At 26.4% G+C, this 43,770-nt stretch carries 42 protein-coding genes and 1 tRNA gene; 31 read left to right on the top strand and 12 right to left on the bottom strand.

Annotated elements, in window-relative coordinates; all coding sequences use genetic code 4:
* A partial coding sequence (locus tag MALL_RS00655; protein WP_211204443.1) for a hypothetical protein occupies nt 1-256 on the bottom strand: 256 nt, incomplete at its 3' end.
* A 240-nt stretch (nt 257-496) separates the two neighbouring features.
* On the opposite strand from MALL_RS00655, the gene MALL_RS00650 reads away from it, so the two are divergent.
* The 6 genes from MALL_RS00650 (at nt 497) to pyk (ending at nt 6,382) form a co-directional block, all read left to right on the top strand.
* A complete protein-coding gene (locus MALL_RS00650) occupies nt 497-1,453 on the top strand; it encodes a phosphate acetyltransferase (RefSeq protein WP_005683171.1) in 957 nt (318 codons plus the stop codon).
* On the top strand, nt 1,453-2,637 hold the full coding sequence (locus MALL_RS00645) for an acetate/propionate family kinase (RefSeq protein WP_005683214.1): 1,185 nt from the start codon (nt 1,453-1,455) through the stop codon (nt 2,635-2,637). Before MALL_RS00650 ends, MALL_RS00645 begins: the two co-directional genes overlap by 1 nt.
* Nucleotides 2,630-3,067: a pantetheine-phosphate adenylyltransferase gene (gene coaD / locus MALL_RS00640; protein WP_005683206.1), complete on the top strand. Its 438-nt coding sequence runs from the start codon at nt 2,630-2,632 to the stop codon at nt 3,065-3,067. The genes MALL_RS00645 and coaD overlap by 8 nt, the downstream gene beginning before the upstream one ends.
* Nucleotides 3,067-3,654 carry a ribosome biogenesis GTP-binding protein YihA/YsxC gene (yihA, locus tag MALL_RS00635; RefSeq protein WP_005683218.1) on the top strand — a complete coding sequence of 196 codons (588 nt, stop codon included), beginning with the start codon at nt 3,067-3,069 and terminating at the stop codon, nt 3,652-3,654. The genes coaD and yihA overlap by 1 nt, the downstream gene beginning before the upstream one ends.
* The gene (locus MALL_RS00630; protein ID WP_005683211.1) at nt 3,644-4,831 is read left to right on the top strand and encodes an MAG1430 family protein; all 1,188 of its coding nucleotides are present in this window, start codon (nt 3,644-3,646) and stop codon (nt 4,829-4,831) included. The genes yihA and MALL_RS00630 overlap by 11 nt, the downstream gene beginning before the upstream one ends.
* A 117-nt stretch (nt 4,832-4,948) precedes the next feature.
* Nucleotides 4,949-6,382, top strand: coding sequence for a pyruvate kinase (gene pyk / locus MALL_RS00625; RefSeq protein WP_005683182.1), 1,434 nt, complete (start codon nt 4,949-4,951; stop codon nt 6,380-6,382).
* An 87-nt stretch (nt 6,383-6,469) separates the two neighbouring features.
* Here the strand turns inward: pyk and MALL_RS00620 are convergent.
* Nucleotides 6,470-6,545: transfer RNA gene (locus MALL_RS00620), tRNA-Lys, on the bottom strand.
* A 156-nt stretch (nt 6,546-6,701) separates the two neighbouring features.
* Here MALL_RS00620 and gltX point away from each other — a divergent pair.
* The 11 genes from gltX to MALL_RS00565 are packed head-to-tail and all read left to right on the top strand — an operon-like array spanning nt 6,702 to nt 15,892.
* Nucleotides 6,702-8,108: a glutamate--tRNA ligase gene (gene gltX, locus MALL_RS00615; RefSeq protein WP_005683197.1), complete on the top strand. Its 1,407-nt coding sequence runs from the start codon at nt 6,702-6,704 to the stop codon at nt 8,106-8,108.
* Nucleotides 8,099-8,494, top strand: a complete 396-nt coding sequence (locus MALL_RS00610; protein WP_005683200.1) for a hypothetical protein — start codon at nt 8,099-8,101, stop codon at nt 8,492-8,494. The genes gltX and MALL_RS00610 overlap by 10 nt, the downstream gene beginning before the upstream one ends.
* Nucleotides 8,494-8,814, top strand: coding sequence for a 4'-phosphopantetheinyl transferase superfamily protein (locus MALL_RS00605; RefSeq protein ID WP_005683184.1), 321 nt, complete (start codon nt 8,494-8,496; stop codon nt 8,812-8,814). Before MALL_RS00610 ends, MALL_RS00605 begins: the two co-directional genes overlap by 1 nt.
* Nucleotides 8,798-9,535 carry a lysophospholipid acyltransferase family protein gene (locus MALL_RS00600; protein ID WP_005683170.1) on the top strand — a complete coding sequence of 246 codons (738 nt, stop codon included), beginning with the start codon at nt 8,798-8,800 and terminating at the stop codon, nt 9,533-9,535. The genes MALL_RS00605 and MALL_RS00600 overlap by 17 nt, the downstream gene beginning before the upstream one ends.
* Before the next feature lie 2 nt (nt 9,536-9,537).
* Entirely contained in the window at nt 9,538-10,332 is a 795-nt protein-coding gene (locus MALL_RS00595; protein ID WP_005683190.1) for a segregation/condensation protein A, read from the top strand.
* Nucleotides 10,322-10,894: an SMC-Scp complex subunit ScpB gene (gene scpB / locus MALL_RS00590; protein WP_005683179.1), complete on the top strand. Its 573-nt coding sequence runs from the start codon at nt 10,322-10,324 to the stop codon at nt 10,892-10,894. Before MALL_RS00595 ends, scpB begins: the two co-directional genes overlap by 11 nt.
* Before the next feature lie 38 nt (nt 10,895-10,932).
* Nucleotides 10,933-11,775 (top strand): RluA family pseudouridine synthase, encoded by an 843-nt coding sequence (locus MALL_RS00585; RefSeq protein WP_005683194.1) that lies wholly within the window; start codon nt 10,933-10,935, stop codon nt 11,773-11,775.
* 9 nt (nt 11,776-11,784) lie between these two features.
* On the top strand, nt 11,785-12,090 hold the full coding sequence (locus MALL_RS00580) for an Asp-tRNA(Asn)/Glu-tRNA(Gln) amidotransferase subunit GatC (RefSeq protein ID WP_005683203.1): 306 nt from the start codon (nt 11,785-11,787) through the stop codon (nt 12,088-12,090).
* On the top strand, nt 12,090-13,421 hold the full coding sequence (locus MALL_RS00575; protein WP_005683204.1) for an amidase family protein: 1,332 nt from the start codon (nt 12,090-12,092) through the stop codon (nt 13,419-13,421). Before MALL_RS00580 ends, MALL_RS00575 begins: the two co-directional genes overlap by 1 nt.
* Nucleotides 13,414-14,838: an Asp-tRNA(Asn)/Glu-tRNA(Gln) amidotransferase subunit GatB gene (gatB, locus tag MALL_RS00570; protein WP_005683201.1), complete on the top strand. Its 1,425-nt coding sequence runs from the start codon at nt 13,414-13,416 to the stop codon at nt 14,836-14,838. The genes MALL_RS00575 and gatB overlap by 8 nt, the downstream gene beginning before the upstream one ends.
* Nucleotides 14,822-15,892 (top strand): YhjD/YihY/BrkB family envelope integrity protein, encoded by a 1,071-nt coding sequence (locus tag MALL_RS00565; RefSeq protein ID WP_005683196.1) that lies wholly within the window; start codon nt 14,822-14,824, stop codon nt 15,890-15,892. The genes gatB and MALL_RS00565 overlap by 17 nt, the downstream gene beginning before the upstream one ends.
* 37 nt (nt 15,893-15,929) lie before the next feature.
* On the opposite strand, the gene MALL_RS00560 is transcribed toward MALL_RS00565, so the two are convergent.
* Entirely contained in the window at nt 15,930-16,358 is a 429-nt protein-coding gene (locus tag MALL_RS00560; RefSeq protein ID WP_005683188.1) for a hypothetical protein, read from the bottom strand.
* A 261-nt stretch (nt 16,359-16,619) separates the two neighbouring features.
* A complete protein-coding gene (locus MALL_RS00555) occupies nt 16,620-17,033 on the bottom strand; it encodes a hypothetical protein (RefSeq protein ID WP_005683173.1) in 414 nt (137 codons plus the stop codon).
* 134 nt (nt 17,034-17,167) lie between these two features.
* Between MALL_RS00555 and MALL_RS00550 the strand changes: the two genes are divergently transcribed.
* From MALL_RS00550 to MALL_RS04540, 3 genes are all read left to right on the top strand, one after another.
* Nucleotides 17,168-18,355 (top strand): phosphopentomutase, encoded by a 1,188-nt coding sequence (locus tag MALL_RS00550; protein WP_005683175.1) that lies wholly within the window; start codon nt 17,168-17,170, stop codon nt 18,353-18,355.
* A 109-nt stretch (nt 18,356-18,464) separates the two neighbouring features.
* Nucleotides 18,465-19,055 (top strand): hypothetical protein, encoded by a 591-nt coding sequence (locus MALL_RS04545; RefSeq protein WP_005683207.1) that lies wholly within the window; start codon nt 18,465-18,467, stop codon nt 19,053-19,055.
* A 51-nt stretch (nt 19,056-19,106) separates the two neighbouring features.
* Nucleotides 19,107-19,436, top strand: a complete 330-nt coding sequence (locus MALL_RS04540; protein WP_005683174.1) for a hypothetical protein — start codon at nt 19,107-19,109, stop codon at nt 19,434-19,436.
* 33 nt (nt 19,437-19,469) lie between these two features.
* On the opposite strand, the gene MALL_RS00540 is transcribed toward MALL_RS04540, so the two are convergent.
* A complete protein-coding gene (locus MALL_RS00540; protein WP_005683199.1) occupies nt 19,470-21,533 on the bottom strand; it encodes a DUF262 domain-containing protein in 2,064 nt (687 codons plus the stop codon).
* Nucleotides 21,534-22,012: 479 nt separating this feature from the next.
* Here MALL_RS00540 and MALL_RS00535 point away from each other — a divergent pair, with 479 nt between their 5' ends.
* On the top strand, nt 22,013-23,377 hold the full coding sequence (locus MALL_RS00535; RefSeq protein WP_005683189.1) for a P68 family surface lipoprotein: 1,365 nt from the start codon (nt 22,013-22,015) through the stop codon (nt 23,375-23,377).
* Between the two features lie 29 nt (nt 23,378-23,406).
* Nucleotides 23,407-23,871 (top strand): hypothetical protein, encoded by a 465-nt coding sequence (locus MALL_RS00530; protein ID WP_005683215.1) that lies wholly within the window; start codon nt 23,407-23,409, stop codon nt 23,869-23,871.
* Here MALL_RS00530 and MALL_RS00525 read toward each other — a convergent pair.
* Genes MALL_RS00525 through MALL_RS00515 form a run of 3 tightly spaced genes read right to left on the bottom strand, consistent with a single transcriptional unit; the run spans nt 23,858 to nt 26,739 of the window.
* Complete coding sequence (locus MALL_RS00525; RefSeq protein WP_005683192.1) at nt 23,858-24,676, bottom strand: ABC transporter permease subunit; 819 nt, start codon at nt 24,674-24,676, stop codon at nt 23,858-23,860. The two genes, MALL_RS00530 and MALL_RS00525, sit on opposite strands and share 14 nt — an antisense overlap.
* Nucleotides 24,669-25,583, bottom strand: coding sequence for a carbohydrate ABC transporter permease (locus tag MALL_RS00520; protein WP_005683191.1), 915 nt, complete (start codon nt 25,581-25,583; stop codon nt 24,669-24,671). Before MALL_RS00520 ends, MALL_RS00525 begins: the two co-directional genes overlap by 8 nt.
* Complete coding sequence (locus tag MALL_RS00515) at nt 25,573-26,739, bottom strand: ATP-binding cassette domain-containing protein (protein ID WP_005683220.1); 1,167 nt, start codon at nt 26,737-26,739, stop codon at nt 25,573-25,575. Before MALL_RS00515 ends, MALL_RS00520 begins: the two co-directional genes overlap by 11 nt.
* Nucleotides 26,740-26,863: 124 nt before the next feature.
* Here MALL_RS00515 and MALL_RS00510 point away from each other — a divergent pair, with 124 nt between their 5' ends.
* The 4 genes from MALL_RS00510 to MALL_RS00495 all read left to right on the top strand — a co-directional run bounded on the left by MALL_RS00510 (nt 26,864) and on the right by MALL_RS00495 (nt 29,926).
* Nucleotides 26,864-27,904, top strand: coding sequence for a hypothetical protein (locus MALL_RS00510; protein WP_040545431.1), 1,041 nt, complete (start codon nt 26,864-26,866; stop codon nt 27,902-27,904).
* Nucleotides 27,905-28,249 carry a 30S ribosome-binding factor RbfA gene (gene rbfA, locus MALL_RS00505; RefSeq protein ID WP_005683202.1) on the top strand — a complete coding sequence of 115 codons (345 nt, stop codon included), beginning with the start codon at nt 27,905-27,907 and terminating at the stop codon, nt 28,247-28,249.
* Between the two features lie 62 nt (nt 28,250-28,311).
* Nucleotides 28,312-29,160, top strand: coding sequence for a Cof-type HAD-IIB family hydrolase (locus tag MALL_RS00500; RefSeq protein WP_005683172.1), 849 nt, complete (start codon nt 28,312-28,314; stop codon nt 29,158-29,160).
* A gap of 94 nt (nt 29,161-29,254) precedes the next feature.
* Entirely contained in the window at nt 29,255-29,926 is a 672-nt protein-coding gene (locus tag MALL_RS00495) for a coiled-coil domain-containing protein (protein ID WP_005683213.1), read from the top strand.
* 64 nt (nt 29,927-29,990) lie between these two features.
* Here the strand turns inward: MALL_RS00495 and MALL_RS00490 are convergent, their stop codons facing one another.
* The gene (locus MALL_RS00490; RefSeq protein WP_005683205.1) at nt 29,991-32,090 is read right to left on the bottom strand and encodes a putative immunoglobulin-blocking virulence protein; all 2,100 of its coding nucleotides are present in this window, start codon (nt 32,088-32,090) and stop codon (nt 29,991-29,993) included.
* 246 nt (nt 32,091-32,336) lie between these two features.
* Complete coding sequence (locus tag MALL_RS00485; protein WP_005683208.1) at nt 32,337-34,427, bottom strand: putative immunoglobulin-blocking virulence protein; 2,091 nt, start codon at nt 34,425-34,427, stop codon at nt 32,337-32,339.
* Nucleotides 34,428-34,735: 308 nt separating this feature from the next.
* Here MALL_RS00485 and lepA point away from each other — a divergent pair, with 308 nt between their 5' ends.
* The 5 genes from lepA to MALL_RS00460 are packed head-to-tail and all read left to right on the top strand — an operon-like array spanning nt 34,736 to nt 41,129.
* Complete coding sequence (gene lepA / locus MALL_RS00480; protein WP_005683209.1) at nt 34,736-36,535, top strand: translation elongation factor 4; 1,800 nt, start codon at nt 34,736-34,738, stop codon at nt 36,533-36,535.
* Nucleotides 36,536-36,581: 46 nt separating this feature from the next.
* Nucleotides 36,582-37,709 carry a substrate-binding domain-containing protein gene (locus MALL_RS00475; protein ID WP_083793862.1) on the top strand — a complete coding sequence of 376 codons (1,128 nt, stop codon included), beginning with the start codon at nt 36,582-36,584 and terminating at the stop codon, nt 37,707-37,709.
* Nucleotides 37,709-39,577: a phosphate ABC transporter permease gene (locus MALL_RS00470; protein ID WP_005683187.1), complete on the top strand. Its 1,869-nt coding sequence runs from the start codon at nt 37,709-37,711 to the stop codon at nt 39,575-39,577. Before MALL_RS00475 ends, MALL_RS00470 begins: the two co-directional genes overlap by 1 nt.
* Nucleotides 39,570-40,442, top strand: coding sequence for a phosphate ABC transporter ATP-binding protein PstB (gene pstB / locus MALL_RS00465; protein WP_005683185.1), 873 nt, complete (start codon nt 39,570-39,572; stop codon nt 40,440-40,442). The genes MALL_RS00470 and pstB overlap by 8 nt, the downstream gene beginning before the upstream one ends.
* 3 nt (nt 40,443-40,445) lie before the next feature.
* A complete protein-coding gene (locus MALL_RS00460) occupies nt 40,446-41,129 on the top strand; it encodes a PhoU domain-containing protein (protein ID WP_005683216.1) in 684 nt (227 codons plus the stop codon).
* A 103-nt stretch (nt 41,130-41,232) separates the two neighbouring features.
* On the opposite strand, the gene MALL_RS00455 is transcribed toward MALL_RS00460, so the two are convergent.
* Both MALL_RS00455 and MALL_RS00450 read right to left on the bottom strand, forming a co-directional pair.
* A complete protein-coding gene (locus MALL_RS00455) occupies nt 41,233-41,976 on the bottom strand; it encodes a nitroreductase family protein (RefSeq protein ID WP_005683193.1) in 744 nt (247 codons plus the stop codon).
* 145 nt (nt 41,977-42,121) lie between these two features.
* Nucleotides 42,122-43,770: cation-translocating P-type ATPase (locus MALL_RS00450; RefSeq protein WP_005683177.1), on the bottom strand; the 1,649-nt coding region annotated here is incomplete at its 5' end.

Genomic DNA, 43,770 nt, shown 5'->3' with positions numbered 1-43,770 from the left:
TTTCTAAAATTGCCTTTTTAACTTCTTCATAGTCACTTACTGATACACTTTTAGAATCTCTACTTAATATATTTTTAAAATCTTCTTTGAATTTTGAAGATTTTATTTCATTATTTCTTTTTTCTTGATCTGTATCAATATCTTTTTTATCTGTAGAATTTAAATCATTATTTTTGTTGCTGCACGCTACTAAAACTACACTAGAACTTAAAATAATTGAGTTTAAACCAAGCATAATCATGAATCTCTTTTTCATATTGCTCCTATTTTCAGAAAACGTAATATTTTTCTAAAAATAATTATATATTATCCATATTACATAAACTATTGCATTGTAAGTTTGAATAAATATTTCATCTCTGAAAATTAACCAGTAAATGAAAAAAATAATCAATACATAATTCCACAAAATAAAGCAATTTTTAGTCTTAGTTTTGTTTTTAAAAGTAATTGTTTATAATAAAAACATAATTATATTTTTAATAAGGGGTTATTAATGAAATTTACTGATTTACTAAATCAAAAAATAGAAAATATTAAAGAATTAAAGCACATAGTTTTAATTGATGGAGATGATGAGCGTTCACTAAAAGCTTATGATCTTTTAAAAAAATACAAAAATTTAAAAGTTACTTTACTTACTGAAAAAAGTCAAGAAGATACTTCTCGTAACTATCTAAATATTTTTGAAGATCAAAAACTATTAGAAGAGTACATGAATGAGTATGTAACTTTACGTAAAGGTAAAGAAACATACGAAATGGCACAAAAATTTTTAAGCACTCGTCCTTTTTATGCCATGATGATGTTACATAAAGGTTTAGTGCATGGTGTTGTAGGAGGATTAAACTATTCAACTGCTGATATTTTAAGAGCTGCTTTTAAGGTTATAGGACCTAAAGCTGGAATTAAAACTATTTCATCGGTTATGATTATGCATAAAGATGAAAATGTTTCAATTTTTTCGGATATCTCAGTTAATCCTAAACCAACAAAAGAACAATTAAGTGATATTGGATTAAATGCTGCTGAATTTACTAAACAATTAGGTTTTGATCCACGTGTCGCATTTTTAAGTTTTTCAACTGATGGATCAGCGCTTAATGATGATACTAAAATGGTTAAAGAAGCCACTTTAGACTTTAATACTAAATGAGATGGAACAAAAGCTATCGGTGAAGTGCAATTAGATGCTGCTATAGATTTAGAGATAAGAAAAGCAAAATACAAATCAGAAAGTTATGATCAAGTTGCAAATACATTGATTTTTCCAGACTTAAATGCAGGAAATATTGGATATAAATTGGTGCAAAGATTTGCTAATTATGGAGCAATTGGTCCAGTTGTAGTTGGAACTAAAAAACCAGTAAATGATTTATCAAGAGGAAGCAAAGTTGAAGACGTTGTAAATACAGTTTTAATTACTATGCTACAAGCACAAGGAGCTAAATAATGTCAAAAATTTTAGTTATAAATGCTGGAAGTTCTTCAATTAAACTTTCTTTATTTGAAAAAGAAAATTTAGCTTTAATTGCTAGTGGGATAGCTGAAAGAATAACTTTAGCACAAGGAAATATAGAAATTAAATTCGACAAAAAATATGAATTTGATGCAATAATGCCAAACCATAAAGTAGCTGTTGAAAAAATCTTGGAGATATTTGAAAAAATTAATCTTATTAAAGATATTAAAGAAATTGAATACATAGGATTTAGAGTAGTACAAGGTGGACCACACTTTAATAAATCATCTAAACTTGATAATGATGCTATTGACTTAATTGATCAAGTTTCAATTTATGCACCGCTTCATAATCCAGGTGCAATTATGGCTATTAAAGCTTTTCAAAGTGTAATGCCACATGCAAAGTTAAGTGCTAATTTTGATACAGCTTTTCACACAAGCATTCAAAAAGTTAATTCAACTTATCCTATTCCTCATGAATGAAGTGAAAAATATGGAATTAAACGTTATGGAGCGCATGGAATTTCACACCGTTTTATAACCTTAAAACTACAAGAAATTCTTAAAAAAGAAAAAGTAAATTTTGTTAATTTACATATTGGAAATGGTGCATCTTTATGTGCTATAAAAGATTCTAAATCAGTAGATACTTCAATGGGTCTAACACCTCTAGCAGGAATTATGATGGGAACTAGAAGTGGAGATATTGATCCTTCTATTCATGAATTTTTAATTAAACAAACTAATATGAGTATTTCAGAATTAACTGATACTCTTAACAAAAAAAGTGGTTTATTAGGAGTTTCAGGAATTTCTAGCGATATGCGTGATGTAACAAGTCATGCAAATCAAGGTGACAAACAAGCACAATTTGCTCTTGATTTATACGCTCAAAGAATTGCTGATTATACTGCTACTTATATGAATAAAATTGCACCAAATATTGATGCATTAGTTTTTACAGCTGGAATTGGCGAAAACGCTTCTCACATTAGACAAATGGTAATTGATAAAATCAATATTTTACCAGTTGAATTAGATAAACAAATTAATGAAGGAAAAATTGGAGAATACCAATTAATTTCAACAAAAAATAGTAAAATTCCTGTCTATGTAATTAGAACAAATGAAGAATTATTAATAGCAAAAGATGCTATAAAACTCTATGAATAAGCAAAAAAAAGCAATTTATGCTGGTTCATTTGATCCTTTGCATGATGGACATGTTTCAATATTATTAAAAGCTTTAAAACTATTTGATTATGTTTATTTAGTAGTTTCAATAAACCCTGATAAAGATAATTATTCTAATTTAGATTTAAGATACCAAAAAATATTACAAACAATTAAAAAATATAATTTCACTAATGTTGAAGTTTTATTAAATAAAGATGATTTTATTGCAAATATAGCCAAAAAATATCAGGTTAATTTTTTAATAAGAAGCGCTAGAAATGATGTTGACTTTTCTTATGAACTTGAATTAGCCGCCGGAAATAAACATTTAAATGAAGATTTAGAAACTGTTTTATTAGTTCCTGATCATCAATTTATCAACTTTTCATCAACACTTATTAGACACAAGGAGAAATTAAACAAATAATGTATAAATTTATTAAATCATCTTCGAATATGTCTAATTGATATGAACATGAAGGTAACGAAATTTGCTTTTGAGGACGCTCAAATGTCGGAAAAAGCAGTTTATTAAATGCAATTGTTAATAATAAAAGTTTAGCTAGAGTTTCAAAAACTCCTGGTCGAACACAACTATTAAATTACTTTGAAAATTCACAAAAACAAGTAATAGTTGATTTACCAGGTTATGGATATGCTAAATTATCTAAAAGTCAAAAAGATAAAATGCTTATTATGATCGATGAGTATTTGCAAAAAAATACAAGATTAAAAGCGCTAATTTTACTAATTGACTCACGTCATGGAATTACAAACATTGATAGAGATATAATCAAATATTTATTTTCAATTAAAATCCCAATTTATCTTGTTTATACTAAAATAGATAAATTAAATCAAAAAGAAAAATCACAACTAAGTAAATTATCAAAAGAAGAATACAAAAATTATAACTGCCCTTATATTTTTGTTTCATCACAAAATAAATTTGGTATTGATGCACTAAATAAAAACATTCAAGAAATTTTTCAAGGAGAATTTTATGACTTTTAAATTAAAAGTACTATTTTTAGCAACAGCTCTAGGCTTATCTAGTGCTCTTTTAGTAACAACAAGTGTTTTATACCAACGCAAAGCACAAGAAATCGCAGATTTAAAAAACGAATCAGTTAACCCTTTAGAACCAAACAATACTTTTAATTTACAGGAGTTTAACTTTGAAACTAATTCTTTAAAAATTGATAAATCAGTACGTTATGCTCGTGATTTTGCTAGTGCAAATTTATTTAAAGAAAACTTAAATATTAAAAGTGATAAGTTTTGATATGAACAATTACTTTTAAGTCAAGTTGATAAAAGTGATAAATTATTCTTTTTAAATAGTAAAAATAATACACCACTAAACGTTTTTACTAACCAATATATTATTGACTTAAAAAGCTATGCCAATGATGTATTAGGTCAATTATACTTAGATGTAAAGTTAAGTCCAAAACCAGAATTTTTTAAATTATCATCACAACATTTTACTTATGTAATTGAAGGTTTTAAACAACTTAAAAACTCAGATGATTTATCAAACGCCGTTTCACTTTCATCAGTGTTTTTAAAAGAAGCACTTAGCTCTAAAAAAACTTATCAAGAAATATTTGATGAATTTACTAAAGCAAATGCTAAAGAGAAATTAGCATGAATTAATAAATGAATTTCTTTAGAAGTTGATAAGGGTGCTTTAATTGATCCTGAAAGTCTTGAATTAGTTTTAAATCCAGTTGCTTCAAATCCTAAAAGTATTAAAGTAAAATATTCGCTTTTAATAAAATCTTATGCAGCAAGCACTGATGATTTATTAAAAATTGAAAACCTTAAATCTACTCTAAAAAACAAAAAAGAATTAGAAATACCTTTATCGTTTATTGAACTACATAAACTAAATGCAACTCTAAAGTTACAACCAAAAAACTCAAAGAATTTCAATGAATTTAGTTTTAGTGACTTACGTTTTGATCGCTCAACAAATTCAATAGCTAATTTAGAAATAGCTTCAAGCGATACAACATTTAAAGCTGATAATTACATAATTACTCTAAATGATTTTCGAGCAGCAGACACTGATAAAGATAATTATTTAGTTCCATATACAATTTTACTTAAAGATGACTATAACAAAGGATTTAGTTATGTGATTAGTTCAAACTTTAAGATTGCAAAAAGTTCTTTAAAGAAATAAAATTCCACATTCAAAAAAAATACTATGTAAATTATTCCACTTTATAAACCATTCTTATAAGAAAAATAACTTACATGTGCTAAAATTATTTATGAAAAAAACTTAGGAGTATAAGAAATGAATCTTACAGATAAAAGAAGTAAATTAATAGTTACAGTTGGACCTTCAAGTGATAACTATGATACATTACGTGCATTAATTGAAAATGGTGCAACAGCAGTTAGAGCTAACTTTAGCCATGGTGATCATGCTGAACAATTAAACAAATTTGTTTTAGGTAGAAAAGTATCAACAGACTTAAAAATTCCAGTATCATTAATTTTAGATACAAAAGGACCAGAAATTCGTGTTGGTAAAATGAAAGATGGAGCTCAAGTTATTAAAGCTGGAACAAACTTAACAATTTGAACAACACAAGATAAATACCAAAACTTTGAAGGTACTGAAACAGAAATAACAGTAGCTTATGACATGTCACAAGACTTAATTGTTGGAAATCAAGTTTTATTAGATGATGGAAAATTATCAACAGTTGTTACTGAAGTATCAAAAGGTGTAGTTAAAGCTGTTGCTGAAAACACACATAAATTAAAAACAAACAAAAGAATTAATTTACCAGGAGTTGACTTTACATTGCCATTTTTAGCGCAAAAAGATATTGATGATGTTAAATTTGGAATTAAAAGTGGTGTTGATTATATTGCTGCATCATTCGTTAATTCAGCTAAAAATGTAAATGAATTACGTCAATTATTAAACGAAAATGGTGGAGAACACGTTCAAATTATTTCTAAAATTGAATCACACTTAGGAATTATGAATATTGATGAAATTATTGCTGCTTCTGATGCAATTATGGTTGCTAGAGGGGATTTAGGTTTAGAAATTCCTTACTACGATGTTCCTTACTATGAAAAAATTATGATTAGAAAATGTCGTGAAGCAGGTAAACCAGTTATTGTTGCTACACAAATGTTAGACTCAATGGAAAATGTACCTCACCCAACAAGAGCAGAAGTAACAGACGTTTACTATGCAACTGAATTAGGTGCAGATTCAACAATGCTTTCAGGAGAAAGTGCAAACGGTTCATTCCCAGTTGAATCAGTAAAAGTTATGTCAGCTATTAACAAAAGAGCTGAAAAAGAATTCTATTCAAGAATTTATTATGATGTACAACTTGAAGAAGTTAGAAAAAATTCAAAACACTCAGATGCACGTAGCTTAATAGCTTATGATGTTGCTAATAGAGCAAGACGTGGAGATTACAAATTTGCTATTGTTTTATCAAGATCAGGGCAATTACTTAAAGAAGTTGCTAAATTCCGTCCAAATACTTCAATTATTGGAATTTTAAACAATCCAAAATTAATCGGTGCATTTGGAATTACATCAAGTGTCTTTACCTCAGTAGATTCATTAAAATTATTCGCTAAAATTAAAGATGATCACTCAGTGGCACTAGAAGCTTTAGAACCATATGGAGCTCAGCCAGGAGATAGATTCTTAGTTGTTGAAAACCACTCTATTACAGAGCATGTTGTAAAATAACAAAATAATTTAAAAAAGTAGCTTTTAATAGCTACTTTTTTAAAAATAAAACTGCCTATGAAGCAGTTGTTTTGGTCAAAACTGATTTGGTACACCGTATAGGGTTCGAACCTATGACCCGCTGGTTAAGAGCCAGCTGCTCTACCAGCTGAGCTAACGGTGCATTTGCTTAATTATTATAATACTTTTTATTATTGAGTCAATATTAAAAAAATAACTTTAATTTGGAAAATAAGGCTAATTTTTTAGTGATAAATATAATTATTTAACTATATAAATTAACCTTTAAAGTATAATATTAAATATATTTTGAGGTAACATGAAAAAAGTAAGAACAAGATATGCCCCTTCACCTACAGGGTATTTACATATTGGTGGTGCTCGTACCGCCCTTTTTTGCTATTTATTTGCAAAACATTTTAAAGGTGATTTTATTTTTCGACTTGAAGATACTGACATTAAACGTAATGTAGTCGATGGAGAAAAAAGTCAACTTGAAAATCTAGCTTGACTAGGTATTATACCTGATGAAAGTCCCTTTAAAAAAGCTCATGATATCTTTAATTATCGCCAAAGTGAAAAATTAGAAAGATATAGTGAAATAGCAAATCATTTAATTAAACTAGGACACGCTTATAAGGCCTATGATAATACCGATGAGCTTGAAGAACAAAAAAAACAAAGTGATGCAGCTGGAATTCCTTCATTTAGATATAACCGTAATTGACTAAAACTAAGTCAAGAAGAAATTTTAAAACGTGATGCAGCTAAAGAATATTCAATTCGTTTAAAAATGCCAAATGATAAAATTTATGAATGAGATGACATTGTTAGAGGAAAAATTTCATTTAATTCTGCTGATTTAGGAGATTGAGTAATTTATAAATCTGATGGTTATCCAACTTATAATTTTGCTGTTGTAGTTGATGATTTTGACATGCGTATTAGTCATGTTCTACGTGGTGAAGAACACATCGGTAACACACCAAAACAATTAGCTTTATATGATATGTTAAATTGACAAGCTCCAAAATTTGGACACTTAACAATAATTACAAATATGGAAGGTCAAAAACTTTCTAAACGTGACACAAGTTTAAAACAATTTATTGAAGATTATAAAAATGAAGGTTATAGTCCTGAAGCTGTTTTTAACTTTTTAGCACTTTTAGGTTGAACCAGTGCTGATGCTACAGAATTAATGAACAAAGAAGAATTAATTTATAAATTTGATCCTACTCGTTTATCAAAATCTCCTTCAAAATTTGATATTACAAAAATGCAATGATTCTCAAAACAGTACATTAAAAACACTGATAATGAACAATTATTAACACTTTTAAACTTAAAAGATTCATTAAACTTTTCAAAAGAATGACTCCTTTTATTTATTGATACTTTTAAACAAAGTGCTTATACACTTAGTCAAATAAAAGAACATCTAAATGATTATATTAAACCTAATAATACTATGCCACAGCTAAATAGTGATGAATTATTAACATTAAAAACTTTTAGAAATAATTTAGATTTTAATAATTTTTCAGTTGAATCAATACAAGAAGCAATCAATAAAACTCAAAATATATTGCAAGTTAAAGGTAAAAAATTATTTATGCCAATTCGTTTAGGAACTACTTATGTGGAACATGGTCCTGAACTAGCAAAAGCAATTTATTTATTTGGTAAAGACTTAATTAAACAAAGGTTGGAATTATGAAAATAAAATTTTTATCAATATCACTACAAAATGAACGTGAAAACAAAATTGAATTTACAAGCGAGTTAACAAGACGTGCTGAAGAAGAATACGACGTATTATTTTTCCATGAGCCATCTCAAAAAATTGCTAATCAAATCGAGATAAGTAAAACAAGAGTAAATATTTTTGCTGGACCTACAACGTTAATATTAAAACTTAATCAATGAGTAGAAAATCCTTTTGAACAAGTATTTGAAGGAAAAACAAATAGCTTTTCACTTTTTACTTATTTACACAGTCTAGAGTTTGATCAAGCTACTTCTACTTATAATTTTAAATATGAAATTGCACCACAAGCTAAATCAGAAAATTTAATAGGTGAATTTAACGTTAAGTTGGTAATAGAATAATGCTAGGTGTTGACTTAGTTAAAATATCCCGCTTTAATAATAAAAGCTTAGAATTTGCTCAAAAAATTCTTTCAAAGAACGAATTAGAAGAATTTCTAGCTCTTGATAAAGACCAAAAAGCATTATTTTTGGCTCGTTCATGAGCAATTAAAGAAGCAATATTTAAAGCTGATAATACAAAAAATAAATTTAGTAAAATAGATTTATGTAAAATAAATAATAAATGAACATACAAAAATTTTAATATTTCAATTTCACACGAAGATGATTTATTAATTGCAATAGCCATGAAAGAGGTTCTTAATGAATGTAAAAATTAAAAAAGTTTTCTTTTCACTTCCGTGATTATGAAGAGTTAAAAAAATTAATTCATCAGCTCGTAAATATCGTAAAACACCTGATTTAATTACTGCTGAGCAAAGATGCATAATGATTACTAAATATGCAAAAAAATACTTAAAACTCAATAACATAGTACTAAATGTCAAAGGCTATGAAAACATTCCTGATAAAGGTGGGGTATTATTAGTACCAAATCATAAATCAAATATTGATCCAGTTGCATTAATTGCTGCTTTAGAATATCGTGGTGAGGATACATCGATTCCTATTAAAATTCCTACTTTTATTGCTAAAAAAGAACTTCTAAAAAAACGTACAATGCGTAATTTATTATCATTAATGGATACTTATGCTATTGATCGAGAAAATTTTAGAGAAAGCATGGAAACTTTATATGAATTTGGTCAATTTGTAAAAACCAATCGTACATTTGGAATTGTTTTCCCTGAAGGAACAAGAGTTGAATCTGCTGAGTTAGGCGAATTTAAAGGCGGAGCTTTTAAATTAGCACAAAAAGAATATATGAGTATAGTTCCTGTAACTATATCAAATAGCTTAAGTGCCTTAGATAAAGCAAGAAAAGGAAAATTACAAATTTCAATTACATTTCATAAACCAATTAAACCAAGTACATTTTTAGCTCAAGATACTAAATCAATTGCTGCAAGAGTTAAAGCCATTGTTGAAAGCGAATTATAATTATGGAACAAAACCAAGTTAAAGACATAAATGAAACAGAACAAGTTAAACAAGATTTAAAGTACGATGATTATTACATAAAACTTGATGAATTTGATGGACCTTTAGATTTACTATTAAGTCTTGTTCAAGATAAAAAAGTAGATATTATGAGCTTAAATTTAGCTGATTTAGCTACACAATATTTAGAAATTATTAATAATTTAAAAGACAATCAAATCGATGTAGCTGGTGATTATTTAGTTATGGCCGCTACTCTTATTCAAATTAAGGCCCGTTTATTATTAGCAGAACCTGAAGTTGTTGATGAACAATTACAAGAAGATAGCCGTGCTCTTTTACAAAGATTAGCTGAATATCAACAATTCAAACAAGTTACTTCATCTCTAAGAGAGCATGAAGTGTTAAGAAAAGATATTTACATCAAAAAACCAAGTGAGTTACAAGAATTTATCCTAGATCATGATTCTAGTCGTTTAGATGGAAACTCAAATCCATTTCAATTAATAAATGTACTAAGAAGAATGTTTGAAAGAATGTATGCTCTTAAACTTAGAAGAACAAAACTTGAAACATTCACACTAACACCTAAAGACCAAGAAGCCTATATTAAAGACTTATTTAGAAAACATGAAAATGTGACTTTTGAAATGATTTTTACTTTACCATCTCTAAATCACTTTGTTATAACTCTTGTTGCGCTTTTAGATTTGTCAAGAAAACAAGAAATTTTAATTACACAGACAACTCAATATGGAGAAATTTTAATAAATAAAGGACCTGAATATGAAGAATAAAATAATTGAAGCACTTTTGTATGTACAAGGAGATGAAGGTTTAACTTTAGAACAAGTACAAGAAATTTTTGGTTTAAACACAATTGGTGAAGCCAAAAAAATATTAAATGATTTTTATAAAGCCTACAATGAATCTGATGGTGCGTTAAAAGTTGTTGTTTTTAATGATGTTTATAAACTTGCAACACGTGAAACATATAAAGAACATGTTTCAAAATTAGTTAATGTTGTAAGAAAACAACGTTTATCAAATGCAGCAATTGAAGTAGCTGGAATAATAGCTTATAAACAACCTGTTACACGTTCACAAGTTTCATATATTCGTGGAGTAGCTTCTGATCAAGTTGTAGCTAGTTTACTACAAAAAGGTGTTATTGAACAAGTTGGAGTTTCTCCAACACCTGGTAATCCAAATTTATATGGAATTACAAACAAATTTTATGATTATTTTAGAATTAAATCACTTTCAGAATTACCAAGATTAAGTGAATTTAGTTTTATTGATAATGCCGATCAAGTCAATGATGAATTTGACTTATTTGGTAGTCAAAGAGAAGAATAAAACCCAAATGATGGGTTTATTTTTATAGAGAGGAAAAGATGAAAAAAATTACAGCAACAAGTAATGATGCGGGTCGTACATTATACAAATTAGTTATTAAATATTTAAATAACGTACCATTAAGCAGAGTAGAAAAACTTTTTAGAAAAAAAGATATTAAAATAAATGGTCAAAGAACTAACCAAAAGGACTATATCATAGCCTTTAATGATGTTATTGAAATATATGGACTAATAGATACAAAAAAAGAAGAAGCGCCACTTTTAACATCTTTTTCTTTCAAAAAAATATATGAAGATGCTAATGTTTTAATTATTGATAAACCTAACGGAATTGAAGTGCATTCTGCACCAAATTGTTTAGATAATCAAGTTTTAGCTTACTTAAAATACAAACAAGTTGATAGTTTTAAACCAAGTCATATTGGTCGTTTAGATAAAGAAACTTCAGGAATTATGCTTTATGCAAAAAATTATCAAGCATTAAAATATTTAAATGATTATATGGAAAATATTAAAAAAACTTATACATTTAAAAGTGATTTTAACGACGAAAGCAAAGAAGTTGAACTGTTTTTATATAAAGACGAAGAAAAAAAACGTATGGCTGCTTCATTTACAAAAGTGCCTTATTCAAAGCTATCTAAGACACATTTATACACAGAATCAAATAAAAAATACGCTACACTTTTTAGCGGTCGTAAACACCAAATACGTGTTACATTAATGAAATTAGGAAAACCTATTTACGGTGATTTTAAGTATGGCGGTAAAAAAGCTGCTCGTTTAATGCTTCACTGTTTGCAAATTAAATTCGTCGGTTTAGAAGGTGAATATAAATATTTAAATGACTTGGAATTTATTAGTCAACCAAAATGATAAGAGGTAATAATGAACAAAGAAATTAGCAAGGAAAAATTAAAAGAAATAGTTAAAAGTTTAATGTTAGAACCATCTGAAGAAGTTTTAAACGGAATTTTAAGTGATTGAAAAGATTTATTAGTAAATATTGAAATTTTAAACAAAATAAATACTGATAATGTTGAGCCTATGACTCATATTAATCAAACTCCTAAAATTGACTTTTTACGCGAAGATCAAGTTGATAATTCTTATGCAATCACAAAACAAGATATGTTAAATAATGCAGTTAATAAAGACGCTGATTTTGTTTTAACAAGCAAGGTGGTTAAATAATGATTCAAAAACTTATTAATAAAGGAAATTACCTATTAGCCTATAATGAACTAAAAAACGACAAAAATAATGCCGTTTCTTGATTAAATAATCAAACTTTTAATGAATCAAAAAACAATAATTTAGCATTAAATAATGCCATCTTTACTATTAAAGATGTCTTTGCTACTAACTTTGCTAAAACACAAGCCTCATCAAAAATATTAGAAAATTTTGAACCTAAATATAATGCTACTGTTGTACAAAAATTATTAGATGCAGGAGCATTTGCTATTGCAAAAGTTCATAACGATGAATTAGCATTAGGAGGGACTGGAACATTTAGCGCTTATGGATTAATAACAAATAGATTAGATTCAAAGCGTTATGCAGGAGGTTCTTCATCAGGTTCAATTGTTACTTTGAGCGATAATATTTCATTTGCCTTAGGTAGCGATACTGGAGATAGTGTTAGATTACCCGCAAGTTTTAATGGAAAAGTAGGATTTAAACCATCTTATGGAGCTATTTCTCGTTATGGAATGTTTGCTTATGCTTCATCTCTTGATACAGTATCTTATTTTGCACATAATGTAAATGATATTGCTTTAATTTCCAAAAGTGTCTATGGTATAGATAAAAAAGACATGACTAGTATTGAAGTTAAAATTGATAATGTAACAAAATTAAAACCAAAAAAAGTTATTGCTTTTAATTTAAAAAATTATTTAGAGGACTATGTACAGCAAGCATATATAAGTGTTTTAGAAAAACTTAAAAAACAAAATATCGAAGTAACTATTTTAGAACCAAATGTAGAGTTATTAAGAGCTATTAAACCAGTTTATGATATAGTTTCTTATTCTGAAGCTTCATCTAATTTAGCAAATTTAGCCGGAATTGGCTTTGGTGCACGTGAAAAAGGAAATAATTGAGAAGAAATTATGACTAACACCCGCTCAAAAAACTTTGGAATGATGGTTCAACGTAGACTTTCATTAGGTAGTTATTATTTATATAGCGAAAATCAAAAAGATGTTTTTTTAAAAGCTCAAAAAGTTAGACGCTTAATAAGTGAATATTATAAATCGCTTCACTCACAAGCAGATTTAGTTTTATATCCAGCTGCAGCTAATATAGCTCCTTTATTTAGCGACAATACCAAGCATGACTTTATGGATTATATTTTAACAGGTGCTAACTTAAATGGTAATCCTTCTTTAACTATACCCATGGGAAAAAAAGAAAATATGCCTTTTAGCATAACACTTGATAGCGCTTTATATAATGATGAAAAATTACTTAGTTATTCATTATATCTTGAAGAAATTTTAGGAGGTAAAAATGAATAATTTTGAAGTGATAATAGGTGTTGAAATTCATGTAGAATTAAACACAAAAACAAAAATGTTTTCACCAGCTAAAAATGACTTTAATGCTTTACCAAACAGTACTTTTAATCAAATCGATTTAGCTTATCCAGGTACTTTACCATTACTAAACAAGCAAGCCGTTAAACACGCTATTGCTTTAGCAAAAGCATTAAACATGCACATTGATCAAGAAATACATTTTGATAGAAAAAACTATTTCTATACTGATCTACCAAAAGGCTATCAAATTACACAATTTTTTAGACCTATTGGTTCAGAAGGATTTTTAGAAATAGAACTAGCAAATCAAGAAACTAAAAAAATAGCTATAGAAAGAATTCACTTAGAAGAAGATACTGCGCGTCAATATCATGAAAATGAGATAACAAAAATTGATTATAATCGTTGTGGAGTTCCACTTATTGAAATTGTTACACATCCAGTTTTAAGAAGTGCTGAAGAAGCTGTTTTATATGTTGATATGATAAGAAAAATGGTTTTATATTTAGGCATTTCTGATGCAAAATTAGAAGAAGGATCATTAAGAGCTGATATTAATATTTCATTGCGTCCAAAGGGTTCAAATGTTTTTGGAACTAAAGTCGAAATTAAAAATATGAACTCTTTAAACAACATTAAAAAAGCTGTTGAGTTTGAAATAAATGAACAACTAAATAAATTATATAAAGGGATTAAAATTACTCAACAAACTAAACGTTTTGATGATGTTACTAATTCAACAATTTCTATGCGTGATAAAACAACCGGTGTTGAATATAAATACTTTCCAGAACCAAATATTCCTATAATACATCTAAGTAATGAATTTATTGATAGTGTAAAATTACCTGAATTACCAGCGCAAAAACTCAAAAGATATCGTGATTTAAATATTAATCCTATTTATATAAATTCATTAATAAATAATTTAGAATTAGCTAAATATTTTGATAGCATCGATTATCCAGATAAAGATAAATTATCAAAAATTTTCTTTGCTGAAGTTGTATCAAGTGCTAATGAAAAAAACGTACAAGCCTATGAATTAGGAATTTGTGTTAAACACTTAGCAAAAGGTATTGAACTTTTAGATCAAGAAGTTATTTCAAGTAAATCACTTAAAAAACTTATTTCACTTTTACCTAATTATCAAGGTCAATTAGAAGAATTATTAGTCAAAAACAACTTAAAAGTAATCAATGATCCATTAATTATTAAAAACATGATTCAAGAAATAATTAATAATAATCCTAATGCAATTATTGAATATCCAACTCGTCCTGAAAGAGCATTAAAATTTGTTTTAGGAAACGTCATGAAAGTTTCAAATGGACAAGCTTCACCGCTTTTAGCAGATAAATTAACTAAGGAATTACTTGATGAGAAATTCAGATAAAAGTGCTTATAAAAAGTATTATCGTGAATTTGCTAAAAATGAACGAGAATATAAAAAAGTTTTAAAAAAACGTGGCTTTTTTAGCAACATAGTTTGACCGAATATTTTAAAAATTAATTTATATGAAATCATCATAAAGTTTATTATTAAAATAATTTTATATATAACATTCTTTTGAAACTTTAAGAAAAATAAAGCTAAACTTAATGCCATGGTTAACCGTGCTTACATGAAATTTTCTAGTCGTGAATTTACATTTATACCAGCTGCAAGTGGATTTTATTTACTAGTTTCATTTGTTCCGATTATTATAATTTCCTATTTAATATTAAGTTTATTAAGTGTAGCTAGTTCAGGAAATATATTTAACGCTTATTTTATTGACATTATCTTACCTAAAATGGTTCCAGGTATTGAAACAGTTATTTCGTTTTTAACTTTACAACTTAGAAAAACTGAAGCTATTATTTCGCTTGTCTTTTTAGGGCTTTCTAGTTTATGAGTTTCAAGCGCTGGATATGGAAAAATAATATCATCCCAAAATTACATTTACAACCATAAGTATTTAGGAACAAATTTAGGTAACAGATTAAAAGGTTTAATATTGGTTGTGGTAATTTCTCTTTATTTATCACTATTAATTGCATTTACCTTAGGGTTAGATCTCTTGATTGGTGGTTATGATGTGCTTGATAAAACTAAAAATAGTTCATCAACTTTCATCTTATTTATTTTTAATGCATTAATCTTTTTATATACCGGGTTTTTAATGTTATTTAAATTTTCTCCATCGTTTAAATTGTCGTTTCGAGCTGCACATTCAGGTGTACTAGTAGCATCAATTCCTACTTGATTATTAGTTTCATTATTTGGGTTTTTAGCAAAAGTAACTGATTTTAATAAATACGGACCATTAGGAATTTTTATGTATTTATCAATTTTTATAAGCTGATTTACATATTTTATGTACCTAGGAATTATTGTTAATGAAGCATACTTTAAAACATTTGTTTCACAACGCACAGTTCAGAAAAAAATATTATTTAAATTTTAATAAAAACATATTCACCTATACACAAGGCGAATATGTTTTATTTTAATTCTTTTTTAAATGTCGTTTCTAAATATTTACCTTCTGTTATTAATCTTAAAATTCCAATATTATCAAAACCTTCTTTTTTAGGCTCTTGATCTTTATCGTTTAAAAATTTTTCTGCTCTTGTTAATAATTTCTTAACTCTGTTTTCTTTATTTTTATCTTTTTCATTTTTAAATTCTTTTGCCTTTTGAATAAATGGATTTATCTTTTTAACATATTCTTCAAGTGTTTTTTGATTGTCTTCAAATTCTTTTTGTTCGTATAAATAATTTGTATACATATTTTTTAAATCTTTAAAAGTAGTTACAAAATTATCGTTGTTATAATCTTTTTTAGCTATTAATTTTTCAAAATTATCAACAGCTTTTTTTAAATCATTTAGAAAGGAATTGAACCTAATTTTTTCTAACCGAATATACAATTCAGTAATTTTTACTTTTAACTCTTTATATTCGCCATCTATTATTTTAAAAGCCGTTTCATTAATTATTTTTTCTTGAGATTCTATAAATTTTTGATTGACTTCTCTTATAGTGGATTTAAACTTATCAATATTATCTTTTATATTTTCAAAAACAATTTTTTTTGAATCTAAAAAATCATAAAAATCTTTTTCTATTTTTTCATGATACTCTTTTTTAATAGTTTTTAAATTTACTCAAAATGATGAAAATTTACGTCTTTACAATTCTCATTCTTCTTTATAGGTATCAATAATTTTTTCTTGTTTTATTGACTCTTTTGCTTTTGCTAAAGTAATTTTATATTCCTCATTAAATGTTTTGTTATAACGGTGATTTATTTGCATATCTTTACCTGCAATAAATTTTTTATTTAACTCTACTATTTCTTTATTTTTGTTGAAATTTTCAACTGTTTGTAAATAAATTTCTACTTCTTTATTTAAATTTGTCAATTCTGCATATTCTTCATTATTTAACTTGTTTATAGGTGTATTTTCTTGATTAACATTGTCACTTGATCAATTATTTTTATCACTTTTTTCAGCTTCATTTGTTACTTTTACATTACATGAAGCAATTAAAAGTGGACTAGTTAATGCACCTAAACTTAATATTATTTTTGTTTTTTTCATAGTTCCTCTTATTTAAAATAATATAACTTTTAATAATTTGAATATGTAATTTTTTCCATTTTCAAAATTAATGCACGCTATCAATAAAAAATAGTAAAATTTAAATTAATAAACGCAAAATTTATAGGAGAATTATGGCAAAATTTAACAGAGTTTTTATGATAGTAACCGATGGTTTGGGAATAGGTGCTGATAAAGACCAAAAAAGATTTGGAGATACTGGAGCTAATACAATTAAATCCGCTTCTATGTCTGAAGAATTTAAAATTGATAACTGAAAAAAATTAGGTATTGGTAACATTACTGATTTAAATGGTAATTACCACGTTAAACAACCTTTAGCATACATGGCTAAAATACAAGAAGTTTCAAACGCTAAAGATACATTAGCTGGACATTGAGAAATGATGGGAATTAAAACATTAGTTCCATTTCCTACATTTTATGAAAACGGCTTTCCTCAAGAGCTAATAGACGAATTATCAAAAGCTTTTGATGGAAGAAAAATTATAGGTAATAAATCTTCAAGTGGTACTGAGATTATTGATGAATTTGCTCATGAAGAAAAAGCAAATGGTTCAATTATTGTATATACTTCAATGGATTCAGTTTTACAGATCTGTGCTCACGAAGAATGAACTGGTTTAGATAATTTATACCGTTATGCAAAAGAAGCAAGAAGAATTTGTTCTTCAAGACCTGAATGAAACGTTGGAAGAATTATTGCGCGTCCATATTTAGGTGACAACGGTAAATACACAAGAACATTTAATAGACATGATTATGCAAATCAACCACGTGAAATGATTTTAAATTCATTACAAAAAATCGGTGTAGAAGTTATTTCAGTAGGAAAAATTAATGACATTTTTGTTGGTCAGGGAATTTCAAAACACTATGCAAGTGGAAGTGATGAAAAAGGTATGGATGTAACTATTGATTTAGCAATGCAGGACACAAAAAACCAATTTGTTTTTACAAACCTTGTTGAATTTGATAGTCATTATGGACACAGAAGAAATGTTCATGGATATGCAAAAAACATTGCTAATTTAGATGTCAAATTAGGAAAATTAATAAATGCTTTAAAAGAAGATGACTTATTAATTATGACAAGTGATCATGGTAATGACCCACTTTATCCAGGATTTAATCACACAAGAGAGTTTTTACCAGCTACAATTTTTTCTAAGTCATTTACCAAACCTAAAGTTTTAGAAAACTTCAATGGATTAGGAACATTAGGAAATATTATTGCCAAAAACTTTGGTGCAGAATTAGTTAGTGAAACTGGCGATGATGTTTTTGAAAAATTAGTTTAATAATTTAAGTACGATATTCGTACTTTTTTATTCTGTTTTTACTGATTCTTTATAATCGTTTTACTAAGAAAATGATAAAATACAAATATATATTTTAAGTGGGTAAAAAATGGAAAAAAAGAATGTTGTAGATATTAATGAAAATTTCATAAAGCACTTGAGCATTGATGTTTTAGACATTTTACTAAAAGATCAAACTACTAATAAAAATATTATTTGAGCAACAAATAATTATATAAGTAAAGGTGATGAATTTAGCTTTGATGCACAAATAAAAGCCGAATTAATTACTGGTCACAATTATCGTGTTATTAAACCAAGATGTTTAAAAGCTAAAGAGGAACAAAATGCTCGTATTAAAAAAATGGCAGAAGTTTTTACTCCATCATGAGTTTGTAATGCACAAAATAATTTAGTCGATAATGAATGAATGGGATACGAGAATTCTTTTAATATTCCAAGTAAAGATAATAAAACATGAGTTGCTACAGAAAAAGTTGAATTTAAAAATAGAACTTGACAAGAATATGTAGAAGATACACGTATGGAAATTACGTGCGGAGAAGCTCCATATTTAGTTAGTCGATACGATACTGTAACTGGTGATTATATTGATTTGAAAAATCGTATTGGTATATTAGATAGAAAGATGCGCATAATTAATGAAAACGTAAACGAGCATGATTTATGACTTGAATAAGTTTATATAGCATATAAAAATACTTATGGTTATGATTATCAAGGAGATAGCTTGTTATTAGCCCGTGAGAATTTATTTTATTCTTTTATGGAATACTATTTTGAAAAATTCAATAAAGATCCATCAATAGACATTCTTAAACAAATAGCAACAATAATTTCATTTAATATTTGACAAATGGATGGTTTAAAATATGTAATACCTGAATCATGTACAAACAAAATCGAAGAAATTACTTTGTTTGGTGTACAAACAATTGATAAGGAATGTGATGGTTGTTCAAAAAATATTGGGACTAAACATAATGGAATAAGAGCAAAAATAAAAGATTGAAAAGAAAATAAAACAATTGAATTTGTTAGATTATTAAGCCACCATTAATAAAGAATAAAATAAAATGAGCCAAAGCTCATTTTATTTTTCGCGATAACCTTTTAATTTAATTTGAGTAAGATATACATTACATTTTTCTGCAATAATTCTAACCCGTCTCATTTTTTCATTATTATTATATTCAGAACCAAAGTAGATATTAGTACCTAATATTTTTTCTGGTCTAAGCACTAAATCAGAATCTTTAGATAAATATTTATTAAGATTGCTTTCATTATCAAGAACGTTGTAGTAGTTATCATGTAAATATTTAAGAATTGTCATAATAGCTTGTATCATTGAATCTACTTTATATTTTTTTTCTAAAATATCAACTTGAACAATTTTACAAGAAGTAAATTTTTTAAATGTTAAATTTTCAGAAATGTCAAAGTCTTCATCAGCGTTTGAAGTTTTTATAGTACCTATTTCTCTTTCAATAACATTATATAATCTTTTATTATTTCAATTTTTAACTTTTTTAAGATCGCTTTTGTAAGTTTTATTGACCAAATTTTCTTCATCTTTTCTTATGCTATTATCTGAAATGTTTCTATTTATTTTTTCAGAATTTATTTCAGAATTTTTTATTTTATATTTATCAATAGATAATTGTTGTAGAACTATTTTTACAGATTCATCAGTTCTTTTGTTTATTTCATCTTCAGTTCATTTTGGAGAATTTATTACTGGTTCTCATAAGGTATGGAATCTAGTACCTCGTATTTTTATTTCTTCTTTTTTTATCGAAAATTTACTATTTGATAATTTTTGGTTGATTCCTGTTAAAGACATATTACCAAGTTTATTAACATTTTTTTCATGCATTTCATCATTATATAAATATTCGTCTTCTTCTTTTCACTTAGCTATATTTTGAGGCATTATATGCTCTATTTGTATGTCTTCATTAATAACTATTTTCTCTTTAGAAAACAATTTGAGTTCAATAAGTAATAGGATTATTAGTAATTTTTGCTTATTATTTTTATAAACGTTATTTTTTCTTAACTCGTCTTCTATTTCTTTATCGTTTACCATATTTTTATCAGAAAATAAAATTTCCTTAAAACCTTTTAAAAAATTGGAATAAGCATATTTATCTTTAACTCTTTTATAAATATTTGTAAACATTTTATTAAAGTTTTTGGAATCATTTATTATTTTTTTTCTTAATGCAAAAACAAGTATAACTGTAAAAATTTTTTCTAATTCAACTAAAGATATTTTTTCTTTTTTATAGTCATTTAACAAGGCAAAAATTAAAGGTAATAATGTTTTAAGACTTATTTGTTTTATTCATCAAAATATATTTGTTATATTAGAATTAAATTCGCATTTTTCTGCACCCTTTGCCTGTTGATAATAATTACATAAGAATAATAATTCTTCAAGCGCATTTGTTTTTTGATCATTTGTTTTTATAACTTCTTTTAATTTTTCATAAACTTGGTTTTCATTTACATTTGTTAAACACTTGTACATTACGTATATATTAATAAACACATTTAAGTCTTTATCTAGTCTCTGCTCAATTGGTTTTCAATAATCATTGAAATATTTTTCCAATTTTTTTTCATCGTTTATTGACATCAATAAATAATTTTTTATTTTTTCTGCTGTTGTTAAAACAAGGCTTGAACCATTTATTTTCTCAAAAATTAATTGCGGATCTTCATCTGCATCAATTTCTATACGTGTAAAATAGATTCTCCTTAAAATGTTTAAAAAATCATGTTCATTTAAATTTTGATCAAAGTCTTTTTTTATTAATAATGAAAAACATTTATATATATCATAAAATTTATTTTTTGAATCTCTTTTTTCATTCATAAAATGTTCAAATTCTTTACTATCGTTTGTACTGTGACTTATTTTAAAATTTTCAGTTGAATCTTTAGTATTAACATCATAGCTATTAAGAATATATTGTTGTTTTAAATGGTTTGAATGTAAAAAATCTGCAACAGCTTTAATAAAAATTAAAATAGTTGTTATTCGTTGTTGACCGTCTATTATAAAAATTAAATCTCCTTTACCTATATTTTTGGATCTTCAAAGAAGTACTGCATCTAAATAATGTTTTTGTTTTTCACCGTTATACAACGCAAGAAAATCTTGATAAAATTCATTGCTATTTTTTTACTTCACGTGTAATTTCGCTGATAAACAGGAACTATATATCTGTTATTGTTTTTAAAAATGTTATCAATAAAATTAAATTTTTCATTTTGACTCATAAATCCTCTTATACATTAATTCAGTAAGATAATAATACGGACAAATTTTAAAAACAAAAATTCTGAAAAATATTTTTCAGATAAAAAAATAGTTATTTGATTCAAAGCACAGTAGAAATTAAATGTATACTAAAATTTTCAAATAATTAATATATGAAAACTTTACCACATTTATATCTAAAAAATGCTTATTTATAGGTATTTACTAAAATTTATATGTTTCCATATTTTTCCACTTTTTCAACTGTTTTTGTTTTTTTCATATATTTTTGATAAAAATTTTCATTTTGTAATATAAAAATATTGCTAACAAAAAAATTTGTAGTAAAAATTTAGGAGAAATAGATGAAAAAATCAAATTTAGTGAAAAAAAGTATCTTTTCACTAGTATCGCTAGCTGCCATTATTAGTGCTAGCGCATGTACAACAACAAATAAACAAGTTGAGAATCAAGTTGTTTATAAAACTGATAGAGCAGTTGCTGATAATAAAGTGGTACTACAAACTGCTCAAAATCAGTATTTTCCACTAATGATAGCTTTACAAGAATTAGTTCCAATATACAATGAATTAGAAAAAAATAAGGAAGGTTTTTTACCTGTTGAATTACAAAAACAAGATGTTACTAAAGCAACTTCAGAAGCTAACTTAGCAAAAAACGTAATAACAAATATAGAAAGTAATTCTTCTGATGTGCCTAATTTAATTTTAGGTAATCAAGCAAGTGCTTATTTAATAAATAAATATGATAAATTATTAGATTTAAGTGATACAAACATTAATAAAGAAATTTTTCCAAAAAAAGTAATAAATCAATTTAATTTATTGCCAGGTCAAAAAAATGTAGAAAAAATTTATAATATTCCATTTGACATTACTGACACTGATGCATTAGTTTTTAATTTAGACATTATGAATGTTATTTTCGAACTTGTTGAGAAAAACGGTGGAAATGTAGATAAAAACCTAGAGGTTTATAAAAAGGCACAAGTCGCTAAAGAAAATACAAATCAAATACCTGAAACAAGTATGTTTAAGTACTTAAAGGCAAAAGATTCGAATGCTTTTAAGGATTTTAAAATCGATAATACAACATTTAGTTCAATTGAAAGTATTCAAAACTTTTCACTAGAAGTTTTTAATAGAACTAAATTTGATATTGCATCGTTAAGTGCAGAACAAAAAGCTAAATTAAGTGATGTTCAAATTTTCACAATTGATTACCAAGAAGATGCATTTAAAAAGGATTTAATCAATAGAACAAATGGACAATTTTTATGAAGCTTAGATACAAAAGAAAACAACCTAATAAAATTTGATTTAAAAGATAATCAAAAATTACAAACAGAATTTAGTACTCTTTGAGATAAGTGAAATTCATATAACAAACAAAGTTTAGTTGAAAAAGTCGGAGAAGATACAAAATCATACTTTTCAATTAAATACGCAAACAATAAAACTCAGTGAGCTTCATGAGACATTAGAACATATAATACAGCTATTGCTTTTGCTGCAGCAGTAGGAACTAATCAATCATATGATTCAATAACTTCAAGAAACTTTTTTTCACGTAAAGACGCAACAGCACCAAAACGTTGAGCAAGTAATATTGATGTAAATTGAAATTCACAAGTTTTTAATTCTAATGCAGATAAAAACTTAAAAACATCTTATAACTTAGGTGGTTCATCATTAATTGCTTTATCGTAGACAAAGGGAAAGAAGATAAAGCAACTAAAATGTTTTTAGATTGATTATTTTATGGTCAAGCTAAAATTGGAAATGAAACTAAGTTTGTTAGAGATTTAATCATGGAAAAATCAGGTTACATAGTTCCAATTAAAGAAATGGTCAGTCAAGAAAAACTTACAGAAGTAAAAACAAAAATAAGTTCTTTAAATGTACAAATACAAACTATTGCAAAAAAAGCTGATGCTAGTGATGATGATAAAAAACTTATGTATAAATTAGAAACAACTAGAAATTACTTTATAACTGCACAAATTAGTTTACAATCACTTCTAAAATTTACTGAATCAAATGACATTATTTCAACAACGATTTATTTAGATGAAGATTCATCAAAACTAAATGACTTGTTAAGAACTTCATTAGAATCATTAACTAATGAAGGTAGTGCAAAAGTTGAATTAAATGGTCAAGAAGCATTAAAAAAATTCTTAAGTGCAATTAAGAATTCTTAGAAATAATTTTATTTATAAAAGGTGAAAAAATTAAGTAAATACTTAATGGGATGCTTAGCGCAATAATTGCCCCAGCGCTTTGCACATTTTCAAGATTTGAAAAACCTGTATCACCTAAAAATCTAAATCAAATACCAATAGTATCCAATTTATATCCACTTAAAATAAAGAGTGGTCATAAATAATCGTTTCAAACATTAAGGGTACTAAAAATTACTAAAAGAAACAAAGGCATTCTTAACTTAGGTAAATAAACATACAATACTTGATGTCTAAAACCTATGTTATCAATCTGAATTGTTTCTTTTTGTTTTTCTTTTATCTCTTCAAAAGTTTTGAAAATATTAAGGAAAATAAAATACGAAAAGATAGAATTTGTTATCAAGCTAAATGCTAACGACTTGTTAATTAAATTTGTTTCAATCAAAACTTTTTTTAATGGCAAAAATAGTACAACATCAGGAATTAAACTGATTATTAAAAGAAATATCAAAATAAATTTAACGATTACTTTTGGTAGTTTATTAAGTGCTATGGCAGCTAATATAAAAATGAATAATCTTATTAATAACACTAAAACAAGTGAACTAATACTTAAACCTAGTGCTGGTAAAAAATTTGTGTTTAGCGCTTGTTTATAGTTATAAAAATCAAAAGTATCAGGGCTAAATGAGACAATATTATTCGTTTCAAAACTATTTGAATAATGACTTTTTACAAATAAATAATAAAGAGGAAACAAGAAGATTAATAACAAAAATATAACAAGTAAATATTTTAAAAATTCTTTAATTTGTTTAGACATTTGTACTCCTTTTTTTAATATAAATTATTTTATTTTGACTAATATAAATTAAAATTCTATATATAAATAATGTTACAAATATATAAAGAATAAAAACAAAACAAGCAGCATTTGCTAATTCAGTTTTTATTGAAATTGAATTGTTTTTAGGAATTATTATTTCAAAAATATAACCGGCAATAACCTGCCCGTTAATAAAATCTAAATCAATGTTATTGTCAATAAAAAAGCTTGGTAAAAACAAAATTGCTAATGAAAAATTAGTATATACAATTAATTTAAAAGAGTTTTTAAGTTCAGGTAAAAAAACATATAACAATTTATCTTTTTTACCTAAATTATCTATGAATAAGGAGTTTTGGTATTTTTTCTCTATTTTATTTAAACCAAAAAGGAAAATAACTATATTAAAAGGTAATGTTCTTCACAAGAAAAAAATTAAATATATTATAAATATAGAAACTGAATTTTTACCCTGTGCAAAACTTATATTTAAATTAAATAATTTAGCAAAAGCATTATTTGAACCAAAATGAAACACAAAAGATATACCATTTGCAAAACTTGATATAAAAAATTGTGAATATAACAAAGTTTTTAAAACATTTTTACCAATTTTTGACTTTATTGTATTTACAAAAAGCGCTATAAACAAGCTTAATATTAATGATAAAGGCATAAAAACAAAAATAATTAGTGTTGTATTTTTAAAAGAATTTAAAAAGTATTCATCATTAAATAATTTATTAAAGTTATCTAACCCAATTGTATATCTTACTTTTGTTCCATAAGGAAAAACTTTTAAGGAATCTACAATAGAATTTATTAATGGATATAACGTAAAAAAGCAAACAATAAAAAATAAAGGTAATAATAAAAATAAATTTCAAATTTTTTTATTTTTCATAAACACGTTCTCCAGTTTTATTAAAAACAAAAATATCATCTTTTTTTATTGATGTTGCAACAAAATCATTTATTTCAAAACTATTATCATCACTTAATCACTCGATATTTTTATTGAATTTTTGAGAGTATATTTCATATAAAAATAGTCCATTTAATGTTTTTTTTGAAACAATATAATTTTTTGACTCACTTGATTTAATAACTTTAAGTGCGTTTTTTTTCAAATAATAATAATTTTCGTTTTCTTTATATAAATAATCATTTTTAAAATTGTTAAAAAAGTTTGCAACCTGGAAATTTTTAGGATTATTAACTAAATAATCAACACTACCATGTTGCAATAATTCTCCTTGATTAATAAATAAAATTTCATCACTAATTAACATAGCGTCGTTTTTATCATGAGTAACTATAAAAATAGAAAGATTAAATTCCTTTTGAATATTTTTTATTCAATCTTTAGACTCTTCTTTAATGTTTGCATCTAATGAAGCAAAAGGCTCATCCATTAAAATGATATTTGCTTTTTTAATAAGTGCTTTTGCAATTGAAACACGTTGCTGTTGTCCGCCTGATATTTTTAAAGAATTATTTTTTAAAATATGATTTATTTGTAATTTTTCAGTAATTAATTTTATGTCATTATTTATTTTCTTTTTAATATTTAATACATGAAAAATTTTAAAATAGCTTTTTTCAAATTTAAAATTCATAAGTAAAAAACAAACTAGTAAATAATAGTGAAAAAAACCTTTTGTTTTTTTATTTGTGTATTTTTTTAGCAGTTTTTCTATGTAATGATTATTTTTATTATCTTTATTGTATTTAGCTATAGATGAGGCAAAAAAGTCATATCTATATGTTGTAGAATTAATAGCTGATAAATATATGTTTTTATAAACACTAATACTTTCATATAAATTAAAATTTTGGAAAATAAATCCAATATTTTCCTTATTCATTTTTATTGTACCTGTGTTTGGTTTTGCAAGTCCAGATATTAGTTTTAAAAACGTAGTTTTACCTGCACCAGATGGACCTAAAATAGAAACTATATTTCCCTTGTTAATAGTTAATTTTTCTATATTTAAAATTTGTTTTTTATCAGTTAAGTATTTTAAATTTTCTATTTTTAAGAGTATTTCTTTATTCATTTTTAAATTATATTTTATTAATAAATAATAATAAATAAATTATGAAAATTTATCTTTTAAAAGGTTTCTTTTGGCAATTTTAGTTCTTAATAAAACTAATTAGTAATATAGTAAAATATAAAACATGGACAAATATAAAATATATGTTGATTTTGAAGCGATTGATTCAAAGCTTTTAAGACAATTAAAATTAAAAAGAAAACACTTACATTTTCCATATTGCTATACGATTGGTTATAACAATAATGGTCAATTCAAAACAATAACTAAAATATTAAAATTAAAAAATCTTAATAGCGATAATATTTATCGAACTCTAAAAGGCTCATTGTGTACCGATATTAATAAATTAGTAGGGCAAAAAATAAATATTGATGCTCAAAGTGTTGTTTTTATCGGTTGGAATCCATCATTAGAAACTTATATTACTCAGTATTTGTTTAAAATGCCTACTCAACCTCAAATAATGTTAAATAATTTTTCACTCGATTTTGTTTCAAAAGGAGGTGAATTTAAAAGTAACTATTTTGATTCTGTAATGAACTTAAAATTAAAAAACCGTGCTTTTAAAAGTGTTTTAAAATTTAACAAAAGTGGCTATACAGCAGCATTTATTGGCGCTTTATTGCTGGCTCATTATCAAAACATTCCGTTTGAAGAATCAAAATTAAGCGAAAAACAAATTAATTTAATTTTAAAAGAACTTAGAGAATACAATCAAGATGATGTATTAAAAATGTGATATGTTGAACAAAACATAAATGAAGTTAATATGAAAGTTAATAACATAAGAAATATAGAACTTGAAATACATTCTAAAGATCATGAATTAAGAGAAATATTGACTAGTGCCGAATATATCTCAATCAATTTTTTAAATAAAAATTTATCTTATGATGTGTTTAAAAAAGAACTCATTTTAAAAATTTCAAAACTTAAAGAACAAGCAAAAAAATTTAAATCCGAAGAAGTACACTCAATTGAATCAATAAAAATTTTCAATGAATTAAGAAGAGCAAAAAAATGTTTAATTTTAATAACAGATACAGAAAGAAATATCGCGAATATTGAAGAATTTTTAACAATTTTACTAAATAAAGTTAAAATTATTAATAATGATGTTACAGAATTAAAAAACTGTTTATCAAAAGCCAGGGAGGAATAAATGAACAATATTAATTTACAACGAAAAGAAAGTCAAATTCATCAATTAATTGCAAGCATAATAACAATAGAAATAACAAACGTAAATGTAATTGATCCTGTAGTCATGGACGTTAAATTAAGTGCAGATTTATCGCATTGTAAAGTTTTTGTTAACTTTGGTTCAAAAAAACAAAAGGGATTAGAATCTTTAAATAATAGTGCCGGTTTTATAAGATCATCTTTATCAAGATCATTAAAATGAAGAAAAGTTCCTCACATCCATTTTTATCACGATGAAGTAAGTGAATATGGAAGTAATATTGATGCTATTTTAAGAAATATTAAGAATGAAAACGAAAAATAAAATTAAATTTGGTAGTGGTTTTTAATTGCTACTTTTAATTTATATTTTGGTAAAATAAAATAATGAAAAAATGAGCAGTTTTTAGCGATGTAGATGGAACAATTTATGGTTTTCCAAATAAAATATTACCTTTAGAAAATGAATTAAAAGCAATAGAATTAGAAAAAAGAAATGTACCTTTTATAATAAATACCGGTAATGGTCCTTTAGAAAAAATTCAACGTTTAGCTGAAAAATTAAAATCAAAATATATCGTTTGTGCCTCTGGTGCAGTTGTTTATGACAATATAGACAAAAAATATTTACATGTTGAATATATTCCCTTAGATGTTGCAAAAAAAGTTTTTGACTTGGCAAATAAGTTTAATTTTCCACTTTATTATTTTGGTATTGATCAGTACTATATGCATAATTATTCAAAAAATATGTATAAATTTTTAACCGACTTTTGTGAATATGATAAATGAATTTTAGACGGAAGAATTAATCAGGACATACATAAAATAGAGTTTTATGGAACAGAGCAACAAATTATAGATGCAAATAAAGAATTATTAAAAGCAAATTTAGATCAAGAATTAACAATTATGTTTATGGGCACACATATTGAAATAGTTAAAAAAGGTGTTGATAAAGGCACAGGGATGAAGTGACTTTGTGATAATGTTTTACAAACAAATTTAGAAGATGTAATGGCAATAGGCGATAGCGCAAATGATTTAGGAATGTTTAATTTAGCTGGTTATACTTATGCTATGGATAATGCTGACATCTTAACTAAAAGTCATGCAAAATATCACGCTCGCGATGTTAATCAAGCAGGCTTAGCACACGCTATTGATGATTATTTATATAGAAGTGATTTTGAATTAAAAAGACAAATAAGTCAACAACAATCTAAGAAAAAATAATTGATTCAAAAATTGTATTGAGGAAAGTATTTGATATTTTCCTTTTTTTGTTTTCTTAGCATAAAAATAAATATTAATATGTAACGGAGATAAAATGAAATTACATGAGATTATAAAAAAAATAGAAGAAATTTACAATAATAACAACGATTTAAACATCAATGTTAAAACAAATTCAAAAACTAAAAAGATTAAGGTTATAATTAATGAAATAGAAGAAATTCAAAAGAGAGATGGAAACGTGAATTTAAAAGAAACGAATAAAAAAATAGAGGTAGTTGTTAAAGATGTTGAAGGTATAAAATCAGACATTAAAGACTTGAATAATAAATTTGACTATATGGTTAATATTTTTACTAGTTTTACTGAAAGGCTTGAACAAACCCATAATATGGTTTTAAATTTAGCAGTAACTGTTAAAAATAATCATGAAATAACAATGAAAAGATTAGATAAATTAGAAGAAGATGTTTCTATACTTAAAACTGAAATGAAAGAAGTAAAAGAAGACATTAGGGTTTTAAAATCAGAAATGAAAGAAGTAAAAGAAGACATTAGGGTTTTAAAATCAGAAATGAAAGAAGTAAAAGAAGACATTAGGGTTTTAAAATCAGAAATGAAAGAAGTAAAAGAAGATATTAGGGTTTTAAAATCAGAAATGAAAGAAGTAAAAGAAGACATTAAAGTTTTAAAAGAAGATGTTTCAGTTTTAAAAAATGATATCAATAATGTAAAAAAATTTGTTGGATATCCTTCATTTGTATAAATTAAAATTTAACATTTTTCATTAATAAAAATACAAAATACACTTAATTTGTATTTTGTATTTTTTAATTAAATTTTAATGTATTGTCTTCTGAAAAGTATTCTACTGGATATCCTGATGATTTTAATTGATCATATAATTTAGTATTTGATGGATCAACAAAAATTTTAGATTTTTTCCCTTCATTAAATACTTTTTTACCTACTTGTTTTCAAAATGTTTGTAAGTTATTTAACCCTTCTGCATCTAGTGTTGCATTACCAGTTAGATGCATATCTTTAACTTGTGATCCGTTAAATCTTAAACGCACTTCGTGTGAATTTTCAGGCTCATCAAGAAACATTATTTTATGATATTGAGACTCATTCATTTCTTGAGCACTTAATGTATATGCACTTGTATCGCTATATAAAACTAATCTACGTAATTTTCTAGGAATTGGATTTCCATCAGCGCCTTTAGGTGAATAATCAAAACCTTTTAAACTTCTTATGTCTGGTATTCTTGAAACATCAAGACCTACTGGATATGAATTTCCTGCTTCATGATTATCTGGTTTTAGTCCCGGCCCAAATCCACCTTGGAATATTGGTTCATTATTTCTAACAACCAAAGCCATTCTTATTCCTCTATTAATATCATGTCAAGGATCTACTGCGTTTTTATCAAAGTTTTCAGGATCAAATGATAAAGCGTTTCAGGTTATTCTTGTTGCTGGTTTTACATTTGGCCCATAACCAAATGAAACGTTATAATCAACATCTTGTATATAAGCTACACCATTAACTGATCATGGATTTATTGCTCATTCATCAACTAGTGAATTACCTTTTGTATAAGTTGCCAATTCATCTATTTTTTTGTTTCTTAGCGCTATCATAGCACCTGTATTATTTGATTCAAATCATAATTCCAATTGTGGAATTTCATTTGGTAAAGCAGCTAAAATGTCTTTAAATTTTTGATTTTGGTCGTTTTTACCCATGTTTCTAAAAACATATGATTTTATGACTTTTCCTTTAGCTTGAGTATCTTTAATAAATTTTAAAAACTTAGCATAACCTTTTGGATTTGCAGCATCTAGAACAACTCTAATTGCATTATTTCCCTTTGTAAAAGTAGGATCCGGATTTGTGTATTTATTAACTTCTATACCATCATCTTCACTTAAACCAAATTCTGCAGTTCAATCTTTTTTAACATCTTCTTTAGTTCATCCATCATATGCGCCATCTTCAATTGCTTTAGGACTTCTTACGTATCAAGTTTTATAACCAAATAATCTACGGTGCGTATTATCTCTAGTCATTCTACCTGTTGTACCATTGTAAGTATCATTGACCGGACTATAAGCAAAACTATCTAATTCACCATTTTCATTTATAGTAGCATTTGCATAATCTAAAACTAAACCTTTTTTAAGCATTTCTATTGCACTTGCAGAAAGTTTGATGTTATCTAAATCAATATCCTTAATATCTTTACCGCTTTTGTTTCTTCATAATTCATGACCTGCAGCAAATAAAACATTTTTTAAATATTCTTTAACAGGCTTTGCCACAGCGTTTTTTAACTCTTCAGTAACTGTTAATTCAACAACTTCAGGTGCATCATTATTTATGTAAGGTATACGGTTGATAATGTCATTATCAGATGCTGGAAATTTATGTCTAGGATCAGCTACTTTGTGTTTTAATTTTATTGGAAATGTACTAGTTTCACCACCTGGTCCTTTAATAGTAACGGTTGTTTCTGCATCAACAATTAAAGTTCCATCACCATCTTTAGTTTTAGAATCATTACCAGGATTAGGATTTTCTTCTGGTTTTACCTCTTCTTTAGGTGGTTCAACAGGGGTTGTATCAACTGGTTCTGGTTGAGGTTCAGGCTTAGGTTTTGGCTCAACTGGTTTAATAACAGGAGCTGGATTTTCTTTTTTAATTTCTTCTAAATTATTATCAGCATTACTTGCTTTTAGTGGGTCAATTCCTAAAGCATTATTAATAATCGCCTTGCTAGGAGAACGATGTTTAATATCAACAATAATATTTTTTTGGTTAACATGATTAACATAAACTGGCACTAAAATCGCTTGTGGAACTAATATAGCTCCAGCAGCAATTGCTGAAACAATTAATATTTTTTTCTTTTTGGCTTTAATCATAACTCTCCTTTGCCTTTATTATATACGAGCCTATAATATATAAAATTTTTTAAATAATTGAAAATAATTTATTATTTTATACATTTTAGGTTAAAAAATGATTAATACTTCGCCAAAAAGTGCAAAAAATAGGTTTTTTCTAAACATTTTTTTAAATCACGAATTATTAGTTTTTTAAATAAAAAGCCAATTTAGTCTTTTTTCATTAAAAAAAGCTTCTAAATTTTACTTAGAAACTTTTATTTTTTAATTTAATTTTAAAGTGCTATCTTCACTTCTAAACTCAACTGGATAACCACGTTCTTTAAGTTGATTATAAAGTTTTTTGTTAGTTTTATCTACAAAAACTTTTGATTTAAATTGTTCTTTAAAGACTTTTCAACCAACTTGTCTATAAAACGTTTCCATATTTTTTAATCCTTCTTCAGTTAAAACATCGTTTCCATTTAAGTACATATGTTTAACTGTTGGACCTCCGTTAAAACGCAATCTAACTTCTTCTTCATCTCTTGGTTCATCTAAAAACATAATTTTATGATATTGTGATTTGTTCATTTCATCTGCACTTAAAGTATAAGAATCAGTATCACTATAAAGAGTAATTCTTCTAAGCTTTCTTACAATTGGTTTTCCATCAGCGCCCAGTGGTGAATAATCAAAACCTTTTAAACTTCTTAATTCAGGAATTCTTGAAATGTCAAGACCAACTGGATATGAATTGCCTTTTTCGTTGTTATCTGGATTTAATCCAGGACCAAATCCACCTTGAAATATAGGCTCATTATTTCTTACAACTAAAGCCATTCTTAAACCACGATTTATATCTTTTCAAGGATCTGGATCTTTTGGTTTATAGTTTTCAGGATCAAAAGCTAAAGCATTTCAGGTTATTCTTGTTGAAGGTCTAAATCCAGGCGGATAATCTTTTGAGACGTTATAATCAACATCTTGAAAATAAGCAACTCCATCAACTGCTCAAGGGTTTAATCCTCATTGATCAACAAGAGAATTTCCAGTTGTATATGTTGCAAATTCATCAATTTTTTTACCTCTTAAACCAATCATTGCACCTGTATTGTTTGATTCAAATCATAGCTCTAATTGTGGGATTTCATCAGGTAATGCTTTTATTATTGATAAGAATGATTGATTCTGATCTTTTGAACCCATATTTTTTATAACAAATGATTGAATTTTACGTCCTGCTTTTTTGGTTTTTGTTAAAAAGTCAAGAAATTTTTGATACCCTTTTGGATTTGCTGCATCTAAAACAACACGGATTGAATTATTACTTTTTGCAAATTCAGGATCATTGTTTGTATATTTTGTAACTTGAATTCCATCATCCTCAGTTAAACCAAATTCTTTTCATTCACTTTTAACATCGGTTTTTTCTCAACCAGCAAAAGTTCCATCCGCTATATCTTGAGGGCTTCTAACATATCAAGATTTATATCCAAAATGTCTACGTCTTGCATTATCACGGGCCATTCTTCCAGTTGTTCCATTATATGTTTCATTAACCACTGAATAACCACGGCTATCTAATTTTCCATCTTTAGTTATAAAAGCATTTGTGTAGTCTAAAATTAATCCTTTTTTAAGCATAGCTAAGGCATTTTCAGACAATTCTAATTTAGTTAAATCAATATCTTTTAAATCTTTTCCACTTTCATTTCTTCAAGCTTCTTCTTTAAAGGCTAACATTGTCTTTAAAAATTCCCTAACAGGCTTTGCCACAGCCTTTTTAAGCTCATCAGTAACAGTTAATTCAACAACTTCAGGCGAATCATTATTAACGTATGGAACACGGTTTATAATGTCATTATCTGAAGCTGGAAATTTATGTCTTGGTGCAGCTATTTTATGTTTTAGTTTAACTGGAAATGATAATGTTTCACTTCCTGGTAAGTTAATTGTTAACTCAGTTTCAGCATCAACAATTATTCTTCCATCACCTTCTTGGTCTTTTTTATCTGGACCAGGTTTTACAGATTCCGTAGGTTTTTCTGGTGAAGGTTCAGTTGGTGTTGTATCAACTGGCTCAGGTTTAGGTTCTGGTTTAGGTTTAGGTTCTTCAGGCTTTATAACTGGTTTAGCACTTTCAGGTTTTGTTAATTCTAAATTATTATCAGCATTACTTACTCTTAATGGATCAATCCCGATTGCGTTATTAATAATTGCACTGCTTGGAGAACGAAACTTAATATCGACATCGACATTTTGTTGATTTGCATTTTTTAGATATATAGGCACGGCAATTGCGTGCGGAATAATCAATGCGCCCCCAGCAATACTAGAAACTATTATTATTTTTTTCTTTTTTGCTTTTATCATAGCTCTCCTTTACTTTTTTATATTATATATGAGTTATATATTTCTTAAAATTTTATTAATATAAAGCAAAAATAACTATAAAAATAAAAATTTCTTAGCTTAATTCTTATAATTTTCATAAACAAAAGCGAATTTTCTTAATTTTTATTAAGTAATTTATGCTAGTAATTCTTTTATTTGAATTAAAAAATACTTATTAACTAATTTATGTTTAAAAAATTACTATTTTCTTTATTGCTTAAAACTTAAATTTAATCTTATATAAAATATTTATCTTATTTTAAACAATTTGTATAATTTAAATACTTATGATAAAAACAAAACTTAAAAATTTCTCAATTATTGCTCATATTGACCATGGAAAAAGTACTTTAGCAGACAGAATTTTAGAATTGACTGGTACAGTTGCTAAAAGGGATCTAAAAGAACAATTTTTAGATCAAATGGATTTAGAAAAAGAACGTGGAATCACTATCAAACTAAATGCTGTGCAATTAAAATACAAGGATTATACTTTTCATTTAATTGATACGCCAGGTCATGTCGATTTTACTTATGAAGTTTCTCGTTCTCTAGCTGCTAGTGAAGGTGCTTTATTAATAGTCGATGCAACTCAAGGAATTGAAGCGCAAACTTTAGCTAATGTTTATTTAGCAATAGAAAATGATTTAGAAATAATTCCGGTTATTAATAAAATTGATTTACCAAGCGCTGATATAGAAGCTGTTAAAGAAGAAATTGAAAACGTTATTGGAATTTCAACAGAAAATGCAGTTTTAGTTTCAGCTAAAACAGGTTTAGGCGTAGAAAATGTGCTTGAAGCAATTGTAAAATATATTCCTAGTCCTAAAGATGCAGATGATGATAAACCTTTAAAAGCTTTAATTTTTGATAGTTACTTTGATCCTTATCGTGGTGTAGTTATGCTTGTTAGAATTTTTCAAGGTGTTTTAAAACCTAATGATCGTTTTAAATTTATGTCAAATAATGCAGAGCATCATGTAATAGATTTAGGGGTAAGAAATCCTCATGAAACCAAAAAAGATGCTCTTAGAGCAGGAGAAGTTGGATGAGTTTCAGCGGCTATTCGTGATGCTAAAGAAGTTAGTGTTGGAGATACTATAACATTAGTTGATAATCCTACTGCTGAATCACTACCAGGTTATAAAAAAATGAAACCAGTGGTGTATACCGGTTTTTATCCAGTTGATACACGTGATTACATGGAACTTAAAGAAAGTTTAGAAAAAATTTCATTAAGTGATTCATCAATAACATGAGAACAAGAAACATCAAAAGCATTAGGATTTGGTTTCCGTGTAGGGTTTTTAGGAATGCTACATATGGAAATTTTGCAAGAAAGACTTGATCGTGAATACAATATAGCTATTATTGCAACAAGTCCTAGTGTTGAATACAAAGTTTATAAAACAAATGGTGAAATTGAGTTAATTTCAAATCCTACTTTACTTCCAGATCGTACTTATATTGAATATATCGAAGAACCATTTATTGAAGCAAATATTTTCGTTCCAAACGAATACATAGGAAATGTTATGGAGCTTTGTCAATCAAAAAGAGGTATTTACATTAACTTAGAATATGTAGATTCTAAACGTTCTAAATTAGTCTACCAAATGCCTTTAGCTGAAACTATATTTGACTTTTTTGATCGTCTAAAATCAACTACTAAAGGTTATGCATCATTTGAATATAACTTAATTGGCTATAAAACAAGTGATTTGGTAAAAGTTGATATTCTTTTAAATTCTGATAAAATTGATGCTTTTTCAATTATAACTCATAAAGATCGTGCTTATCCAGCTGCTAGAGAATTGTGTGAAAAATTAAAAAATGCAATTCCAAGACAAAACTTTGAAGTTCCTGTTCAGGCAACTATTGGTGGAAAAATAATTGCTCGTGAAACAATTAAAGCATTTAGAAAAGATGTTACAGCTAAATTATATGGTGGAGATCCTACCCGTAGACAAAAATTACTTAAAAAACAAAAAGAAGGTAAAAAAAGAATGAAATCTCTTGGAAGTATAGAGGTTCCTCAAGAAGCTTTTTTATCTATATTAAAGACGAATATAGATCCAAAAAAATAATTTTATTTAGACCTTGATTAGGTCTTTTTTTGTTAAAATAATGCATATGAAAAGATTTAGGACAAAAATTAAATGAAAGATTATTCTTTCATCGGTGCTGAGTCTTGCTACTGTTGGTGGAATAGTGGCGCTATTTTCTACCACATGAATTAATATAAAGGTTGTATCTGCCGCTGGTTCTAGTGGTGTGCAGCCTTTTTTTAGTTCACTATCAAACATTTATAGCAAGACAAATAAACTAGAAATAGGAGTTGTTGCAGGTGGTTCTGGGCATGGAATAAATGCTGTAGCAAATGGAAAAATTAATATTGGTATGTCATCAAAATCTCCTAAGCATACTGTTGAAACAAGCAAAGATTTGATGAAAAACTGAAAAGAAAAACAATTAAAAACTGTGACTATCGGAAATGAAGGAATTGCTATTGTTGCAAAGTTACCAAAAGATACTAAATTCACTGTTTCAAAGGAAAATATAGGAAATTTATATAAAGCGTTTGCAGGTCATGAAAAAGTATATTTAAGTGAATTTAATGCACAGAAAAAATATTCAGAGATTCATTTAAAACCTTTTGCTAGAGATGGAGCAGCAAATACTTCTGGAACAGCTGAAGCATTTTATTTATCCAGCGGTTTTAAAGGAATTAAAAACGATGACTTAACAAATCAAACTCTTTTAGGTAAAAAGAATTATGGAATACATACAAAAACAACATCTGAATCAAATTCTGAAGCATATGGAATTTTTAACAAGGATGGACAAGCGGAAGGCTCAATAATCTATTTATCGTTAGGTTTTGTTTTATCAAATAAAGAAAGAATTGAAAAAGATGGATTTAGTGTTTTTTACTATCAAAACGATAAAGACACAATTGAAGCTACTTTTGATAATGTTAAAAACAAAACTTACGCTTGATATAGACCTTTTAATTTAATTTTGTCAACTAATGAATCACAAAGTACAAAAGAATTAATAGAATGAGTTTTATTTAATCAAGACTCCGAAATAGAAAAAATTTATCAAGATTTTGGAATAGTTAAATTAGATAAAGATGCTTTATCATCTATGTATAAGCCTAATACGTTAAAAGAAGATTTTAATTTAGACGATCTAAAAGCTAATTTAAATAACTTTTGAATTGATGATATTAGTCTTAAAAAATATGGGGTAGAATAATGAAAGTAAAACAAATTAAAAATAAAATTTTAAATTTTAGTAGTTCAATTTTTGCTTGATCAATTATTCTTTCATTTTTAGCAATTTTAGTTACTATAATTTATTATTCAATCCCTGGGATAGCACATTATAAATGAAGTATTTTATCATTAGATTTTAACTTGAATAATGATAAAGCAGGAATTTGATTGCCGCTTTTAGTTACTATAGTTATTGTCTCCTTAGCAATTTTAATTTCTGTTCCAATAGGAATTAAATGTAGTGTTTTTCTAGTTTATAGAGTTAAAGAAAAATATTCAAAAACTTTACGAATCATAATAGATCTACTTGCTGGATTTCCTTCGGTAATCTTTGGGATATTTGCTCTAGAAGCATTAGGTCCTGTATTAAGTTATGTTTTAAATTTAAAAACTACATTAAACATAATAAATGGTTCGATTATGCTTTCATTTATGATTTTACCTACAATAGTTTCTTATTCATATAATGCATTTAAAAGTTCGAATGTAAAAATATATGATAATTCACTAGCTCTAGGTATTACAAAAACCAAAACTATCTATAAAATAGTTAAAAAAGATGTTTCATCAGCTATTTATTTAGGAGTTTTACTCTCTATTGGGCGTGCAATAGGTGAAACAATGGCTCTAAACTTTATACTTACAAGCCAAAACTATAACAATATTTTTAACGATACTTTTAAAAGTTTTTGAGAAAGCGGTCTTAAAAGTATTGGAGCAATAATTTCATATAACTTTTTTGCTGAAAATGGTGGTGAATCACTTAGAGGAATATTGTATTTCTTTGGATTATTACTTTTTATAATAACAATGTTAATTAATGGATTTGCACACTATATGATTAAACCTAAAAGTCAAGCAAAGTTTATATGACTAAAAACATTTCACTTAAAATTAATTAGTTTTGTAATGTGATTACCGAATAAAACAGTTTTAGCTGTTAAGAAAAAACTTTCAAAAAGCACATTAATAACAAAAAATTCTGGTTGACAAATATATGAAAAATACAAATTAAGTTTGGAAATTATTAGCGTTTTAACAACAATAGCTTTTATTGCATGAATAATAATTTATATTTTATTTAATGGATTTAATTCAATATTGATGCCAAGTTCAACAGTCTTTAGTTTTGAAGCAGATTCAACAGGTAGAGCATTAGTAAATACAATTTTAATTATTTTTATAAGTGTAATAATTGCCTTTCCAGTTGCGTTATTTGTTGCAATTTACATTTCAGAATATCTTAAAAATAAAAAAATGAAAACATTGCTTTTATTTTTAATAGATGCATTAGGTTCAACACCTAGCATTGTATTTGGTATCTTTGGTTTAACGTTTTTTATTCAAACATTAGGATTAAGTGCTGGTGGTAGAATGTCTAATTCATTGATTGCTGGAGCATTAACTATAGCACTTGTGATTCTAACTAACTTTATTCGTGGAATTCAACAATCTTTTGAATTTGTTCCAAGTCATTACCGTGACAATGCAATAGCCTTAGGAATTCAGAAAAATGAATTTATATTTAAAATTCTAATTCCACAAGCTTTTGTTTATATTCTTAATGTACTAATTTTAGGTATAGGTAGAGTAATAGCTGAAACTGCACCACTTTATTTAACAGCCGGTTTAACTTCATCTAATACTTTTGGAATAAATCTTTGAGGTCAAACATTAACAACAAGAATTTTGGCACAAATAAATTCTAATACAATTCATTCGCATGATATTATGCTTGAAAGTGCATTTATTGCACTACTATTAATATTATTTTTAGTATTATTAACAAGTTTTATAATCCCTAAAACTGTTCAATATATTAACAAAAAAAGGAGTTCAAATGGCTAATTCAATTTTCAAATCAAGTAATTCATTTTTTGAAAAAATAAAAACGAAATTTAAAAAGAAAAACGACCAAACTATCGATATTAAAGCACATTATGAAAAACATAATGAAAAAAATGTTTTTGAAATAAGAAACTTTTTTGCGATGTATAAAAACAAAAAACAAGCCTTAAAAAATATAAATTTAGATATTAAAAAGGGTGTTGTTACTTCATTTATAGGACCTTCTGGTTGTGGAAAAAGTACAATGTTAAAATCTCTAAATAAAATGTTAGATTTACTTGAAGGAGTAAAACTTGATGGTGATGTTTACTATGAAGGTCAAAACATTAGACATGGAAATGTAGATAATCTAAAACTACGTACAAATGTTGGAATGATCTTTCAAATCCCTACACCATTTCCTTTGTCAATAAAAGAAAATATTGCTTTTCCCCTTCGTGCGCAAGGACAAAAGGATGAAGCAAAAATTAATGAAATAGTCGAAAGCACACTTAAAGATGTTGGACTATGAGAAGAAGTAAAAGATAATTTAAATAAATTTGGAACTGATCTAAGTGGTGGACAACAACAAAGATTATGTATAGCTAGAGCAATAGCACTTAATCCAGAAGTTATTTTAATGGATGAACCAACAAGTGCGCTTGATCCTATAGCCACAACAAAAGTAGAAAATTTAATCTTAAAATTGAAAAAAAATTACACCATAATAATTGTTACTCACTCAATGAGTCAAGCACAAAGAATAAGCGATGATACTGTTTTCTTTTATAATGGTGAAATTATAGAAGCTAATAAAACTAAAAAATTGTTTACAAATCCTCAAAATACTAAAACACAAGAATATATTAATGGAAAGATAGGTTAATTTATGAATTACGAATTAGTTAAAGAAGAAGAAAAAATCTTAAAAAGAGATTTTATGAAATATGTGGAACATTCTATGACTATGCACAAGCTTGTTAAGGAAATGTACTCATCAAATTTAAATGATGCAATGATAGTAGAAAAATATCAAGAAGAAATAGCTTCCCTTGAAGTAAAATCAAATCATTTACATGCAATTTTATTAGAAGATGCCATTTGATTTATTTCTAAAGAAGCGCCTAGAGCAAACCATTTACGTTTTGTTATAGGAATAATTAACTCGATTTTTGACTTAGAAAGAATTTGTGATCATGCACAAAGAATTGCTCAGTTTAAATCAAGACATGAAGATATTAGCGACTTTATTAAACAGACTATTACAGAGCTAGAAAAAAGAGTTCAAGAATATGCCAAAATTATTGCAGATGCTCTTGAAAACTATTCAGTTATGGGTAATTATAATAATTGTATAACACAATCAGAAAACTTTTTTAACTTATATAAAGCTAAATTATATGAGTCTTATAATGAAATTGATCCTAAAAATAAAGCAAAAAATGAAGCTCTTTTAGAATTTATTACAGTTTTAAAAAATCTAGATCGTACAGTTGATCATTATCGTAATATTCTTGAAAACTTTGTCTTTATTAAAGATCCTGATTTCTTTGTTAAAAATAAAAAAATTTAGTTTATATCATAATCTTAAAGGCGCATTTATGTGTCTTTTTTATTTGTTAATTAAAAAATTAGGATTAGAACCTAATTTTGTTTGGCTTTTTTATAGTTAAAAACTATTTCTTTGAATTGTAGTTTAATAAGTCTTTTAAATATTTTTCATATTTTTCGGTTAAATTAAATTTGTAACTTTTTGGCACTGATTCCATATATGAATATTTGAAAAATTCTTCTCCTAAAAATTCTATTTCATCTTTATTGAATTGTTCCAATTCTTTATAAACAACCTCTTGATCATATCCATCAACAAAGGTTTTGTTGATGTGATATGGATGATATTTTTTTTGGCTAGCAGCTTTACCGATTGCTAAACCTAGAACTGGCATAATATTTTTATCTAAATTATATGTTTTTTGTATAAACTCAGGAATGTCAAAAAATCTCATTCCACCTAAATAAACTGTTCCATAACCTAATGCATTAGCTGCTACTGAAGCGTTTGTTGCCATTATGTAGGCATCTCCAAAAGCTTGTAAAAAGTTTTCTAAATTTGTTGTATCAATTTCTAAACCTTTTTTCTTTGCTGCGTACTTAGCGCGTGTTTGATCTAAACAAAAAATTACAATAGCTGCTGATGTGCTTAAATGTTCTTGTCCACTAAATCCACATTGTTCTTTAATTTGTTCTTTAATTTTTTGATCAGTAATAATAATTGCACTAGCTGAAACTCTGCTCATTGATGTAGCAGATGAGTTAATAGCTTCTTTTAGTGCATTAATTTCATCATCGTTTAATTTTGTATGTGTCATCTCTCTTACAGATGAACGATTTTTTAATAATTCGATTACTTGATTTTTCATATATTCTCCTATTTTTTCTATGTATTTTAATTTTAGCATTTTGCTTTTTTTCTAACGTTTATGAAATTTTTTTCATAAGTTAGTGTGGAAATGTTTCAATTGAGCAAAAGTATAAAAAAATCTAATCAAATGATTAGACTTAAGGTTATTTTTGATATTTTTCTTTTATTAGTAATCCAAATTTAATAAATTCATTTGAAACTATTAAACCAAATCCTAATAAAACAGGTAATAATCAATATATTAATAGATATGAATCATTAAATGCTGATATGTCAAACATTTTAAATGCACTTCTTATTCCTGGAACAAATGCCGCAAACAATACACAGGCAAATGAGAAAAATGAAGCTAAATATACTAATTTATATTTATTTACACTTACTCTAAAAATGCTTTTATCACTCATTAAATTAAGTGAGTTTAGTGATGCTGCTAGTCCTAGTGTTACAAAACAAGCAGTTGAAGTTAATTTAACAAAATCTGTACCTGTAACATTGTTTTGTTTTGCAACCATTCCAACAATGGCATAGGATAATAATGATAATAGAGATAAAATTACCGATTGAATAATAACGTTTATTCCCATTCCTCTAGCAAATATATTTTCGTTTTTATCATAAGGGTTACGATTCATAACATTTTTTCCCGAATCGACTAATCCAAGGGCGATTGCAGGTAAACCGTGTGTTAATAAGTTAATTCACAATAATTGAGAAGCAGATAGCACTCAGAATTCAGTTTCTTTTCCAATAGTATCAAAGAAAATGAATCTAAAAGCAAAGAGCCCAATTAACATAACTATAATTTCAGTTAAACTTGAAACTAATAAATTTAAAATAACAGTTTTAATTTTATCAAACGTTTGTCTTCCACCTTTAATGGCTTTAACAATAGTATTAAAATTATCATCTGTTAAAATTACATCTGAAGCTTGTTTTGAAACATCAGTTCCAGTAATTCCCATTGCACAACCAACATTACTTGCTTTAAGAGCAGGAGCATCATTTACTCCATCACCTGTCATGGCAACAACTTGGTTATGGAATTGTCAAGCTTTTACAATTCTTAATTTATCTTCAGGATTTACACGAGCATAAACGGAAATTGATTTAACTTCTCTTTCTAATTCTTCTTGGCTCATTGCGCTTAATTGTGCTCCAGTAATTGCTTTATCACCGGGATTATAAATACCTAAACTTTTTGCAATAGCAGTAGCAGTGGTTAAGTGGTCTCCTGTTATCATAACTGGCTTTATACCAGCACTTTTTGCTTCATCGATACTTATTTTAACGTTTGCTCTTGGAGGATCCATCATAGCAATGAGTCCTATAAATTCAAGATCTTTTTCATCTTCAAAGTTTAATTCTTTTTTACTTTTGGCAACTTTTTTAATAGCAAAGGCTAAAACTCTAAATGATTGATTTGCTCAATCTTCATTTTTGTCTAAAGCTAATTTAGAAGCTTTTGTACAATTGTTTAAAACAACATCTGGAGCACCTTTAGTAATAATATAATTTTCGTCTTTACCAGCGATTAAAACGGACATCATTTTACGGTCTGAATCAAAAGGTAAAGAATGAATTTTATTATTAATTTTTAATAATTCTTCTTTAATTAAGTTTATTTTGTAACCATTCATTAATAAACCAGTTTCAGTAGGATCTCCAACCATTTCAAAAGTGTTATCTTTATTCAAATGAATTGTTGCATCTGTACATAAAATTGATTGAGATATTAAGAATTTAAAATTATCAATATTTTTATTATCTTCATAAACTTCAAAGTCGTTAT

Origin of the sequence: Mycoplasmopsis alligatoris A21JP2 (genome assembly GCF_000178375.1) — a bacterium.
In the GTDB taxonomy this organism is placed as follows: Bacteria; Bacillota_I; Bacilli_A; order Mycoplasmatales; family Metamycoplasmataceae; genus Mycoplasmopsis; species Mycoplasmopsis alligatoris.
This window is presented reverse-complemented; position numbering and strand designations above follow the sequence as displayed.